A 56,137-nucleotide genomic window follows, 5' to 3' on the forward strand; every position below is an offset into this window, starting at 1 on the left:
ACCGTCGGCCACATGGTCACGCTGTTCGAACCACAAGAATGCGCCAACTACTTCAAATCGTGCGGATATGACCCCGAGTAAAGCGGACGTGCTCTAGATCGTCTGCGCATCGCGGCGGGTTCTGACAACCTTGCAATCCCGCATCTTTTTCAGATGCTGCGATAACGCCGACTGGCTCAGCTTCACTTCCTTGGCCAAGGAGCCGACATCCCACTCATTGCTGCTCAAGAGTTCAAGGATCTGTAGACGTCCGGTATTACTCATCAGCGTCAGCAGGCTGGCCGCCTGTTTCGTATTAGACAAAGCAATGCTCATGGTTTTCCCCTTTTGTATGTGGATATGCTAATGTTTGTCGATCGCAAGGCCGCCGAACGTTATTCCCCAAACCACGAACAGCGCAGATCGAAGACTATCTTACGAATGATTCAATATTAGTAAATAAGATTTTTGTTTCTGCTAAATTAGTGCGATTGTCTAGTTGTTTCCGTCAAGCGGCACGGTCAGGCAAATAAAAAGACCCTTCAACACACAGGATCGGAAATCTGCCAATGGATAAGCATGTGTTTGCTTGAATGAATACTGAGCATTCTGCCCATTAAGAATGCGTCTCTGCCTATTGCTCGGGCGATCATCGATAATGACAGGGTTGAGGCTCAAAGACCCACTCGAAACCGCCATATAACCCTCAATGCGATAAGGTCCGAGCCGTACCATCAGTCCCATCAGGCATCACGCCGGCCATGGCGATAAAACAGCTTGGCATGATCTCGATGAATGTACGGTGACGCTTATTTAGTAAATTGATGAATTGTGAGGCGGAGCGCCTATGAGTCGGTATCGATTGCGGCTGCGTGGCCGTTTCAAACCGTTGTTTGCAGAAGGTCACACGAACGAGGACGATGGATAATCAGCCTGGCGCGTCGCGTCGCGTCGTAGCGATCGCGGTCTTCGCCTTCGGTCAGGTGGAAACACGAGGTAGTTCGATCGAGCTCGACGATCTGGAGGGCAAAACGATTGACCGCATTGCCATGGGGGTCGAGGTTTAAGCGATCCCAGCGCCCGTCATCCCATCCGGGTGCAACACGACTGTCATGATGCGATGCTGTGGACGTATAGGCCGCAAAATCCTCACCATCTGGGATGCGCCTGGACACCGCTTGCGTCATCAAATGCCAATACCTGTTCCAGGCTCTCCCGAAAAAAGCCCGCTGGAAGAGGGTGCCTCGAATGTCAAAGAGACTTTGCCAAAAAAGGGCGGCAAACCTGCCAAAGTTAAGGCATTTGACCTTAACTGCGGCGCATAGTGAGGTCGGTCGTCACGATCGCTTTTCCCGACGCAGGATCACGGTCGATCGTCCGGATCCTCAGGCCGTTATTGCCAACCTTGCGGATGGTCATGGTGGCCTTCCGATCGCCGTATATTTCGTTGGCCCAGGTGACATCGAAACTGATCGTGTCGCCATCGCGGCGGCCAACCAGCGACGATGGTTTACCCGACACGCCGACATAGGTGCCGGAATAGGCACTGCCGGACGCCTTAACGCTGGCGTTAAATCCGCGACTGATCACCACCAAGGCCCGGCAAGAGCCATCCATCGAATAACGCGACGCGGCCGCATCCGATCGCATATTGCAGGTGACCTTGATCTGTTCGCCGCCCAACTTGCGCAAGACCGTGCCCGTTCCCGCCCACTCGCCCGAGATCGATTTCAAAAAACCTTCCTCAGAGGCAAGCGCATTGTGTGATGCAAACGACGCCGCACATAGAGCGGCACATGCCAAAAGACGCATCGCTGTTCTCCTTTATTGTTGCAAATGCAACCCTAAGAGCCCCGGTTTGGTTCCACAGGAGAATGAGATGTAAAGCACCATCCAGCCCTAAAACGCTGGTTTCGTGTGCCGGGAGACAGTTATTCCAAAGGTGTCGTTTCGCCCGGCTACGTCATTCAAACCTGACCGTCAGGCCGTCGGGATCTCAACCGTGGTTACCTCAAAATGTTTCAATGTGGCGGGGCCAAATGCGGTCGACATCGCCACATCCGTCGCATCTCGTCCCGTCGCCATCAAAATCCGCCCGATACGAGGCTCATTATGGCGCGCATCGACCGTGTGCCAATGCCCGCCAAGGTAAACCTCGGACCAGGCACTGAAGTCCATTGGATTTGGATCCTGCGGCACGCCAATATCGCCAAGATAACCGGTGCAATAGCGTGCCGGGATGTTCATGCAGCGCAAAAGTGTAATCGCCAGATGCGAAAAGTCGCGGCAGACGCCCGTACGGTCGGTAAATCCGCCAAAAGCCGTGCGGAGCGGATCAGCCTTTTGATAATTAAAGGCGATGCGATCATGGGCAAAATCAAGGATCGCCTTGACGCGCGGCCATCCAAGCGGCGTCGCCGAAAACGTCTTCCAGGCGAAATCCGCAAGGCGATCTGTGTCGCAATAACGGCTGCCCAGCAGAAACACCAAAACATCATCCGGAAGATCCTTGATGTCATGTTGCCAGGCGTTTTCCGGCACCGGATCCGGTAGGCCCCCGTCATAAATGTCAAAATTTGCCGACACGGTTGTCAGTCCCGGCGGCGCAACGATGCGATTGCAAGCATTTCCAAAACTATCAATATAACCCCATGCCTCGATCGGCCGGTCAAAGGTTAAAGTCTGCTCGCTCAAAAGATCGGCGCGGCGGGAAGGGTGGACATTAAGGACAAGCAACATGGCCGTGTCCTGCTCGCATTCATAAGCAATGCGAAAACCCGCACGTATCTTCATGATCGAAACGTCCTTTTGGTGAAATTAACGCCGGGATGGCAATGCTGTGGCAACGCCTGCGGCAATTCTCCGGTTCCAATCACCCATGGAGTTTGGCGCTGCGCTCATCGGTGGTGACATTGATCTGCACCGACATGCCCTTAAAATCGGAGGCTCTGCCGTCATAACTTCCAGAAAGCGGGACCGCCTGTTTGGGATCGCGCGCGACACCGACGCGGATAAGATCGCGATTGCCGACGATCCCATTGGTGGGGTCAAACTCCACCCAACCCGCACCGGGAAGGTAGATCTGACACCAGGCATGCGTGGATCCGCCACCCAAAACAGTCGATCCATCACGGTCTGGAACGTAGATATAACCGGTGACAAAACGTGCCGCGAGACCAAGGGAGCGAGCCGCCTCCATCATCAATAATGCAAAGTCACGGCAAGTCCCGCGCCCAAGCTGGAGGGTTTCAAGCGGCGTCTGTGTGCCATGCTCGAACCGCTTTGAATAAACGAAGCTCTCATGGATGGCGTAACAGAGCGTCATCAACAGACGGCCGGTTTCGGTCGATTTGCCTATTCTGACAAATTGTCGTGCCCATCCGCCGACCTCGTCACCTGGATCCGGGTAATGCCGGGCAATGGTCTTTTCCAGATCAAAAGCCTCTTGCTCGTCATAAGCAAACGGATACGTCAGAGCCTGTTTGTCGATCTGAAAATCGATTGCCATCTGCGGCGTATGATCAAGACGGATATTCGTCTCAAACCGAAGTTCACATGCCGTCTCGGCAATGCCGACCAACGCGATGCAATTGCCAAAGACGTCGTGGATCCAATGGACGTAATCTAACCTTGGAAAAACATCCAACTGCGTTCCCAATAACGTTTGATCAAAACTGTCGCGCGGGCGAAACATCAATCGATGTTCACCAAACTCCACCGGCCTTTTATAATGATACGAGGTGACGTGCCGGACGTTAAATATCGTCATCCAATCACCGAATTGGGTTTTGAGAGCGAGATGATCACCTTGGCGATCGAAAGGTCAGCTTTAAAAAACCGACGAGCCTTGCTCACCATAACAGGCTTGCCGCAGAGGCAACAATAAAAACCAAAGACCGACAGTGTATCGCAATGTCACGATCACGCCTTCCCCGCGTCCTCGTCTCACCGCTGAAATGCCGGTCAGGCAGCCAAGATTTTTGCTAAGTCGCCGACGACCCTCGACAGACCCTGTCAAACCATTGAGACAGGCTTGAAACGCTTGCACGCCAAAGGCTGCTTGGCGCAACGCCATTAAAAACGCCCCTGCGGCCCCGTTATCGGGCGAAAAAAAATCCACTGCGCGGTCGTTCGGTGCCTTGTTGAACTCGCCCCGCCCGTTCTTGCCCCGCGCGTTTCGCCCCGATCGGGAGGGGGCCAAACGGGACCGATTTAGATATAAAGCGGCGCCATTTTTCGCCATGCGCTGCCGCGATGCGCCCGGCCATCCCAGACATGCAACTGATGCCTAATTTGTTTGTCTGAAAGTATCCGACTGAGCTGGCGGTTATTGTCGAGAAAAGGATCCTCATTGCCGATCACCAGCATGATCTCCAATTGCCGCAAATGATGGATCCGCCACTCGCAGAACAGTGCTGGCAAAAAATGCATTGGCATATGGAAATAAACCGCCTCGTCGTAATACCCGCCCAATAAGTCCTCGAAATGCTCGACGCTCATCGTCAGGTCGTAGCGACCGGAAAAGACAACCAGTTTGCGAAACAAATGCGGATGGCGGAAGGCAAGGCTTGCGGCTTGAAACGCGCCAAGGCTGCAGCCCTGCACGATTGTGCAGTCATGCCCGTTTTTATGCGCCATCAGTGGTAAAACCTCATGAAGCACATAATTTTCCAGAGCTTCGTGTTTTTTTATGCGCTCGATCGGGTGTTGCTGGCGGTTGTAAAAACTCTCGCGCCCCATGCCGTCGATGCAATAAAGCTGAAGTTGGCCAGCACCAATCTTGTCGGCGAGGCTCGCGACCAGGCCAAGTTGTTCATATTCCCAGAAACGGCCGTCCCGGGTCGGAAACATCAACACTTTGGCTCCGGCATGGCCGAAGATTAAAAGCTCCATATCGCGGTGGAGACGGCCGCTATACCAGCGATGATATTCGCGCTTCATAACGCCTTAAAAAACAAACCAAGCTTTTGACGCAGAGCCAAAGTCTGCACCTCCATAGAAGGATAGTCGAAATGTCCGGCGTCGAGGATGAAGGTTTCATTATATTTTGAAGGCGTGATGGCATTGGCAACGGCAAATTGGCAGGGCGGAGCAACCGCTGGATCAAACAGCGCCACCGCCGTTAACATCGGCACGGTAATCAGTTTTGCCGCACAGGCGGCATCATACATTCGCAGGCTCTCAAACACGCTGCCATGGGATCTTTGATAAGCCTGCACAGCGTCTGCGCTGCCGACGGTTTTAAGCGCTAGCCATTGTTTTCTGTCGCCAAAGGTTGGCACGTTGAGATGCCCACGTGCAATCCGCGGGTCAAAGGGGATCGCAAGGGCGCCGATACCACCGCCAAAGCTGATGCCGCTATACCCGATATGGCCGTCTAACGACGGGTATAACGTTGTTAAAACAGAAACCGCGACCCACAGATCCTCAACGCAGCCGCCGATAATATAGGTCTGCGGTTTGTCGATGTCATGCAAAACATGGAACATCGGATCATCCGATATTGGCGCATGGCGACTGCGCGAGATCCCGCGAAAACAAGGAAACAATAAAGCCGTGTCTTCGACCGGCAGATCAAAATCCGGCTGTTGTCGTCCTCCATAACCGTGGCCAACGACAATGCCTCTTTTTACCGACCCGTTTTTCGGCAAAAGCAACCACCCACCGATCTCAAACCCGCCGGTCGATCGAAAAACGATGTCGAAGACCTGCCAGTCTGGGTGCCGGGTCTTGCTCGGCGATCGTCTGGGATCCGGATCGACGTTTAACGCACCCCTATATCGGTCCCGCCAAAAGTCGGCAAATCCAGCCACAGTCTTAGGCGGCGGGAGCGCTTTGAGATCCGCAAGCGTCATGCCGTAGGTTGGATCAAAGGCAAACGGGTGTATCGTTGGTACGCTCATGCCTGTTTTCCCCAAACACCGATAAGGCTCTAGGGAACTCCTATATCCCCGATGTCTGCACGAAAACATCCGATGGTCAGCGCCATCACAAAAAGCTGCTTCCATCATGGGCAGGCTCTCACCGTCAGAGGCGGGAAGATGGCGCGGGGCGCCAAACCTCCAGGATTTTGGCACAAAAATCGACAACCCGGACCCTCTTAAAAAAGGGCCATCGTTTTTTGCATCAAGGGCCGTTATCCGGCCTGAGACAGAAACCCCATGGCATCGGCGTTTGACCATGTCGATCAGAAACAGGATCTGACCTGTTGCCGTCTCCGTGGTGGTGAGCGCCGATTTTTGCAAATATAGGCGAGACCGTTAGCAGATTGGGGCGAGCTAGATCGCAATGATCGCGCTTCAGGCCGCAGGCGGCTTGTGTGTCATCATTCGAAGCTGCTGCATGGTGAGAATATATTGCCGCTCGTCGCCGCGTTGCCGGTGACGCAGCGCTTGCCGCCGCAAGAACAACACATGCAGGCTTTTCAGGAATGTCTTCATCATTGCCGTCTCTTGATCTCGGATCGTCGCTGTTGCCAATTGCAACTGTGTCGCCGATCTTAAGTGGCTCCAATCCAATTATTATTGCTGAATGTTTCTCGATATTTACAAGTTTTTTCTAACGCGGCACCGTCAAGTTTTCGCCTAAAATCCCCGCTCTCAGTCGTCGCCAATAGTCAGCCAAATGGAGATGATGATGGCCACCTTGATGCAAACCGGACGACACGTTGCCGGTCTCGTTTTTGCCGCTGTGACGATATGTGCTCCTCCAGCTTTTGCGCAGGCTTTGACGCAAACGATCGTGGTGGCGCAGGCCGGGCCAGGGGAGTGGCACGGCTATAAAGGAGAAAACGGACCAAGGCACGGATATCGCCGTGGGCCAGACGGCTGGTGGTATCCCGTTGCTGCCTTTGTGGTAGGGGCCGCAGCCGGGGTTATGATCGCCCAGCCGACAGACGACAGACCAAGGCCTTTGGACCCTGATCAGGATCGCCAGCCTTTGCCGGTGCGCGGTCGCAGCGATCGGCAATTTCGCTTGCCGCCAGAACATTATGCCTGGTGCGCCAGACGTTATAGAAGTTACCAAGCCGCGGATAACAGCTATTTGCCGCGCGCCGGCATGCGTGCTGAATGTATCTCTCCCTTCAGCGGTTAAGGCCTGATGTCGAAACATCAGGCGTTGAACGATCATCTCTCAAAGGACGAGCCGGTGGAGGCAAAAAACGGCGTATCGGCATCGGTGCGAGCGATCTGCCTTCGCGCGGCATTTTGGCTCACACTGACCATAACCACCTCCACCGTCCTTTCTTACGCAGCCGCGCCGCTGATCTTTGCGGTTTGGTTTTTAAAAGCGATCGCGCAGCTCTATCGGTTTTTGACCGGCGCATGATGATCTTGGAACAGGTGCTGAAACCCGCCGTGACCGTTTTCCATTTGCTCAAATGGCATGTCTGACGGTGACGCGGCGGTTGCAGAATTACCTGCTGATCTTCTCCGTTTCGATCGCCATCTGGGCGCTGATCATCGGTGCTGTGTCATGGATAATGAAATGAGGGCTTGGCCAATACCGTCGCAAGATGCCTATAGCCGCGTCCTGACCGATTGGCGCCAGAGCGTCCAGAGCCAAAATTCCGCGTTTGCGGCAATGGCTAAAACAGACATTTGAACCGGCCCTATCTTGCCGGGTAGAGGAGTATTTCAGTCGTGGCTTTGATCAATCCACCGTCTTTATCGACCTGGTCGACGGACTATCAAACCGAATGCCAATTTGCCCTTGAACCGTCACTGGTTGGACTGCTCACCAAGGCGCAGCTGGCCGGTTGGGACCGTCGGCAAGTCATCATCGCCATGCTCTCGGTTGTCATTGTCCTGGCCGATACTGAAGACACCACAGGCAGATCAGCGACAAAGCCCTGGTTGGCCTCGTGAGGTCCAAGCGATTGCACACGGGGCGATGGCCGCAATTGTGTTGCGCAAAGGCTAAAATGAAGATGCCGCGCTGAGGATAAGGCACTCTAAGTGCCAAGGCGCAGGGTCGAGCGCGGTTGGGCGCACATAAACTCAGGCACGCATCGCCCTGCAATCGAAAATCACAAGGCAAAACGAGGCCTCCGCTTTAATGCTCTTATTCGACGGAGAAGGAAAAAGCGCAGGCAGCACCGCTCGTCCACGCGGTGCGGTTTTGGAAAAAAGACAGAGTGAAGGTCTCGCCATGGACCGTCTGGAAAGACCTCTCGCTCGGGAACCTGGCCAATTTAGGAAGGTAGCCCAGCTGAGATGAGGTCTGCAGTTCCGCGCCGCAATTCTCATTATCCCCGCGAAACAAAAACCGTATCGATCCAGAATCCGACGCTTTGATGAGGTAAGTAACCTGGTCGCCTGCGCTGGATGATCCCCCAAACGACTGGACCGTCTCGTCTGCCTGCCTCACGTCAACGGCTGGATTTTTGGCATCAACAGGAGACGCAGCCGCCAAAAAAACAAGGAATGTGGGAATGCGCATGGGGATCTCCATAAAAGTCACCTTGCGCACAATCGTTGCCGATTAGATATCAATTTGTAAAAATCCGAGCGCGATGACCGTGAGTGAAACAGTCGACAGTGGGGGCAGTTCATCAGGTACTGGGCTTGGCATTTTTTGAATAGAGCCGATCGACGTCCTTGAAAGGCCTGCCAAGCAAACCGGGCAGCCGAAAATCCCCTGATTTCGGCTGCCCGATCGAGAATATACCAAGATTTATGGATCCCCTCAGCTCTATCCGCCTGATCAACCCTTTAAGGCGGATTGGCGTTCCGTCGCAAAATCCTTGTGGGCCTCGCTCGTTAAAGCGCTGTAATAAAGCGCTCTGGCCCGCAAGTAGCACAATCCATTTTCTCCATGGGCGGCGAATTCGCCAGCGGTCCGTAGTCGAAACTGTCTCTTTGCGATCTTCACTTTGGATAAATGCAAACCAAGGGAAGTGGCTTTTGCCATCTTAACCGCCGTGCTTATGCAGGCGGGAGCAGCGCTCTCAGCCGTCAGCGCCTACGTTTTCGGTTGCCGACGATAACTGACCCTATCGCAATCATTGTGAGTGGTCGAGCCCTGCGCCCTGACATCCTCTCGAAAAAAAAGAGGCCCACTTGCGGCAAGTGGGCCTCTTCCATCTGCAAAGGCTGGCGGACCTTATGCAGCGATTGCCTTTTCGTCGCGGCGGCGCTTTGCCCAATAGGCAACGCCGAGCATCGCTAAAGCACCAAGGCCAGCACCGGCTTCAGGACCGGGAACAGCGGTCACGCTAAGTGACACTGCCGGACCAGTTATGGACTTGTAGCCCTGTACAGTGCTGGAAACGCCGTCCTCGTCATAGACAAGATAGGCGCCAAGTTTGCTCACCGATCCGAGGGCATCGGTGATCCGCCCGTTCACGATATTAATCAAATAGCTGATTGTGTAGACAGCTTGACTGTCGATCGGAGCCGATATCTCCGTGACCGTGAAACCGGCGTTTTTTGACCCTTCGAGAGCCGCAGTTCCGGTCCAAGCTGAATTATTGCGATCAAGATTGTATTGCAGGCCCTGATAGATGGAGTTCCAATTGTCCGTGACGACTGACACGAGATCAACGCTCAACATTGCGTTGATTGCGTTCTTGCCGGTCGTACGGTCAACGACGTCGCAGGTAACCGATCCAGTACTTCCCACCGCGCATGTGCTGGCTGAAGCGGGCGCCTGCATTCCGCCGAAAAATAACGGTGCTGCAACTGCCGCAAATATATATTTGTTTTTCATGTGCCCCCAAGGCGTTCGAGAATATAACGTTCTAGAAATTGGCAAGTATTTACATTCTGTCAACTATTGTAGGCGCACCGCTCGCGGGTTTGTTTGAATATCCATGACGTGGTGCGCCTATGCCTCACCAATATCGGGGAATTTGTGCCGATATAGTACACGTGTAATATTTCACGAGACGAATTGTCCGCCGCGCTTCCTTTAGGATCGCGTCGAGCCTAAGAGTTCAGCGGCGGAGAGTCTGGTGGCAGTTGCTACCTAATTCCGCAAACTTCGGCGACCAACCATTAAAACGCTGTGGCCGCAATTGGTGAGCATGCGGAGCGGGAAAGATGGCCAGCAGCATGGAAGCAGTTCATGAACTGGGGGGGGAAGACATGATTGCCCGCAAGAAGACAGGAGAGGCGAACTGGCTAACGGCGTTGGCCGTCCTTCTGACCTGCGTATTGCTGATGTCGCAAATCGTGCTTGGGTTAAGCGAGTGGTTCGAGAAAACCTTTGGAAGTTACGCCTATTCCTCCATCTTTTGGAGCGGGGCTATCCTCTGGCTTGGCTGCGTCGTTTGCGTTCTGCGGTGGAAGAGGCGTTGGTGGCTTCTGGTTACTGCGCCTGTTGTATTGTTTCCAGTCTATCTGGTCGGTGGTCTGTTCATCTCTTGTGCGTTCCTTGAAAGTTGTCTGTGAGGACGCCGCTGCCCATCCCTCGGGGCTCGTTGGGGGGCAACGCCGTTCCCCAAGTCCCTTCCAACTTCTATGACATGAGGGTGCCTTTGGTCAGCCAAGGGGTCACCTAGGATAAGATCGTCGATTGCCTCTTTGCCTTGCAAAGGGGAGAAGATCATCGACTTGCCTCCGGGGAACCGGATGGTGTTGTTGAGAAAGCTTTAGGTGGGCTTTTATCGCGCGGCGATTAGGATGAGACGCTTGCGACAATCTGGATGAGAGTTTTAGATCGCGCTCGCGATCAAATCATCATGCTGATTGCCGCCGACAAGTTCTTCGTCGTTTTCTGATTGCCGCTGCACGACAGCCACCGTTGAGGTCCTGATTGTCGCGCTATGAGCGCTGGCGGCTTTTGCATGCGATCCGATGTCGGCTTCAAGTTTGCCTCACTCCAAGACATCGTCACGCATGCCGACGAGCCTGAAATCTAAACTGAAGCAATCTCGCTTTTCCATTCGGTGAAACGCGACTAGGCGGTGTCTGGTGCTAAAACCTTTGCAAACGCGAGAGACGGTCAGCAAGACGTCGATATTGAAGAAAAAGAGGTACGCTGAATAGCTCCTCCCTCGTCGGTAAGCTTTAGTCTCTCAGCCTGCGACAACAGACAAAAAAGGCCCCCAAAACGGGAGCCTTCTTCTCAAAGCTGCGGGAGCGGGAAGCCTTAGGCAGCCAGAGCTTCGTCCTTGCGACGGCGCTTCAGATAAAGTGCGATACCACCCATCGCGAGAGCGCCAAGACCAGCACCCGCTTCTGGACCGGGTACGGCGGTGACGTTGAAGCCGGTAACCAGTGCGCCGGTTGTGGAACCAGTGTTGTTGACCGAGCCGTTCCATGCGCGCGAAACCGTTCCGTCGTTCGTATAGTCGGCCTTAAAATACGAAGAGGATCCAGCTCCCCCTTCAAATGCATCGACATAGACCTGCATCAACAGGTTTCCTTCGCTCGGGTTGTAATTAAAGGCGTTGCCCGCAAATGTCAGGACAGCCGGCATCACCCCAGAGACAGAAAATGAGCCGAAGTTCGAAAGGAGCGAGCCAAGGTTACCATTCAAATCGTTTGTGAGCGCCTTAACGGGGAGCGAAGTGAGGTAGAAGCTGATGGAATATGTGGCGTTATCCAATGGCAGCCCAATATATTTTTGGTGTCCGTAGAACGAGACTGACGAGATCGTTTGCGGGCCCGAAAACGCTGCAGCAGAGTAGCTTTCTTGATAAGTCGACCCCACACCTTGCTGGGTAGCAAAACAAGAAAATGGATAGCAGTTGGCTACCTCGGAAGAAGCGGTACCGATGACGATCTCAGCCATGGCGGACTGAGTTCCGAAAAAAGCTGCGATTGCCAGATATGCAGCAAGCAAGAATTTTGATCGCATGGTTGCCCCCCCACTGGATCGTTGCGGCGAACATTCACCGTAAGTCGAACGGAAGCTTAATATTAACAAATAGTCAATTGCAAAGTGCTGAAATGCACCTTTTGCGAAAGTATTGATCGGATAGTAGAATTGTTTCCGTCCTGATTTGGCTTTTTTACCTCACCAATATGGGGTATTATAACAAAAATGAGTGCGAAGGCACGGTGTTGCGATAATCCGACTTCAAAAAGTAAGTATAGGCGAGACTTTATCGGTTTTTCGGTTGTCTTAAATGCTGAGGAGAAGTCTTAGAGTGTCGCCACCCATGTTCGGAAATCATCAAGGATTGGCATGAGCGGCATGCCGAGCGCTGATGGTGTACCAGCGCCGTTCACCGAAAAAGAGGCGTCGGGTTATCGACGGACCCGTCACTTTCGTGGTTGTGGATCCAAGATCCGCAACTGAGTGTCGATACGAAAAACATTTTAAGCCGATGAACCGCTCTTGGATATAAAAGTGGCCCCTCACGATATGGCAAGGGGCCAGTTAGAGTTTTGGCGGCGATTGCGACCGACGTCTGTTTCGCTAACAGCCCCCGGAAGTCGTACCTGTCGTCGAGCCATTGCCGGTGGCGCTGTTGCTGGTGGAGCCGGCAGCTGAGTTGTCGGCGCCGGAGGCACCCGACTGGCCACAGGGTTTGTTGACGTTACCTCCGTCGCTCGACGTGCCAGATGCCCCGCTGCTACCAGCACCAGACGCACCTGATTTTCCGCCACTGGTATCGCCCGACGAGCTGCTGGAATTGCCTGACGACGACCCACCGTCCGAGCCTGAGCCGGACGAGCCGCCTGATGATTGCGCATATGCCGATGTTGCAAGACCGATCGAAAGAGCCGCAATCGTAAGAAGTTTTATCATTGGGTATTTCCTCCATTTGCTCTCATCGAACATATGGAAACCGGGTAAGTTCCAGCCGAGCCGTAACTATCATGTGCCGGCACTGACGTCAGAAATGGCGATGCCAATCCAGACAAACGCCATGGTCGCAACAAGGGCGCCGATCAAAATGACAACAAACGACCGATCTGATCCTTCTTGTCCTGCGTGGCAAGCGGCTCTCTGTAGCTCTGTAGGTGAGGGATATCTCGCCTTCGCATAGGCGCAGCAAAGCGTCGGAAATATCAAATCTCGCTGCCAATCACTGCTGACTTTTCCGTGGTCGGTCCGCCGGCGTTTTAGCCTGTCCCCTATACCAGCAAGAGAGGGGGCCGCTTAGCCGTAATCGTTTGATTGTGGTAAAGGAGCTTCTCGATGGTGGATGCAACCATCGAGAAGCAAACGCCCATTCAAACGGGCAGGCAGTCTCGTCTGCAGCACCGGCTACGAAGACAGTTGAGGAACTTTGCCTGCCTTCGATTGTTTCGTTTATTGCGATTATTTCGATTATTGTCTATGTTTGCCAGACACGGAGAACGAAGGCGTGACCATTCCAGCAGCAGCACAAGGACTAGGTGGAAGGTCACCCTCCGCAACGGAAAAAGCCAGTGCGAACCAGCTTCGCAAAGTGCTCGCGGCACATGCGACGGGTACAAAGTTACGGCTCTTGACTGACGCAACAAAAGAGCCTGTCGAGGTTACGCTTACTCCAGCGGTATCTGGCCTCCTCATGGAGCTGTTGCGTCATATCGGTCGCGGCGATGCGGTAACCTTGGTCCCGGTAAGCCAAATGCTGACGACACAACAGGCAGCCGATATCCTGAACGTCTCCCGGCCTTTCCTTATCTCTCTGCTTGAAAGGGGTGAAATCCAACACACCCTGGTAGGCCGCCATCGCAGGGTACAGGCTGAACATCTGTTCGCCTATAAGAAGGCTCGCGACCAGAAGCGGAGTAACGCGTTGTCGGATCTGGCGGAAATGGACGCGGAGCTTTTGTAGAACGTGTTCGCCAACAGATTTACGGCTCTCGTAGACGCCTGCACGCTCGCCGACAAAGGTCGCAAGCGACAGGCGATGGTGGACATGGATGGTCGCGCACTGGTGCTCGATCCCCAGCAAGTCCTTGGCTGTCGGGCTGAACGTGTTTGATACTGCCCTCTTCGACATCATCGATGAAACGACCTGTCTATTTCATTCCGATGTAGATCAGTGCGATCCCAAGAATGATCAACCCGCCACAAATGGCTGCCGCGCAGTAGGTATCAATCGTCATCCGGTTGTTCCATTTACCGGCGATATAAATGCGGCGAACGGAAATCGCGATTAGCACAAATGTGCTAGTCAAAAATCGCGTTGTGATCAAAAAGACTATTTTCTCAAAGCTCTGCCGGGCTCATCTTATGGAATGACCGGGAGAGGGGGGCAGCCCTGCTCCCGGTCACATACCAACGGTGCTGCAACAATCAAGTCTGTATGGGGGGCATAGGGGGACTTGAGAGTGGGGGTCAGACCGTCAGGCATTTAAGCAAGTGTCAAAATAGGCTCGGTGGCGGCAGCAGGTGGATATTTCCGTCAGTCTCGCTCAAGCGTGCCAATTGATCCGGCGATAAAAGCGCCGTCAGCGCGTTAAGCGTATCTTTCAAAACTCTGGCCTTCTCGCCCACTTTCAGAGCCTGTCCGGCAAGCAATTCTGCCTGCAACGGTCGGGTTTGCATCCCAGGGCCGGTTTCTGTGACTGGGCCCGTTTTGTCGGTTTCCCGAAGGTTGGGCCTGCTCGACGTCACAAGGTCGATAAGGGCAGCGGTATAACCACGCCATGCGTCAAGCTGCTCAGGTTTGATGCCAACAAAGATCTCTTGTGCAGACAGATCGCGTGCCAACTCGAAGCCCGGATCAAATGGCGGTCGGCCATCGAAAAAGGGCAAAGGCGGTCCGCCGCCATCGCGCCCCCACATCGGAGGCGGAGCCTGCTTTTCTGGAGCCAGCGCAACATCAGATCCGGTGTTGTGGTCAAACGGCCGCTGCCGGTCGTCAGACCGCGCCGGCAGCGCCACGCCGCCCAGAGCTATTCCGGCCAGAACGGTGGCAACCACCCATTTACGCATCATAATCCCAATCTCCATTCAACTCGTCGCGGCAGATTAGGAGGGCCGTGTATCTGGTGTTCAACCAAATGTTTCTGCTGTGTGTCTGAAGGGCGTATTTTTGTAACGAAACATGTCTGCTTGCCGATCAGGAAGCGTTGACGCGTTAAGCGATTGCCGCAGCAACAAAACGTTACAAATTTCCCGCGACACTGAAGGGCGTTTGAGCGGTCTTTGCTGGCCCCAGACTGGCCACAATGTTAACGCGGGAAGGTCGGAGAAAGCTGCACCTTTATGGGATGCGCTTCAGACACGAACACTCTGATCCTGTTGCGATAGATAGGCCGCTGATGACCCCGTCTGAACTTATTCTTGTGGTTGATGATGACGCCGAAATCAGAACCTTGCTCGCCCGATTTTTAATCGAGCAAGGCTACCGGTGTTCGCTTGCGGCCGACCGGCGTGAATACGAGGTTCAGGTCACAAACGAAAAACCCGATCTGATTGTTCTCGACGTCATGTTGCCCGATGGATCCGGTCTCGACATCTGCCGAAAGATTCACAGTGGTCCCTCGCCAATTCCCGTCATTTTGTTGACGGCTCTCAAAGAAGACATCGACAGGATCATCGGTCTGGAACTGGGAGCAGATGACTATCTTGGCAAACCGTTTAATCCGCGCGAACTCTCCGCCCGTATCAAAGCGGTGTTGCGACGCTCCAAGCTTGCCTCTTTGCCCGTAGAAGGCCCCAGCCTGTTTCATTTCGCCGATTTGACCGTTGACCCGGAACTGCGCAGTGTTTGCCGCGACAATGGTGAGCATATCGAACTGACTGGCGGCGAATTCGACCTCCTCTTTGTCTTTCTTGAACGACCCGGCCGTCTTTTATCACGCGATCAGTTGCTTGATCTGACCCAGGGTCGCGGGCGAGATCCTCTCGATCGTTCGATCGATGTTCTCATGAGCCGGATCCGCCGAAAACTCAAAGAAACCGATGCTTGGCCGATCTTCAAGACGGTCCGTAATGGCGGATACCAGATGACCGTGAGTGTCAAAACCTCAAAGGGCGGTTCATGACAACGTTGCGCAATCGGATCGTCTTTTTATTGATCCTTGCCATCGTGACAGTCGTTGCCCTTGCGACATTGGCAGCAAGCCGGGCTCTGCAGCCACCCCCAATGGCGGATCGTCTCGCAAAACAAGCGTCACAACTGCACCTGCTCATTGCTTTCGTTGAAGCAGATCGACGCGCAGCGATTACGGCTGGCGCCCGTGTGAGCGAGCAGCCATTTACCGGACAGCCCGACACGAGGCTGACAGCCGATCTGAAGCGCGCGATGGCGGCTTCTGGTAATCATCAGGACCTCGTGGCTGTGCGCGCGCAAGACGATCAGGTCGTCACGACCTCCTTTCGATTAAACGACGGTCTTTGGTTGATCGTCGATCTGCCCGATCAAGGCCCGCCACCTGGCGGTTGGATCACCCTTGCTGTCTGGGTGGTGCTGATCATCATCGGAAGTGCCGTCGTCTCGATCTATGCCGCGTCCAAAATCATTCGCCCGCTGCAATTGATTGAGGGCGCTGTCGGTCGGGTTGGACCCGATGGCGTGTTACCGCTCATCCCCGAAACGGGGCCGGCCGAGGTCAAAGCGGCGGCCCACGCTCTCAACAAATTGTCGGGGCGCCTGAAAGTGGCAATTGAAAGCCGTATGCGTCTGGTTGCTGCGGCCGGACACGATCTGCGGACCCCCATGACGCGGATGCGGTTGAGAGCTGAGTTCATTCCCGATGAGATCGAGAGACAAAAATGGTTGGCCGACCTTCAGGAACTCGACGAAATCGCCGATAGCGCCATGCTGCTTGTCAAAGAGGAAATCACCGTATCCGATCCGCAATGCCTTCGGCTCGACCAATTGATCGCAGATATGGTGAGCGAGCTTGCGTCGCTTGGTTACCCCGTGACGTGTTATACCCTCGAGCCCTCCAATGTCGCGGCCTCACCCCTTGCGGTCAGACGAGCCATCAGAAACCTCCTTATTAATGCGGGAACGCACGGGAAGCAGGCAACAGTCCAACTGATCCATCGGCAAGACCATGCCGTGGTGACCATCAATGACGAAGGTCCCGGTATTCCCGACGCATTGCTTGGGCAGGTGTTTGAACCATTTTTTAGGGTCGACGCCGCAAGACGCCGGTCAACACCCGGCGCAGGTCTTGGGCTTGCCATTGCAAAAGAGATCATCGAGCGGTTCGGTGGCACGATTAATCTATCGAACCGCGTATCGGGTGGCCTGTCTCAAGAGATCACCTTTCCAATCAGGAATTAAAGCCGCGTCCACCACGCAACTGGTCGCTCTACGCTGAGCCGTCTTCAGCCCCCTGGTCGACGCAGACATCGTCTGCATACCGAGATGTGAATAGCTGATCGAGTGAGTTCCGCCAGGTCATCAGATTCTCAAAAAAACGATGTCGATCCCACACCCCGATCAGAGACCCGAAGCATCGGATTTGGGTATCCGCGCTGCCTGCGATCGCACCAGTTGCCATCGCTCGAGTTCGAGAAGCGCATCAGGCAGCGCGCGATGTGCCGGTTCGGGCGGCTCGGTTCTCGTGATGATGTCTTTGACCAGCTTTGCCGCGACATCTTCCAAAACCGAAGGCCCAATTGCTGCCCTGGCGGCATTCATGAAGGCTTCGTCGGATTTCCTCAGGCGCAGTTCGTGGCGGGGATGTCCCGCTGCGCGAAGCAATGCGCTTAACCACTTGCCATCCCAGGACGGCGCGCTGGCATAAAGGTCTTGATCGGCGAGTGTGGCGATCATCTCGTCAACGATGGTCGAAACGTCGACGCCGTCTTGCTCAAGCTCGTCCCTCGAAATCCCGTGGATCACTTCGGCTTCGGCTGACCAATCGGTCCAGCCGGCTGCTGGCCTGATGAGGAATGAACGCGAGCGCCCGTCGTCAAAGACCCACGCCACCTCGACGGGGTAGCTGTGTTTGTTCAAGGAAGACGCTTCAAAATCCAGGAAGACGGGCATTGGCGGCCGTAAAGGTTGATCGTTTCCGAAAGTTAGGATGGGCGACCGAATTTAGGTCGTAAAACGTGTTTTCGGCAGTCGCAAGGCCGTCAGGTTGAGCTGCGTCTGCCTCGCCAATAGTGGTCGATAATGTGTTGTCCATTGCCAACGATGCGTTCGCCGATCTCGGGATCACCACCCTCCAACGTATCAGGATCGCCGCCGCAGAGGCGCACGAACAGCACCTGCTGCGTCGCGAAGGTGAAATAGTCTTCATCGGTGGGCTTAAATTTCAGCCCGGCCTCGCAGAACTTGTCAGCCACTTCGGCAGACGCCTCCTTTATGGCCTTATAGACCTTGTCGAGCATCGCGCGTTCGGCTGCTTGCCTGATCTCCATATACTGGCGCTGTTCGGGCGTCGGGACGGGGCAGCTCTGGGTCATCTGGTCTCCGTTCGTGTCGGTCTTGGCGATCTTGGCGACTGCACTACCTCCCTTTTGAATAGGGAGGTCGTAATGAAGGTTCAAAAATTCAGCCTGGCAGACGCCAAACTTGAACGCTCTCCAGGCCAGAATGCCGATATCTTTGTCGGAAATCTGATCGACGAGAAGGATGGCGGACCCGTCACCATCGGATATGGCCGCTACGCACCCGACCAGTCGCTTACAGAAACCATGGCCGTTCACGACACCATGATTGTCCTTGAGGGCCGTCTGTCCGTCTCGACGAGCAACCGAACCGTGACGGCGGGGCAGGGCGATATCGTCTATATGCCGAAAGGAGAAGCGGTCACCATCACCACAAAAGGCGAGGGAGCACTGACCGCTTACGTCACCTATCCCCATTGGGCGCAGGCAAAGGGACGATGATGGAGATGGCCGCCTCACCGAAAGGCTGGGCAACTTTCGCCTGGCAGTCCGACTACGGCCAGTTCTACCTTGTGGATAGGGGAGATCAGGCCTTCGAGGCTCCGATCGAGATCACGCCGGAAATGGAGGAACATAGCCTCTTCGTCATGACCTCGGGCATCACGGTCTATACGCAGTCGTGCCTTCAGCAGCATATCCGGATCGCGATATACGACCGAGAGCCGGATCATCCGTCGGCTGACCCCATGAGTGACAAGCCCTGGACGCGGGTCAAAAATGTAGAGGTTAGGTTTCCTTCGAACAGTTTTTCGATCTCCAGTCCTTCGATGCCCGATCCATTGCCCAATGGACCGATATTCCTCGTAGACAGCGTCGATTGCGCGGTGAGGATCAACTGGATGGAATTCCAGGGCAGTCGAGACGACAGCCTGCCGATCGAGCCTGATGTCATCGACATCGCCATCTGGCCCGCCCGCCGTTGAGCACTATGAGGCCTCATGCAAAGTTCCCGTAACAGCCTGTTGCTCGCCCTGGCGTTGATCGTCGGAGGTGTGCTTGCCTTTTTCCTCTTCCTGTACCTCACGGGGCACGATCCCGACGAGAGCCCGCTCACTCTCGTCGAGTGGGTGATCGGAGGAGCACTGATCGGACCGGGTTTTGGCTATCTGGTGAAGTGGAGGAAGACGAAGGATCCGTAGATGGTTGTGTTGAACTGGTCGTTCAAACGGTCAGTCATTTTGAGCTCCGTCTTCTTCTGGATTACGTCGGACTTCGCCGATCTCCATCAGCTTTTTGCAAAGCTGAAAGAGTGAGGTCGGCTCCCACTCATGATCAGTCGTTTTCGCGTCGGACGAATGTCCATACGCCACCATTCACATCGGTGGGCGTTACCAATTCCGGGAGTTGACCAAGCGCAGCCGACAGGGCGCTCGGGCCGTTGATGCTGGCTAGGAATTCTAGGTGATGTGGAGCACTGTTTTGAGCCGCGTCCAGACAAAAACCGTGTAAGACGCCCAGTTCAACGGTATCTCTCGGTGTGAAACTCTTTGCCGCGACAACGACGCTGGCAACAAGGTCGCAGAAGGTAAGGGGAGGTGTCACAGATGTCTCTTCGCTCGGCGCTCCAGATGTGCTCTGCGACAAACGCACCGCCTCACTTTTTTGATCCTCTATAAGGTTAGATCCGAACACCTGGAGCGTAATCGATCTTGAAGGCAAACTCCAAGGTTCCGATTGGCTTGCGGTCCGCGTCGCTAATCAGGATCGACACATTCTCGGGCGGTGGAAAAGCTTTGCATGCAAATTTGCTCAAAGCATTTAGCCCAGTGTTCATGGCGTCGTGGGCGTTCTGAGCGTCGATATCAATTTCCGCTTCTATCCCGTCCTTAATGTGCAGGAAGTATTTCGGCATCCAGGATCTCCCCATGTGTTCCTCATGGACATGGGCAGTTCTTCGACGTTGGGAAGTAGCCCGTATCGCCTATTCAATTTTTTGTTCCGCGTGGGGGATGCGTTGTCACGTCCGCTTATGTCGCAGACGACACCAGCAGTTTCGATGTCGGGTGAACAGAAACCGGGTGCACCGGTCGCGTGCAAGAACAGCTTTACATAAGCTCAAGCCGGTTCGAGGATTGAAACGTCCGGATATGCCAGCGCCTTAGCAGACGGCAGGGCGACTATCGATCTGAGCCATTTGGCGCCAGAGCAGTCTGACTGGATCTTCGGACTGTCCGATGTCGATCTTGAAGCGCTTGCTAAAACTGGTCCTGCCGCGTGCGAGATACCTCTGGCTGGCAAGAATTGCGGTGTCGTTGGGATCTCGTTGCCGAGGAAGTCGGGCGCCACGCCTCAATCCTGGGCGTCAGGGTGGCTTTGAACCGATCTTCGTGACGCATTGGAAACTCTCTACGCCGCTCGATCAATTGGGCGGGGCAGGGGTGGGCCCGTCAAATCGAATCCTCCCGACATCCTCGGACATCAGATACCCCGGAAAACGTGGGCTTTATCTCAAGTGAGTGTTTCGATGCGATTTCGGTGCGGCAAATCTCAGCGATTGCGCTAAGAGCCTCTAATATTCTGATTTTCTGAAGGAAAATGGTGGGCGATGACGGACTCGAACCGCCGACATCCTCGGTGTAAACGAGGCGCTCTACCAACTGAGCTAATCGCCCGTCCGCTGGCTGGATATTGTCCGCCGCGTCGGTGGCCGTGATCTATGCGGATCGCGGAAAAACCGCAAGGGCTTTGATGATGTTTTTTTGAATTTTTCATCGCAAGCCCACAAAAAAGCGCGGCGACCGTGGAAAGGTTGAAGACGTCATCCTTTTGTCTTGAAACCTGCTTGACACCTGTTCGCGAACCTCTTAGACAGCCGCCAACCGAGCGATTGAGGTCGCCCGGCCAAGTGGTTTCCCTCTCTTGTGGGATTTCATTTGAAGAATGTGCGGGTGTAGCTCAGTTGGTTAGAGTGCCGGCCTGTCACGCCGGAGGTCGCGGGTTCGAGCCCCGTCACTCGCGCCATTCTTCATCTCCTCAATGTTTCCCACTTTCGTGTGGGAGGCTGCCTGAATAGGCAATATGCGCGGGTGTAGCTCAGTCGGTTAGAGTGCCGGCCTGTCACGCCGGAGGTCGCGGGTTCGAGCCCCGTCACTCGCGCCATTCATCTCTCCGGAAAGATCGTTTTCATCTCTCTTAAGTGTGCTGGATGCCTTTCGGGCTTTTCTTGCGCACACCTGATTCTATTCCGGATTTGCGTCCTTTCGTGCCCTTCTGTCTTATGGCGGCGTGCCAGACGTTGCGCTTTGTCCGCAACTTTGTGGGGGAGGGTGCTGCAGACCTGTTCTCAATCACGTGACCGTGCCTTTCCCTCAGGTTTTTTTGAGCTAACTAAGTCATCTCCGATACTGTTGGGTGTTTGCTCGTTATACGGGTGTTGGTGATTGCGGATCCTTGCGCTCCTCTGTTTCTCGAGTTGCCGCTGCAACTGAAAATGGTGTTGTGTCGCCCGTCTTCTGCCGCGCGCTATCGTCGCAGGCGGGTTGATCCGGATAAAAATTGGCAAAACGCAAATTTGCCTGCAATTGTTGGGGTTTCCACTCCTGTTAATAACTTTACGCGATTGTTTTCCTGTCGAATCGGGGTCGATTTTCACCTGTTTGGGGCTTTAAAGTGGACACTGCGACATTTCGTCGTCTTTCGCACCGCTATGCGTGTGAGGTCGCTTGTTAAAGCACTTGCGTGGGGGGCGCGGCTGCGATAGTCACGGCTTGTTGCAATGCACGTTCGCTTGCCCGCGCATTGACCAAAAATGCGTCACTTGGCACTTCTTGCAGGCAGGGATTGGATATCATGAGTGACCTTCTCGCTTCTTACGTCCCGATCGCGATCTTTATCGGAATCTCCCTGGTGATCGGCCTGGCGCTTCTGATCGCGCCCTTCGCCGTCGCCTACAAGGCGCCCGATCCGGAGAAGCTGTCTGCGTTCGAATGCGGCTTTAATGCTTTCGATGACGCACGCATGAAATTCGATATTCGATTCTATCTCGTGTCGATCCTGTTCATCATCTTCGATCTTGAAGTCGCCTTCCTGTTTCCCTGGGCAATCTCGTTTGGCGAAATCGGCTGGTTCGGGTTCTGCTCGATGATGGTTTTCCTGGCTGTTTTGACGGTCGGCTTTATTTATGAATGGAAAAAGGGAGCACTCGAATGGGAGTAGTCGATAACGGTAGCGTGCGTCTGACGCCGCAGCCCGGCAAAATCCCGGGTTCTCGCAGTGTTGCCTCCGATGGTCGCGACGACGCATTTTTCGGCGATATCAACAACGAACTGGCCGACAAGGGTTTCCTCGTCACCTCGACCCAGGATCTCATCACCTGGGCGCGCACCGGCTCGCTGATGTGGATGCAGTTCGGCCTGGCCTGTTGTGCGGTCGAAGGTCTGATGCAGGTTTCCGGCCCGCGCTACGACCTTGAACGTTTCGGCGTCGCGCCGCGCGCCTCACCGCGCCAGTCGGACGTGCTGATCGTTGCTGGCACACTCACCAACAAGATGGCACCTGCGCTGCGCAAGGTCTATGACCAGATGCCAGAGCCGCGCTACGTCATCTCGATGGGCTCCTGCGCCAATGGCGGCGGTTATTATCACTATTCCTATTCGGTCGTGCGTGGTTGTGACCGCGTCGTGCCGGTCGATATCTACGTGCCGGGCTGTCCTCCCACGGCAGAAGCACTGCTTTACGGCGTGCTTCTGCTGCAAAAGAAGATCCGCCGCACCGGCACGATCGAGCGGTAAGGGGAGGGCATCATGACAATCGAAGCTCTGAGTGCTTTCTCCGCCTATCTTTCCGAGGCAAAGCCCGGCCTTCTGACCGGCTCGCAGATCGCCTATGGCGAACTGACCGTTCTGACCGAGCCGCAGCATATCATCGAACTTTTGACCTTCCTGCGCGATGATCCGAAATCCGGCTTCATCGCCATCGTCGATATTTCCGGCGTCGACTGGCCAGCCCGCGAAAAACGCTTCGATGTCGTTTATCATCTGCTGTCGCCCCGCCAGAACCAACGCATCCGCATCAAGCTTGCGGTTGCCGAGGATGAGGCCGTGCCGTCTTCAACCGGCGTTTATCAGGGCGCCGAATGGTATGAACGCGAGACCTGGGACCTGTTCGGCATTCCGTTCAGCGGTCATCTCGACCTGCGCCGTCTGCTGACCGATTACGGCTTCGAAGGTCATCCGCTGCGCAAGGATTTCCCGACCACCGGTTTTGTCGAGGTTCGTTACGACGATAGCGCCAAGCGCGTCATTTACGAACCGGTCGCATTGCGTCAGGAATTTCGAAACTTCGACTTTTTGTCTCCCTGGGAAGGCCCGGAATACGTGCTGCCCGGAGACGAAAAGGCCGAGACCAAAGCATAAGTCCGGCGCGCTCGCGACGGAACCCAATTTTTCCCGCCCGCAGCATCGACTGTCCGGCATGGAGCAAGCGGTATGACTGAACATAACGTCCGCAATTTTACGATCAATTTCGGCCCCGAGCATCCGTCGGCGCACGGCGTTCTGCGTCTGGTGCTGGAACTCGATGGCGAGATCGTGGAACGCGTCGACCCGCATGTCGGCCTTTTGCATCGCGGCACCGAAAAGCTGATGGAGACCAAGACCTATCTCCAGGCGCTGCCTTATCTGGACCGGCTTGATTACGTCTCGCCGATGAACCAGGAACACGCCTATTCGCTGGCGGTCGAAAAGCTTTTGAAGCTGCAGATCCCGATCCGCGGCCAGTTGATCCGCGTTCTCTATTCGGAAATCGGTCGCATCCTCTCGCATCTGATGAACGTCACCACCCAGGCGATGGACGTTGGCGCCATGACCCCGCCGGTCTGGGGTTTCGAGGAACGCGAAAAGCTGATGATCTTTTACGAGCGTGCCTCGGGCGCTCGTCTGCACGCGGCTTATTTCCGTCCCGGCGGTGTCCATCAGGACCTGCCGCCGGAACTGGTCGAGGACATCGGCAACTGGTGTGATCCCTTCCTCAAGATCCTCGACGACATCGAAAGCCTTTTGACCGGCAACCGTATTTTCAAGCAGCGCAACGTCGATATCGGCGTCGTTAAGCTGGAAGACGCCTGGTCCTGGGGTTTTTCGGGCGTTTTGGTGCGCGGTTCGGGTGCTGCCTGGGATCTGCGCAAGGCGCAGCCCTACGAATGTTATGCCGACATGGATTTCGACGTGCCGATCGGCAAGAATGGCGACTGTTATGACCGCTATCTCATTCGCATGAACGAGATGCGCCAGTCGATCCGCATCATGAAGCAATGCGTCGAGCGGCTGCTCGGTGATGCAAAGACCGGTCCGGTCTCGTCCACCGACGGCAAGATCGTGCCGCCCAAGCGCGCCGAGATGAAGCGGTCGATGGAGGCGTTGATCCATCACTTCAAGCTTTACACTGAAGGTTATCATGTACCGGCCGGCGAAGCCTATGCTGCCGTCGAAGCGCCCAAGGGCGAGTTCGGCGTCTATATCGTCGCCGACGGGTCCAACAAGCCGTATCGCTGCAAGCTGCGCGCACCGGGTTTTGCCCATCTGCAGGCCATGGATTTCCTCTGCAAGGGGCATCAGCTTGCCGACGTCACCGCGGTCCTCGGTTCTCTCGATATCGTTTTCGGTGAGGTGGATCGCTGATGACCTGCCTTTTCGCCATCCGTCTGCCCGTGTTCGCAAGCTGTGCCGTCCGGCAAGCAGGCGTCGCGGTCCAATAAACTCATAAGGCGTGTGAAAGAATGTCCGTTCGTCGACTAGCCGAAGAGCAGTTCCAGCCCGCAAACTTCGCCTTCAGCGAAGAAAACGCGGCCTGGGCCGAGGCAACGATCAGGAAATATCCGGCCGGCCGGCAGCAGTCGGCCGTCATCCCGCTTCTCATGCGGGCACAGGAACAGGATGGCTGGGTCACCCGCGCCACGATCGAACATGTCGCGGCAAAGCTCGACATGGCCTATATCCGTGTCATGGAAGTGGCGACCTTCTACACCCAGTTCCAGCTGAAACCGGTCGGCACCCGCGCCCATATCCAGGTCTGCGGCACGACGCCCTGCATGCTGCGCGGCGCAGAAGAACTGATCAAGGTCTGTCAGCGCAAGATCCATCATGATCCGCTGCAGCCCAATGCCGAAGGCACGTTGTCCTGGGAAGAGGTCGAGTGTCAGGGCGCCTGCGTCAACGCGCCGATGGTGATCATCTTCAAGGATGCCTACGAGGACCTGACACCCGAGCGGCTTGAGGAAATCATCGATACGTTCGCGGCAGGCAAGGGAAGCGAGATCAAGGTTGGTCCGCAGATCGATCGCCACCTTTCGGCGCCCGAAGGTGGAGCGGTTACGCTCAATGACAAGATCACCCCGGTTCGCACCAATCTGGAGCCGCAGCCGGAACCCGTTGTCGACGCCGCCCCCGTGCCGCCGGCCGAGGCCGCCAAGCCGAAGGACACGGCCCCGGAAACCGATCCGAAGCTGAAAACGCCGGTCACCGCACCGAAGGCAGCCGAAGCGAATGCCAAGGCCACGGAAACTGCCGCGGTTCCCGCCAAGGCCGAAGCTGCAGCTTCTCCCGCCAAGGCGGCTCCCGCGGCAAAGGCCGAAAAACCGTCGCTCGAAGACAAGAACCGTCCGAAGGGCATCGATAGGCCCGACGCCGTTGATGATCTGAAGCTGATTTCCGGTGTCGGCCCGAAGATCGAGGCTATTCTCCACGAACTCGGCATTTTCACCTTCGCGCAAGTTGCATCGTGGAAAAAGGCCGAGCGCGAATGGGTGGATGGCTACCTGAATTTCAAGGGTCGCATCGATCGCGACGACTGGATCAGTCAGGCCAAGGCGCTCGCCAAGGGTGGCGAAGCCGAATACATTAAAGTCTTCGGCAAGAAACCGCGGTGAGGGTGAGACATGCTTAAAGATCAAGATCGCATCTTCACCAACATCTACGGCCTCAAGGACAAGTCCTTGAAGGGCGCGATGAGCCGTGGACATTGGGACGGCACGAAGATCATCATCGAAAAAGGCAGGGACTGGATCATCAACGAGATGAAGGCATCCGGCCTTCGTGGTCGTGGTGGCGCGGGTTTTCCGACCGGTCTCAAATGGTCCTTCATGCCCAAGGAGAGCGACGGCCGTCCGCATTATCTCGTCGTCAATGCCGATGAATCCGAGCCCGGCACCTGCAAGGACCGCGAAATCCTGCGCCATGATCCGCACACGCTGATCGAAGGCTGCCTGATTGCCGGTTTCGCCATGGGCGCCCACACAGCCTATATCTATGTCCGCGGCGAATATATGCGCGAGCGTGAAGCGCTGCAGGCGGCGATCGACGAATGTTACGATGCCGGCCTTCTCGGCGCCAACAACAAGAACGGCTGGGATTTCGACATCTTCGTCCATCACGGCGCCGGCGCCTATATTTGCGGCGAAGAGACGGCATTGCTCGAAAGCCTTGAGGGCAAAAAGGGCCAGCCGCGCATGAAGCCGCCATTCCCGGCGAACATGGGCCTCTATGGTTGCCCGACCACGGTCAACAACGTCGAATCGATCTCGGTCGCGCCGACCATCCTGCGCCGCGGTGCTTCCTGGTTCTCCTCGATCGGCCGTCCCAACAATGTCGGCACCAAACTGTTCATGGTCTCCGGCCATGTCGAAAAGCCTTGCACCTTCGAAGAGGCGATGGGCCATTCCTTCCGCGAGATCATCGAAACCCATTGCGGCGGCATTCGTGGCGGTTGGGACAATCTCTTGGCCGTCATCCCTGGCGGCGCATCCTGCCCGATCGTCCGCGGCGAAGACATGGCCGATGCGATCATGGATTTCGACGGCATGCGCGAGGTGAAATCCTCCTTCGGCACCGGCGGCATGATCGTCATGGACAAGTCGACCGACGTCATCAAGGCAATCTGGCGCATCTCGGCCTTCTTCAAGCATGAAAGCTGCGGCCAGTGCACGCCGTGCCGCGAAGGCACCGGCTGGATGATGCGCCTGATGGAACGCATGGTCCGCGGCAATGCCCAGAAGCGCGAAATCGACATGTTGTTCCAGGTGACCAAGCAGGTCGAAGGCCACACGATCTGCGCGCTCGGCGACGCTGCCGCCTGGCCGATCCAGGGCCTGATCCGCAACTTCCGCCCCGAAATCGAGGCACGGATCGATCAGTACACATACAATGCGACGTCGGAAGGCGCCGTCATGGAGGCCGCCGAATAACACGCCCAAAAGGCGGCTTCGGCTGTTGAAATGAACCATTTTCGGGCCTTGAGGGCCGGGATTGAACACAGGACGCAAGTGAAACAATGGCAACAAAGCTGAAGGTTGACGGCAACGAGATCGAGGTTCCGGACCATTTCACGCTGCTTCAGGCATGCGAGGAAGCGGGCGCCGAGATTCCGCGCTTTTGTTTCCATGAGCGTCTTTCGGTCGCCGGCAATTGCCGCATGTGCCTGATCGAGGTGAAGGGCGGCCCGCCGAAGCCGACCGCCTCCTGTGCCATGAGCGTGCGCGATATCCGCGGCGGCCCGAATGGCGAATTGCCGGAAGTCTTCACCACCACGCCGATGGTCAAGAAGGCCCGCGAAGGCGTGATGGAATTCCTGCTGATCAACCATCCGCTCGATTGCCCGATTTGCGACCAGGGCGGCGAATGTGACCTGCAGGACCAGGCGATGGCGTTTGGCATCGACAGTTCGCGTTATGCGGAAAACAAGCGCGCCGTCGAAGACAAATATATCGGCCCGCTGGTCAAGACGGTGATGAACCGCTGCATCCACTGCACGCGCTGCGTCCGCTTTACCACGGAGGTCGGCGGCATTTCCGAGCTTGGCCTGATCGGCCGCGGCGAGGATGCCGAGATCACCACCTATCTCGAACAGGCGATGACCTCCGAACTGCAGGGCAATGTCGTTGACCTTTGCCCGGTCGGTGCGCTCACCTCCAAGCCTTTCGCCTTCACCGCCCGTCCGTGGGAACTCGGCAAGACGGAATCGATCGACGTCATGGATGCCGTCGGCTCCGCCATTCGCGTTGATACCCGCGGCCGTGAAGTCATGCGCATCATGCCGCGCGTCAACGAACAGGTGAACGAGGAGTGGATCTCCGACAAGACCCGCTTCATCTGGGATGGCCTGAAGACCCAGCGTCTCGACCGCCCTTATGTTCGCAAGGATGGCCGTCTGGTGCCGGCAAGCTGGGGCGAAGCCTTCGCCGCCGTCAAGTCAGCGGTCTCGGCCTCCTCCGGCGACAAGATCGGCGCGATTGCCGGTGACCTTGCCTCGGTCGAGGAAATGTATGCGCTGAAGCAGCTGCTCGCCTCGCTCGGCTCGGAAAATCTCGACTGTCGCCAGGACGGGACGGCGCTTGATCCGTCGCTCGGCCGCTCGACCTATCTTTTCAACCCGACGATCGAAGGCATCGAACAGGCTGGTGCGCTGCTCATCATCGGCGCCAATCCGCGCATCGAGGCAGCCGTTCTCAATGCTCGCATCCGCAAGCGCTTCCGCCGCGGCAATTTCCCGATCGGCGTGATCGGCGAAGCGGGCGAGCTTCGTTATGCCTACGATTATCTCGGTGCCGGCCCGGAGACGCTGTCCGATCTCGCGTCGGGTGCCAACAGCTTTGCCGAAAAGTTGCGCGGCGCCAAGAATCCGATGATCATCGTGGGGCAGGGGGCTCTCACCCGCCCGGATGGCTTGGCCGTGCTTCAGGCCGCAAGCCAACTCGCCGGTTCCGTCGGTGCGTTGACGGAAGAATGGAACGGTTTTGCCGTCCTCCACACGGCAGCCTCGCGCGTCGGTGGCCTCGATCTCGGTTTCGTGCCGGGGCCGAAGGGGGCTGATGCCGCGACCATGCTGCGCTCGATGGATGTTCTTTTCCTGCTCGGCGCCGACGAGATGAATTTCGCGGCCAAATACGCCAAGACCACGATCTATATCGGCAGCCACGGCGATAGTGGCGCGATGAATGCCGACATCATCCTGCCGGGGGCCGCCTATACCGAAAAGTCCGGCACATGGGTCAATACCGAGGGCCGCGTCCAGATGGGCAACCGCGCAGGCTTTGCCCCGGGCGAGGCCCGTGAGGAATGGGCGATCCTGCGCGCGCTCTCCGACGTGCTCGGCAAGAAACTGCCCTTCGACAGCCTTCCGGCATTGCGCGCGAAGCTTTACCAGGACCATCCGCATTTTGCCGAGATCGACGAGATCGCTGCGGGTTCGGTCACCGATGTGGCAACGCTCGGACAAAAAGGCGGCGATATGACCAAGGGCGGCTTCTCTTCGCCGATCAAGGATTTCTACCTGACCAACCCGATTGCCCGCGCCTCTGCCGTAATGGCGGATTGCTCGGCATTGGCCCGCAACAACTTCAAGGCTGCGGCGGAGTGATATGAATATGGATCTGTTCTTCTGGACCTACGTTTGGCCGGCGCTCATCATGGTGGGCCAGTCGCTGCTTCTGTTGGTCTGCCTACTGGTTTTCATCGCCTTCATCCTGCTTGCCGACCGTAAGGTTTGGGCAAATGTGCAGCTTCGACGCGGCCCGAACGTGGTCGGTCCCTTCGGCCTGTTCCAGTCTTTCGCCGACCTTTTGAAATTCGTCTTCAAAGAGCCGATCATTCCGTCCGGCGCCGACAAGGTCGTTTTCCTGCTCGCCCCGCTAGTGTCGGTCACGCTGGCGCTCGCCACCTGGGCGGTGATCCCGCTCAACGATGGCTGGGTGATCGCCAACATCAATGTCGGCATCCTCTATATCTTCGCCATTTCCTCGCTCGAGGTCTATGGCGTGATCATGGCCGGCTGGGCATCGAACTCGAAATATCCCTTCCTCGGCGCGCTTCGCTCCGCAGCCCAGATGGTCTCCTATGAGGTCTCGATCGGTATCGTCATCGTCACCGTTCTGCTCTGCGTCGGCTCGCTGAACCTGACTGACATCGTTTACGCGCAGAAAACCGGTCTCGGCACGATGCTCGGCCTGCCGAACTCGTTCCTCGACTGGCACTGGTTCTCGCTGTTCCCGATGTTCGTGATCTTCTTCATCTCGGGCCTTGCCGAAACCAACCGTCCGCCCTTCGACTTGCCCGAAGCAGAATCCGAACTGGTCGCCGGTTACATGGTCGAATACGGTTCGGCGCCGTATATGATGCTGATGCTGTCGGAATACGCGGCGATCCTGCTCGTCTGCTCGCTGATGACCATCCTCTTTCTGGGTGGCTGGTTGCCGCCGGTCGATTTCTGGCTGATCAACTGGGTGCCCGGCATCATCTGGTTCGTCATCAAACTGTCCTTCTGCTTTTTCCTCTTTGCCATGGCAAAGGCGATCGTGCCCCGCTACCGCTACGACCAGCTGATGCGTCTCGGCTGGAAGGTTTTTCTGCCGATGTCGCTCATTATCATGATCGTCGTGGCATTCGTTCTGAAGCTGACGGGATGGGCAGGATGATCGCCATCGTCGCAACCGGCATTACTGGAGAATAAGATGGCTAGCCTATCCAACGCCGTCAGTTCGCTGTTCCTGAAGGAATTTGTCAGCGCCTTTTTCCTGGCGTTCAAATATCTGTTCTTCAAGCAGAAGGCGACGATCAACTATCCGTTCGAAAAAGGCCCGGTCTCGCCGCGTTTCCGCGGCGAACATGCGCTGCGCCGTTATCCGAACGGCGAAGAACGCTGCATCGCCTGCAAGCTGTGCGAAGCAATCTGTCCAGCTCAGGCGATCACCATCGAGGCCGGTCCGCGCCGCAATGACGGCACCCGCCGCACGGTGCGTTACGATATCGACATGGTGAAATGCATCTATTGCGGTTTCTGCCAGGAAGCCTGCCCGGTCGATGCGATCGTCGAGGGGCCGAATTTCGAGTTCTCGACGGAAACCCGCGAGGAGCTCTATTTCGACAAGGCCAAGCTTCTGGCAAACGGCGACCGCTGGGAGCGGGAAATCGCCCGCAATATCGCAATGGATGCGCCCTACCGGTAGGGGCGTTTTTGCCGGCGGCGGGGTCGCCGGCTTTGATGAGGTTAATCCCGGTGTCGCAACGGCATCGGTTGGGCGGGGTGGGCTAAATGCCCGATCTCGACGAGGGACGAGAAGGCACGACGATGGGTCTGCAGGCACTATTCTTTTATCTCTTCGCGTTCGTCGCAGTGGCGTCGGCGTTCATGGTCATTTCGTCCAAGAACCCGGTTCACTCGGTTCTCTTCTTGATCGTCGTCTTCTTTAATTCGGCAGGCCTTTTCCTGCTGACGGGAGCCGAGTTCCTGGCGATGATCCTGCTGGTCGTTTATATCGGCGCCGTTGCGGTTCTCTTCCTCTTCGTCGTCATGATGCTCGATATCGATTTTGCCGAATTCCGTTCCGGCATGCTGCAATATGCACCGGTCGGCATTTTGGTCGGGATCGTGGTTGCCGCCGAACTGGTCCTCGTTGTCGGCGGCAGCGTGCTGTCGCCGGAAGCGGCATCATCGATCACCATGCCGATCCCCAACCCGGCGGAACGCAGCAATACGGCGGCGCTGGGCGACGTGCTCTATACCCATTACGTCTACTTCTTCCAGGTCGCCGGCATGGTCCTGTTGGTCGCAATGATCGGCGCCATCGTGCTGACGCTGCGTCACCGCCAGAACATCAAGCGGCAGGATATTTCGCGCCAGGTCGCCCGCACGCCGGAAACCGCCATCGAGGTGGTCAAGGTCAAGTCGGGCCAGGGTCTGTAGAGAAAGCGGGAAAAAGGAACAGTAATATGGAAATCGGTCTTTCCCACTATCTCACCGTCAGCGCCATCCTCTTCACCCTCGGCGTTTTCGGCATTTTCCTCAACCGCAAGAATGTCATCATCATCTTGATGTCGATCGAGCTCATCCTGCTCGCCGTCAATATCAACATGGTGGCCTTCTCGTCGTTCTTGAACGACATTGCCGGTCAGGTCTTTGCCCTGTTCATTTTGACCGTCGCTGCCGCCGAAGCGGCCATCGGTCTTGCAATTCTAGTCGTCTTCTACCGCAACCGCGGCTCGATCGCCGTCGACGACGTCAATGTGATGAAGGGCTGATCGGGTCATGATCTACAAGCTTATTGTCTTTCTTCCCCTGATCGGCTTCCTGATCGCCGGGCTTATGGGCCGGCAGATCGGCGCCAAGGCGTCGGAATTCGTCACCTGCGGCCTGATGGCGATTGTCACGATCCTTTCCTGGATCGTCTTTTTCCAGGTGGCACTTGGCTCCCAGGCAACCATGGCCGTCGAGGTTCTGCGCTGGATCCAGTCCGGCAATATCGACGTCTATTGGGCGCTGCGTATCGACACGCTGACATCCGTGATGTTCGTCGTCGTCAACACCGTGTCCTTCCTCGTGCATGTCTATTCGGTCGGTTATATGCATACCGATCCGCATCGGCCGCGTTTTTTCGCCTATCTGTCGCTGTTCACCTTCGCGATGCTGATGCTGATCACCTCGGACAATCTCGCCCAGATGTTCTTCGGCTGGGAAGGTGTTGGTCTGGCATCTTATCTGCTGATCGGCTTTTGGTACGATCGTCCCTCGGCCAATGCCGCGGCGATGAAGGCCTTCATCGTTAACCGCGTCGGCGACTTCGGTTTCATGCTCGGCATCGCCGCTCTTTTCGTGATGTTCGGCTCGATCAATTTCGAAACCATCTTCGCCAATGCCGGCAGCTATCTGCCGAAGGAAGGCTCACCGGAGGCTGCAACCGTCGTCTTCAACCTGTTCGGCTTGTCGCTCACCCGCGAAGGTGCCCTGACCGGCGCCTGCCTGCTGCTGTTCATGGGCGCCATGGGCAAATCGGCGCAGTTCATGCTGCACACCTGGCTGCCGGACGCGATGGAAGGCCCGACCCCGGTCTCGGCGCTCATTCATGCCGCAACCATGGTCACCGCCGGCGTCTTTTTGGTCGCCCGCATGTCGCCGCTCTTTGAACTGGCACCCGATGCGATGACATTCGTCACCATCATCGGTGCGATCACCGCCTTTTTCGCCGCAACCGTCGGCCTGGTGCAAAACGATATCAAGCGTGTCATCGCCTATTCGACATGCTCGCAGCTCGGTTATATGTTCGTCGCGCTCGGCGTCGGCGCTTATGGCGCGGCAATCTTCCATCTCTTCACCCACGCCTTCTTCAAGGCGCTCCTGTTCCTCTGCGCCGGTTCCGTCATCCATGCCGTTGATGGCGAGCAGGACATGCGCAAGATGGGCGGCTTAAGAAAACATATCCCGGTCACCTTCTGGATGATGACGATCGGCACGCTGGCGCTCACCGGCGTCGGCATTCCCTTCACCCCGATCGGTTTTGCCGGTTTCTTCTCCAAGGACGTGATCATCGAGGCGGCTTACGCTTCGCATTCGGCAGTCGCAGGTTTTGCCTTCACGCTTCTCGTCATCGCAGCACTCTTCACCAGCTTTTATTCCTGGCGTCTGGCTTTCATGACCTTTTTTGGCAAGGAACGGGCAAGCCACGAGGTCATGCATCATGTGCATGAAAGCCCGAACGTCATGCTGATCCCGCTTTACGTTCTGGCGATCGGCGCGGTTTTGACCGGTGTCCTCTTCGAGGGCCATTTTTACGGCGAGGAATATACCGCCTTCTGGAAGGGCGCGCTGTTTACCGCCGAACACAATGAACTGGTGGAGGAATTCCATCACGTTCCGGCCCTGGTGGCGCTGTCGCCCTTCATTGCCATGGTCATCGGCTTTGTCACCGCCTGGTATTTCTACATCAAGTCGCCGGAAACGCCCAAAAGGCTGGCCGCCTCGCAGCAGGGGCTCTACCAGTTCCTGCTCAACAAGTGGTATTTCGACGAGCTCTACGACTTTCTGTTCGTCCGGTCTTCGAAAGCGCTCGGTCGCTTCCTCTGGCAGAAAGTCGATATCGGCACGATCGACCATTACGGGCCCAACGGCGTTGCCGCGCGGGTCGTCGATGCTGCAAACCGGGTTGTTCGTCTGCAGACCGGTTACCTCTATCACTACGCCTTCACGATGCTGCTCGGCGTCGCTGCCCTGATTACCTGGATGATGCTCGGGAGTTCCATCTGATGACCGATTGGCCTATTCTTTCCACGGTCACCTTCCTCCCGATGGTGGGCGTGCTGTTGCTTCTGTTCACCCGCGACGATACCGATCACGGCCGCCAGAACGTCATGATCATCTCGTTGATAACGACGGTCATCACCTTCCTTCTGTCGCTGCTCGTATGGGCAGGTTTTGACGGTCACAGTGCCGAATACCAGATGGTCGAGCAGTATTACTGGCTCGGCAAGGGCATCAGCTACCATGTCGGCGTCGATGGCCTTTCAGTGATGTTCGTGGTTCTGGCAACCTTCCTCATGCCGTTCGGCGTGCTGACCAGCTGGAACGCCATCACCAAGCATGTGCGCGAATACATGATCGCCTTCCTCGTCCTGGAAGTGCTGATTGTCGGCGTTTTCGTGTCGATGGATATCGTGCTCTTTTACGTCTTCTTCGAGGCGAGCCTTATTCCGATGTTCCTGATCATCGGTGTCTGGGGCGGGCCGCGGCGCATCTACGCATCGATGAAGTTCTTCCTTTATACCTTGCTCGGCTCGATCTTCATGTTGATCGGCATTCTGGTCATGTATGCGGAGACGGGGTCGACCTCCATTCCGGTGCTTCTCGCCCATCAGTTTTCGCCGGAAATGCAGTTCTGGCTGTGGCTCGCCTTCTTCCTGTCGTTTGCCGTCAAGGTGCCGATGTGGCCGTTTCACACCTGGTTGCCGGATGCTCACGTCGAAGCCCCGACGGCAGGCTCGGTCGACCTTGCGGCGCTGCTTCTGAAGTTTGGCGGTTACGGCTTCCTGCGTTTCTCGCTGCCGATGTTCCCGCTGGCTTCGAGCTATTTCACCCCGCTGATCCTGACGCTCTCGGTCATCGCCATCATCTATGCCTCGCTCGTCGCCTTGATGCAGACCGACATCAAGAAGATGATCGCCTATTCCTCCGTCGCCCACATGGGTTACGTGACGATGGCAATATTCGCGGTCAACCAGCAGGGCCTGCACGGCGCTTTGTTCCAGATGTTGTCGCATGGCGTCATTTCCGGCGCGCTCTTCCTCTGCGTCGGCATCGTCTATGAACGCACCCATACGCGTAACGTCAACGATTACGGCGGCCTTGTGCATCGCATGCCGAAATACGCGCTGGCTTTCCTGATCTTCACCATGGCCAATGTCGGTTTGCCGGGCACTTCCGCCTTCGTCGGCGAATTCCTCGCAACCGTCGGCGTCTTCCGCGTCAGCGTCATCACCGCGGTCTTTGCTACGACCGGTGTCGTGCTCTCAGCCGCCTACATGCTGTGGCTCTATCGCCGGATGATCTTCGGCAAGGCGGTAAACCCGGTCATGCAGGGGCTCGTGGATATTTCCTTCCGCGAGAAATGCATCGTCTGGCCGCTGATCATCGTGACAATTTTCTTCGGCATCTATCCAGCACCCGTCTTCGATGCGTCGGCTGCAGCGGTGGACAAGCTCGTGACCAATTACCATGCGGCCATCGATGCCGCAGCGACCGCCGCTCAGGCTGCGAAATGATGACGGGAACAGACAGACTATGACCCCTGAACTCCTCTCTCAAAGCCTGGCTCTTTCGCTCCCCGAGGTCATCCTTGCGGTGGGTGCCCTGGCACTTCTGATGGTCGGCGTTTTTGCCGGCGAAAAATCCAGCCAGTTCGTCTCTGCCCTGGCGATCGTGCTTCTGGCGGTGGTCGGCCTGTGGATCGTCTTCTTCACCGGCAATGGCGAAGCTTATGGCGGTGCCTTCATCGTCGATCCTTTCGCCCGGTTCATGAAGGCGATCGCGATTGCCGGCTCGATCTTTGCGCTGATCATGTCGATCGGTCAGGGCAAGGCAATGCAGCTCGACAAGTTCGAATATCCGGTTCTCTTGCTGATCTCGACGCTCGGCATGCTGCTTTTGATCTCGGCCAACGACCTGATCGCTTTTTACCTTGGCCTGGAACTGATGTCGCTGGCGCTTTATGTCGTTGCAGCTTTTAATCGCGACAGCCTGCGCTCGACCGAAGCTGGCCTGAAATATTTCGTTCTCGGCGCGCTTTCGTCGGGCATGCTGCTTTACGGCATGTCGCTGGTCTACGGTTTCACCGGCAATACCGGCTTTGACGAGATCGCCAATGTTCTGATGTCGGAACCGCGTGGCCTCGGTCTGGTCTTTGGCATGGTCTTCATGCTTGCCGGCGCCTGTTTCAAGATCTCGGCCGTGCCTTTCCATATGTGGACGCCCGACGTCTATGAAGGTGCGCCGACACCGGTCACCGCCTTTTTCGCCGCCGGGCCGAAGGTTGCCGCCATGGCAATCCTGATCCGCCTGACCGCCGACGTGTTTTTGCCGATCATCGGCGACTGGCGCCAGATCATCGTCTTCGTATCGATCGCTTCGATGCTGCTCGGCTCGTTTGCCGCCGTCGTCCAGACCAATATCAAGCGGCTGATGGCCTATTCCTCGATCGGCCATATGGGTTATGCGCTGGTGGGGCTTTCTGCCGGCAGCGAAAGCGGTGTTTCTGGCATCGTCGTTTATATGCTGATCTATGTCGCCATGTCGGTCGGCACCTTTGCCTGCATCATCTCCATGCGCCGTCCCGATGGTACCTATGTCGAAACTGTCGATGATCTGGCCGGTCTTTGGGCGAGCAAGCCGTTCATGACCATGGTCCTGACGGCGCAGATGTTCTCCATGGCCGGCATTCCGCCGCTTGCGGGCTTCTTCGCCAAATATTTCGTCTTCCTCGCAGCGGCCGAAGCCAAGCTTTATGCCCTTGCCGTCATCGGCTTCCTCACCTCGGTCGTCGGCGCCTATTATTATCTGCGCATCGTCAAACTGATGTGGTTCGACGAACCGAAGGGCGAGTTTGCCCGAACGCCTGGCGAAATCCGCTTCGTTTTCGGGATCTCCGGCCTGTTCATCCTGGTCTATATCCTGTTTGGCGGTCCGATCGGCTCTGCTGCTGACGCTGCGGCACGGTCCTTCTTCTGAGGATGATGGCGCAAAACGGCCGTTTCGGCCTGGATGCCTTTCGTCATGTCGCTTTTGATGACATAGGCTCCACCAATACCGAATGCCTCGCCCGCGCTCGCGCGGGCGATCCCGGTCTGCTTTGGGTGACGGCCGCCCGCCAGACCGAAGGCCGGGGCCGTCGTGGCCGCGCCTGGACATCCGAGCCTGGAAACCTCTACGCGTCCTTGCTGTTGATCGATCCGGCCCCGATGGAGCGTGTCGCCTCGTTGCCGCTTGCCGTCGCCGTCGCCGTTCATGATGCGGTCAAAGCAGTGCTTCCGGCAGACGGCGCGCTGCTTCAGGTCAAATGGCCAAACGATATTCTGATAAACCGGGCCAAGACCTGCGGCATATTGTTGGAAGGCGAAGCACTGCCCGATGGGCGCCGGGCGCTCGTCATCGGCATGGGCATCAATATCCGCCATATGCCCGATAACGCGCCTTATGGCGTCACGCGGCTTGTCGACCACGGTGCGGCGATTTCGCCGGACGAACTTTTCGCCCATCTTTATCAGTCGATGGCGCTTTCGCTGGAAAAATGGGATGAGGGACGGGGAACGGCGCGGGTCGTGGAACGTTGGCGGCAGATCGCCTGCGGTATCGGCGAAAAGATCACCGTCAACCTTCCCGACCGGTCCTTGGAGGGAATATTCGCCGGGATTGACGACAATGGCCTGCTGTTGCTCGACATGGGGGGTGGACAAGTCCTGCCGATCGCGGCAGGTGATGTATTTTTTGCAAGAACGGAATAAGAAGAAGAATGACCAAACAAGACGAACTGGTGTTTCTGCCGCTGGGCGGCGTGGGCGAGATCGGCATGAACCTCGCTCTTTACGGCTATGGTACGCCGGAGAAGCGCCAGTGGATCATGGTCGATTGCGGCGTGACCTTCCCCGGTCCCGATCTCCCCGGTGTCGACCTCGTGCTTCCCGATATCCGTTTTCTTGCCTCCCAGCGCCACAATCTCAAGGCAATGTTCATCACCCATGCGCATGAAGACCATTACGGCGCGATGAACGATCTGTGGCCGGGCCTCAACGTGCCGGTCTATGCCTCGCCCTTTACCGCCGGCATGCTGGAAGCCAAGCGCAAATATGAAGGCAATCGGGCCGAAATCCCGATCACCATTTTTAAGTCTGGCGATCGCGTCGAGGTCGGTCCGTTTTCGGTCGAAGCCGTCGGTGTCAACCACTCGATCCCCGAACCGATGTCGCTGGTCATCCGCACGCCGCTCGGAAATGTCGTCCATACCGGCGACTGGAAGATCGATGCGCACCCGACGCTTGGGCCGCTGACCGATGAAGACCGCTTCCGTGCGATCGGCAACGAGGGTGTGCTGGCGCTGATGTGCGACAGCACCAATGCGATGCGCGAAGGCGTGTCGCCGTCGGAAGAGGAAGTCTCCAAGGGCCTGCAAAAGGTCATCGAAGAGGCAGAAGGCAGGGTTGCCGTCACCACCTTTTCGTCGAATGTCGGCCGTATCCGCTCGATTGCCGAGGCAGCAGAGGCCGCCGGCCGCGAAGTGCTGTTGCTCGGATCGTCCCTCAAGCGCGTCGTCAACGTCGCTCAAGACATCGGCATCATGGACGGCGTAAAGCCGTTTATCGCCGAAGACGAATACGGTTATATCCCGCGCGACAAGGTCGTCGTCATCTTGACCGGCAGCCAGGGTGAATCCCGCGCGGCACTTGCCAAGATTTCTCGCGACGAGATGCGCCATGTGGCGCTGACCAAGGGCGACACGGTGGTCTTTTCGTCGCGCACTATTCCTGGCAATGAAAAACCCATTATCGAGATCAAAAACGCGCTGATCGAACAGGGCATTCACGTGCTGGGCGACAGCGATGCGCTGGTGCATGTGTCGGGCCATCCGCGCCGCAACGAGCTCTTGAAAATGTACGAATGGACAAAACCGCAGATCCTCGTGCCGGTCCATGGCGAGGCAGCCCACCTGACGGCGCAGGCCGAGCTTGGTGCATCGGCCGGCATTGCGACCATCCCGCGGGTTCGAAACGGCGATATCTTACGGCTTGCGCCCGGTCCTGCCGAAGTCATCGGCGAAGCGCCGCATGGCCGCATCTTTAAAGATGGCAAGCTGATCGGTGACTTCGACGAAATGGGTGTTGGCGACCGCCGCAAGCTTTCTTTTGCCGGCCAGGTTTCTGTCAACATCCTGCTCGATCAGCGTTTTGAATTCCTCGCAGATCCCGATCTCGTCTCTTTCGGCCTGCCGGAATTCGACGACGAGGGCGAGGACATGGATGATGGTCTTTATGACGCCGTGCTCGGCGCCGTCGAAAGCATCCCGCGCGCCCGCCGCAAGGATCTCGATATGGTGCGTGAGGCCGTGCGTCGTGCAGTCCGGTCTGCCGCCAATATGGCCTGGGGCAAAAAGCCGGTCGTCACCGTCTTCGTCACGCGGGTGCAATAACAAATCACCGGATCATCCTGCTCGATGATCCGGCAACGTTGTTGCAAAAATTGAGATGTTTTAGCGCCTATCGGCGCTGAACGGGCTGGACGTATCAGGAGGGAGGAACTGATGCTCGGACGGGTCAACCACATCGCGATTGCCGTGCCGATCCTCGACGAGGCGGTCGAGATCTACCGCGACACACTGGGAGCAACGGTGTCTGCACCACAGTCTCTGCCGGACCACGGCGTGACAGTCGTTTTTGTCGAACTGCCCAACACCAAGATCGAACTGCTGGAACCGCTTGGTGACGGTTCGCCCATTGCAAGTTTTTTAGAACGCAATCCCGCCGGCGGTATCCACCATATCTGTTATGAAACCGCCGACATCGATAAGGCTGCCGATCAGCTGCGTTCTTTTGGCGCGCGCGTGCTTGGTGATGGCCATCCAAAAACCGGCGCCCACGGCAAGCCGGTGCTCTTCCTGCATCCGAAAGATTTTAACGGCACCTTGATCGAACTGGAAGAGATCTGAGCCCCCGACAGCGATGGCGGTAGGGCCGATTAAAACCTGAACGTTTGGTCTAAAACCGGACGCCGGCCTCTTCTTAAAAGGCTCGGTGTCGGATGCCTTTCAGATGCGCCGTCGAAAAAAAAGAGGCCCCTTTGAGGAGCCTCTTTGGTCTTTGTGACCTGATCTGTTTAAGCCGCGAGCGCCTGTTCGTCGCGGCGGCGTTTTGCCCAATAGGCAACCCCAAACAGTGCCAGTGCACCAAGCCCTGCGCCAGCTTCGGGGCCTGGAACGGGCGTCGGTGTATCGATCTTTTCGATCGTTACCAGATAGTTGGCTTTGCTGACGCCATTGGTTCCAAGCGTGCTATACCAGGCAAAAGCCGTATTTGCGGCATCGGTGACCGTGAAAGTCTGGCTTTGCAGGATGCCTGAAAGCGCGGTATCGGCGCCGACATTCCAAACGCCAAGGATCGTTTGGTAATCCAGCGTATAGGCCGTCAGTGTTGAAAACGCGTTGCCGGTTCCCGACAGAAAATTGGCAAGCAGATTGAGGGTGTAAGTGCCGTTTTCCGTGATTTCAGCTTCGGTATTGTTCTGATTGGTAGGGTTGAGAAACGGAGATTTCGATTGAACCGCACCGGAATATGTCTCGACAACGGCTGCATGTGCGAGCGCCGGGGTGGATAGCAAAGCTATCGTCACGGCGAGAGATCTGATACTCATTTGCTTATCCTTTTCGATGAAAGTCTAACGGGCTAGATATACATGAAATAAAAACCAAGTCTATTGGCGCAAAACCCGGGTTTGTTTATTTTCTGGGTGCTCAGTGTATTCTATGCGGAATGGATCATTATTCGGTATGATCGGTTGGATATCGAAGTGTATTGAGTTATGGTAAATATGTGAAAGTGTCACATTATTTCATGTAAGAACTATAGTTTAATGCGGGTGATGTCTGCGGCGCAGGTTTTGCTGTCTAGCGTGACCCGGTCAAATGCCGGCGTCTTCGATCGATGCGATGCGATTTTATCGACAATGAGCAATGCAGACGAGCGATGGAGACGAGCAATGGAGATGAGGAAAGGGGAAGGTTGGTGACTTTGTCTGACGCCTGATCGCACCCTTGAAAATCAGCCGCCTGAGCCTGCTCCGTTGAGCCCCCGGTAGGCCAGCGCGATTTGAGCTTCGACCGCGTCCGCCCTATAAGCTTTGGGTCATCTTTAAACGGATCTTATGTGATGCCCGTCCTCACCGTTGCTGCGATCTATTTTATTTTATGGTGGACGGTGTTGTTTATCGTCCTGCCGCTTGGTTATCGAAGCCAAAGTGAGGAGGGTGAGGTGTCGCCCGGCACTGTCGAAAGCGCACCTGCACACTTCAGGGGCGGGCGTGTGGTTCTGCTGACAACGGTCATCTCGGCGGTGATTTACCTCGCCTATTACCTCGCCGCGGCCTATTTCGGTTTCAGTGTCGCCAATATCCCAGACATCGTCCCAAGCTTTAAGGCGATCTGATCTCCCAATCGGTCTCCATGGAACGACCCAACCCGGCGCGTCCGTTAAGTCTCGCGGGCTGTTTTTCTTTCGCGCTATACGCTGGCAACGACCGTCCAAGCTCGGGCGGGGACCCGATCTTTCATCATGGAAAGCTCGTCATTGTCTTGGTCCACCCTGTGCCGATATGAGATCGCGTCGGATGGAGATGTTTTACGTCCGGCAGTGGAGGCAGTGTACGGAGGGGTCCGGCTGCTTCCACCCATCGTCTTTGAGACGATGGGTCATGGAAACCTCAGAGGTTTCTTACGCGGTCGCCCAGTGCGCCGCTTAAGAAATTAAGTTGCCTCGACTTTTATCGATTGACGACGCGGGAACCGTGGCCAAGCGCAAAAGGCGCCTCGGTGATGGTCGAGCGCGTTATAATAAAACAAAAACTCGATCGCCGATGGATCCACATTCGGGTGTGGAGACGAATGTATGTTCTGTGAATATTCCTTGTATATCCTGTGCTTGTTCCGCGTAATGGGCGATACGTGAGCGTAAAAGATCGGTCTTCAGCGCGTCATCGATCGACAGATAAAGATCGGCATTCCGCCGGATGATCATGTTCGCCACATGGCCTGACTGACGCGTGGTTGGTAAGAATACGTCCCTTAGGTGACGAGGGCGCCCAGTCCCACTCCTTAGATATTCGCATTGGACCTTATCAGATCGTCCCTATGCGGGAATACTTGCCTTCTGCACGACAGGTATCGAATGCTGATCGATGAGCAGCGTCGCAACATATGGGAAGATGTCACTGGATCCAGATCTTGAAATTAATGTCTTGGTGGCAGAGGCAATTTCAATTTGACCGCGCGACCCTGGCATCGCGATCTGCAGCTTTTGGCCGCGTTGCAAGAAATGTCGGCTGAAAGAAGACAGTGAGCGCGTCCCTCAACCATTCCAGCAACCGCTGAAAAAGGGGGGGGGAGGGAACGCCTCCTATCGGCGCGGCGATGCATCAAGATTATATTGGCGCCATCATATTGGCTCACCCATCTGAGTGCACGCAGACCGCCAGACACACTGATCCTCTCGGATCTCTCTGTCTTGGCACTCGAGGAAAGTGAGACATGTAAAAACCAGTCCCGAGCTCGCCTTAAGAACGGCAATCAAGTGCTTGTGTTCGGGCGGTCCTGGTTGTTCCTGGGGTTAAGGCCGCTTGAGCCGCGTTTTTGACGGTTTTAAGCGTCAACAAAGCAAAAAAAAACAAGGCGTTGCAGCCTTGTTTTTCAGTTTCGCGTGATCTCACCGTTGCCGGGGCTGCGTCGAGCGCGCCTAAGATCTGATCCTCCCAAGACTTTACCGCGATTGGCATGAATTTGAACTTCATGCCTGTTTTATGGGCTGAAGCTAGCCCAAAGGATGGGCTTTGTCATCCTCTTTTTTTGTATTTTTGTGACACAAGCGAAAAAAAATCCAGTTGGCGCATTTGTCGCACCCCCGCCTTCATCAAAACCGCATTTTTAGCAAGTCCCGGCTTATTTCGTCGGTTCGTCATCCACTGGCTTTTCGCCGATCGCCCGGTTTTCGCGGGGTTCCCTTGGCCCTCGGGAACGGCTAAAAGCCACGCAAATGGTCTTCAAATCGGCCGATTCCTGCGTGATGTGGGACGGCAAGCAAACGCTCGGAAATCAAGATGCGCCTGTCCCGCTATTTTATGCCCATCCTGAAGGAAAATCCCAAGGAAGCGGAAATCGTTTCGCACCGTCTGATGCTGCGCGCGGGCATGGTCCGTCAGCAGAGCCAGGGCATCTATTCCTGGCTGCCGCTCGGCAAGAAGGTGCTGGACAAGGTCAACACGATCATCCGCGAGGAGCAGAACCGCGCCGGCGCAGTCGAGCTTTTGATGCCGACATTGCAGTCTGCTGAGCTTTGGCAGGAGAGCGGTCGTTACGAGGCCTATGGCAAGGAAATGCTGCGCATCAAGGACCGCCAGGAGCGGCCGATGCTTTACGGTCCGACCAATGAGGAAATGGTCACCGACATTTTCCGGTCCTACGTCAAGTCCTACAAGAACCTGCCGCTCAACCTCTATCATATTCAGCTGAAGTTCCGCGACGAGATCCGTCCGCGTTTCGGCACCATGCGCTCGCGTGAATTCCTGATGAAGGATGCCTATTCCTTCGACATGACGCGCGAGGACGCCATCCATTCCTATAACAAGATGTTCGTCGCTTATCTGCGCACGTTTGCACGGCTTGGCATGCGCGCCATACCGATGCGCGCCGACACGGGCCCGATCGGTGGCAATCACAGCCACGAATTCATCATTCTCGCCGAGACCGGCGAATCGGAAGTTTTCAGCCACAAGGCTTTCACCGATTTCGACATCCCGGCGGAAAACACAGATTTTGACGATGTCGCTGGCCTGCAGGCGATCTTCGACAAGTGGACATCGGTTTATGCTGCCACTTCGGAAATGCACGACGAGGCGGCGTTTAACGCGATCCCCGAGGGCGAGCGGCTGTCTGCGCGCGGTATCGAGGTCGGCCACATCTTTTATTTCGGCACCAAATATTCCGAGCCGATGGGCGCCAAGGTGCAGGGACCGGACGGTAAGGAGCATCATGTCCACATGGGCTCTTATGGTATTGGCCCGACACGCCTTGTTCCCGCCATCATCGAAGCATCGCATGACGAGAACGGCATCATCTGGCCCGAATCGGTTGCCCCGTTCGATGTCGTGGTGATCAACATGAAGCCGGGCGATGCGGCCTGTGACGCGCTATCGGAAAATCTCTACGGCGCGCTCACCAATGCGGGCAAGGACGTGCTTTATGACGACACCGACGACCGCGCCGGTACGAAGTTCGCCACCGCCGATCTGATCGGTGTGCCGGTGCAGATCATCGTCGGTCCACGTTCGGCAGCCGCAGGCGAAGTCGAGGTGAAAAACCGCAAGACCGGCGCTCGCGAGGTGATGACCCTCGAGGCTGCGCTGAACAGGGCGATGGGCTGAACAAGGCGACGGGCTGAACAAGCCTGCAAGCCGCCTATCTAGAGACGCCGCGCGTGAACAGCCTTGCGCCGGATAGCATTTGAGGAAACGTGAATGGCGAGCGTCGCGGCGAGTGGTGAAACGGAAAAGGTGCACAAGGCCCCAAGTGCCGGTGCCTTTTCGGGTTTCGAACGTATGGTGGCATGGCGCTACCTGCGCTCGCGCCGCAAGGAAGCCTATATTTCCGTTATCGCCGGTTTCTCCTTCATCGGCATCATGCTCGGTGTTGCGACGCTGATCATCGTCATGGCGGTGATGAACGGATTTCGCACCGAACTGATCTCGCGCATCCTCGGCATCAACGGTCACATGATCGTTCAACCGGTCGATACGCCGCTCAACGACTATGCGGATCTGACAAAGAAATTTGCAGCCGTTCCGGGTGTGCGGATGGCGCTGCCGCTGGTCGAGGGCCAGACGCTGGCGTCGGGCAAGGGCGGCGCCGGTTCGGGTGCTTTGGTGCGCGGCATCCGCACCGAAGATCTCGAAAAACTCCACGAGGTCTCCGGTAACATCAAGCAGGGCGATACTGTCGGTTTTGCCTCGGGGCAGGGCGTTCTGGTCGGATCCAGGCTCGCAGCCCAGCTGGGCCTTTCTGCCGGCGACAAGATCACTCTGATCTCGCCGGAGGGCGACGTGACGCCGATGGGCGTTAATCCGCGGGTCAAATCCTATACGATCTCCGGCATATTCGAGATCGGCATGTCCGAATACGACGCCACGATCATCTATATGCCACTCGAAGAATCGCAGCTCTATTTCAACGCCGAAGGCATCGTCCAGTCGATCGAGCTGTTCGTCGATGACCCCGACGCGATCGACGACCTTCGCCCCAAGGTCGAGGCGGCCGCCGGCCGACAGATCTTCATCACCGACTGGCGCCAGCGCAACCAGACCTTTTTCTCGGCCCTGCAGGTCGAGCGCAACGTCATGTTCATGATCCTGACGCTGATCGTGCTGGTCGCGGCCTTGAACATCATTTCCGGCCTGATCATGCTGGTAAAGGACAAGGGCTCGGATATCGCCATCCTGCGCACGATGGGCGCAAGTTCCGGTGCGATCATGCGGATCTTCTTCATGACAGGAGCGGCAATCGGCCTTGTCGGCACGATCGCGGGTGTCGCTCTCGGTGTCATCGTCTGTCTCAATATCGAATCGATCCGGCAGTTCTTCTCCTGGGTTTCCGGCACCGTGCTGTTTAACCCGGAACTCTATTTCCTGAGCGAACTGCCGGCCGAAATGAGCGTCAGCGAAACGGTTTCCGTCGTCGCCATGGCGCTTGTGCTTTCCTTCATCGCCACCATTTTCCCGGCGTGGCGGGCCTCAAGGCTCGACCCCGTCCATGCCCTCCGCTACGAATAGGTCTCCATGGCACCGCGCAAATCCGTCTTGAAGCTCTCGGGCGTCGAACGTCACTATGGCCAGGGCGAGACCATGCTTTCGATCCTGAAGGGCGCCGATTTCGAGCTGAAAAGCGGCGAGATCGTCGCGCTCGTCGCTCCATCCGGCACCGGCAAGTCAACGCTCTTACATCTGGCAGGCCTGCTGGAACATCCAGATGCCGGCGAAGTTTTTGTCGGTGGTCAGTCATGCAACGACCTGGGTGACGAACGGCGCACGGCCATTCGCCGTTCAGAGGTCGGTTTCGTTTATCAGTTCCACCATCTGCTTCCGGAGTTCTCGGCCATCGAGAATATCATGATGCCGCAGCTGATTAGCGGTCTGTCCAAGGCCGAGGCGAGGGGGCGGGCGGCCCAGTTGCTCGATTACATGCGCATCGGCCACCGCGGTGAACACCGCCCAGCAGAGCTGTCGGGCGGTGAACAGCAGCGTGTCGCAATCGCCCGTGCCGTCGCCAACGCGCCGCGCCTGCTTCTGGCCGATGAACCGACCGGCAATCTCGATCCGAAAACCGCGTCCTACGTCTTCGACGCGCTGGAAGCGCTTGTCCGCCAGTCGGGCCTGGCTGCCCTGATCGCCACCCACAATCATGAGCTCGCCGGCCGTATGGATCGCCGCGTCACCATCGAAGGCGGCAAGGTCGTCGAGTTCTAGAGGCGATCGGCAGCCCTTTTCCAGGCCTGACCGTATCGTCTCAAAATTTGACGCGATACGCGGATAGATTTATCCCTCGACGCCAACTGCCCCGTCGCGCCTGATCAGTCCTGGCGTCGGTGCCTCACAGTGATTGGTCAAAATGCAGATCTGCATGACGATCCGAGGGGTGCGGATAAAAACTTTGACCGATCTATAAGGTCGAGGCCGAGACATCTGCGATACGCGATCGGGCGGAGCGACCCCAATGATCGTTTGATGGGTTTTTCATCAGCTCGCGCCTGATATCGCACTGCTCCAACCAGCTCGGCGGAAGCACGTTCACGGCAACGTTTGAATTCCTAAATTCTTTGAACGTCATACTGCGATAGCTCCAGAGATAGGGTACGCAGTCTTTCAGAATGGCCGTATGGACGTAAAACTGGAAATCCGCTGGAACTTCGTGAAGCGACCGAAAGAATGAGTGCTGAACCTCTAAATCGGGATCGAACGCGACGATTGCGTTTTTTCGAACCCAATCCGCGTATAGGCCAGTTGGCACAATACAGATCAACATCCATGACGCCATAAAGACAGCAGGCCGTAGAACATTGGGCCACAAATGTGGGAAAACATATGAGGAAGAAATCAGCAGCGCTGGAAGCATTGCTGCGGCGACCCCTAAACGCCAATTCTCCCAGAAAAGATGATGATAGAGGGTTAAAAACGCGACGGGCTGAGTTGGGCTTCCGAAAAACAGAAAAGCCAAAACGCAATACGTAAGAACGAGAAGACTGAGCTTCGCCAATTACATTTAACCCGTATGAGAACACTGCACTCGCACGGTAATAAATCATTCCTCGCGGGTTGATCAATCTCCGCTTAAGACAGGCCGTCAATGCACCGCGCTCTTCGTCAATGTGCCATCTAAACAGCGCTTACGCAGCTGCCACCCACTTGATCGGATAGCTACATCGCGACCTTTTCGCTCGCGATCGTATGGAGAGTGGTGACTTTCCAAGCGCTCCTCGTCGTCTCCTGGTCAGAAATTTCAAATGGGCAGCAAGACGCTGTTCTCCCATGCGCGTCGCAGTAGATTAAGGATCGTCGCGCATTTTTCCGAGAGACCAAAGATCAAGCATCGGTAGCAATGCCGCGCCTCTGAGGATAGATACCGAAGCCCAGCCTTGCTACAAGTTCGCCAGACTTGTAGCAAGGTGGAGCCATGAGATCGCTGTCCAGTATTGCTCAGACCGCGTTTTCTGAGCTCGTTGAGCGGGCTCACGACGTCCAGTTCAGCGACCAGTTCCCCGTGACAGGTTCTTTCATCAAACTTCGCAGGCACAACCGTGAATATTGGTATCACCGTACGCTCGAAAGAGGTGACGGCTCGGCACCTCCAAAGCTTCAGTCGAAATATCTAGGGCCTGTCGATGATGTCGATGTCACCAGGCGCGTCGAAAACGCAAGCGAACTGAAAGCTGACTACCTCGTACGTCGCAAGCTGGCGAGCCAGCTCAGGAGGTCTGGACTTCCGTCTCCGTCTGCTACGGAAGGCGAGGCGATCGAGAAACTGGCTGCCAACGGCCTGTTTCGCCTTCGCGCAACCCTCGTGGGCTCGCATGCCTTCCAGGCCTATGGCGGGGTGCTGGGCATCAAGCTCGATCAGGCCACCTACCGCACCGACGACATCGATATCGCTCAGTTCTTCAGTATCTCAGTCCTCGTGGAGGACCCAATGACCGACATCGGCAACATTCTCGAAGAGGTCGACAGCACGTTCAAGCCGATCTTCAATGCCTTTTCTCCAAACCTGGTGGCGGGATATCGGAACAAGGATGGCTCAAAGATCGAGATTCTGACCCCCAACAGAGGCGATGCGGACGATGGAAAGGGCCTGTCGAAGGTGCCTGCACTCAGCAATATCGGCGCACAAGCCCTGCCATTTCTCGACTTCCTGATCTACGAACCGGTCAGGTCAGTCGTCCTTCATGGTGCCGGAGTAGGGGTAGTGGTGCCTGCGCCTCAGCGTTTCGCCGTGCACAAGCTCATCCTCTCGACCCGCCGACATGGCGGGATGGAGGCGGCGAGCAAGGTGTCAAAGGATCTCGCGCAGTCTGCTTCTCTGATCCGCGGGCTGGCGGAGGCCAAACAAGACTTCGAACTGGGCGCGGCATGGATGGAAGCCTGGAGGCGAGGCCCCAAATGGAGGAAGCACCTCGCGATCGGCTCTCTCCGCCTCCGCGATAGCGACTTCGGCCTTCTCGAAGATGCCGTATGCTACGCTGAAAAGATGACGGGCACCAAGCTGCGGAGCCACGGCATGGGGGATGGGAAAGAAGGTCTGATCGACTTCCGGCGGAGGATGGGAGGGGTCAGGCCTCAGACCTGATCGAGTGGGTGGCTGGAGCGGTGTAAATCCTGACGCGGCGGCCGTATCTTTAGACCCCATGCGCGTCAACCTTTCCTCCGTTACAACGGTGAGACGAACGCCAATTTCCGCCACTCTTCTTCAGTTCTTCCGGCTTTGAGACCATGCGCAATCACCCTTTGGATCGATGCGATCCATCAGCGTAGAGGCCCAAGACGTGAAACTTATGCGTACGACCGCAGCCGTGTTACCGAAGCGGCTATTCGGATCGCCTACGTTCTGTCAGTGCGAAAATCCCCGAGCCGACAACAATCGTGGATCCAAAGATGGTCCAGAGATCCGGCCGCTCCTGAAAAACGAGAAGTCCTGCGATCACGGCAAAGACGAGACGGGTGTATCGGAACGGCGTGACGGCAGCGATCTCGCCGGTCCTCATCGCAACGGTCAGTGCAGTGTAGGCAATAATCCCCGACGCCGATCCAAGGAGTAAAAGCCCAACGGTATTGATCGTCGGTACAATTATGGGACCCGCAAAGGGAGATGCGACAACACCTGCGGCAATCAGCACCAGAAAACCGAGAACGCCCAGCTGACGGTGCGACATATGTAAGGGAGCCGCTCGAGTTGCCAGATCGCGGCCTGCAAAACCCAGCATGGCTATAACAGCGAGCAAAGAGAGAGTTCCAAACCCTTCAGTTCCAGGTCTCAAAATGCACACCACACCTATAAAACCCGCGATCACCGACATCCATCTCCGTAAGCTGACCCGTTCGCCAAACAAACCCGCGCAACCGATGACGACCAAAGGAGTTGCCTGCAGGATCGCGGATGCGGTGGAAAGCGGCGTAAGGGCAATGGCCAACATGTAAAACAGACGCCCGATGATCTCCGATAGCGAGCGAGCCAGGATCAAAGGTGAGAACACGTTTGCTGGGAGCGGCGTTTCACGAGCATGCATAGCCAGCGCGCTGAAGACCACAACGCCGATCGATCCGAAGAGAATGAGGATTTCACTCACAGGTAGCGATGTGGCAACAGCCTTCAAGCATGTATCCTCGACGGCAAAAAATGCCATCGCTGCTACCATGAAGGTGGCACCTCTTGGGTTTAGCGCGGCATCACGTTGCCTGAGGAGCTGCTGCATTCTCACAATCCATTTTGGATCAGGGCATTCTGTGAATCACCGTCGCCCCTTGGTTAGATAAAGATCGTCATTCGGGCTGCCTGTACAGATGAAAGATGCAGCAGCAAGCAAGCTCTCTTCCAAACCGGCTAGGGATAAAAGCGATCCTCGTTGGCGTCGCGCCGATGGGATCGCCAGTGAGTGCGATCGATAGCTCTCCTCGATCGTATGTCCGCGGTCAGCTTCCTTTATTTCTGATAATTGAGAGTTTCGGTCGAAACGAAAGGCTGCCCATGGACGAGAGCGCGTATACGATCCAACATCGGACGCCGAGCATTGCTGAGGCCATGCATCTGCTTGGTTCGGCAGCCCTTGACCAGGCCTGACCGTATCCGTCTCAAAATTTGGCGCGCGCAGCAGATAGATTTATCCCTCGACACCACGATGCGTCGTCGCGCGAGATCTGCCTGATGGTGATGCCTCACATCCCTTGGTCGTAATGCGGATCTGCATTACGATCTTCTGGTGTTTGGGAGTTGGGTCATGGCGACATTGACAGTGACGACGCGTGGCCAGGTCACGTTCCGCAAAGACGTGCTTGAGCATCTCGGTATTCAGCCTGGCGGTAAGATCAGGCTCTATTTATTGCCAGGTGGTCGAGCCGAGCTGGAAGCGGATAGGGGCGACGGCTCATGGAAAGACCTGAGCGGCATGCTCAAGACTAAAACCGACGGAGTGATTGCCTTTGACAGTAGATGGCTGGGTGGTGAAACTTTTGTCGTTCGACAAAAAGATTATGGGGCTGATGGAGCGGCGAGGCATCCCGGCGCGACTGCTCGACGGTCAATGACACGCCTTATCTGATCATGAGATATTGGCTGCCTGCGAGGTCTTGCGGCCGCTTTCGATCAGCGCCCTGGTGTAATCCTCGCGTGGCGCCAGGAAGATCTGTTCGGTATCGCCTTGTTCGACGATTTCGCCTCGCTTCATCACGATCGTTCTGTCGCAGATCTGCCGGATGACGGCCAGGTTATGCGAGATAAAGACATAGGTCAGGTTCAGCTCGGAGCGCAGCTCCTGCAGGAAGTCGAGGACTTGCGCCTGAACCGAGATGTCGAGCGCTGAGGTCGGTTCGTCGAGGATCAGAAGGCGCGGATTGAGCGCAATCGCACGAGCAATGCATACACGTTGTTTCTGCCCACCGGAAAGCTCGTGCGGATAACGGTATTTGAACATCTTCGGCAATTGCACGATATCGAGCAACGCCTCCGCGCGCGCCTCGATATCCCGGCGGCTCATGTTCGTCTGGATGCGCAGCGGCTCTCCGATCGCGTCGCCGATCGTGTGCCGGCCGTTGAGCGCTGAATGCGGGTTCTGGAAAACGAACTGCATGTGTCGGCGCATCTGTCTGAGCGGCTCGCCGGACAGGCCGGAAATGTTCTGCCCGTCGAAGATGATGTCGCCGGATGTCGGCTCGATCAGGCGCATCAGCATGCGCGCAAGCGTCGACTTGCCGGAGCCGCTTTCGCCGACCACGCCGAAGATTTCGCCGGTCTTCACCGACAGGCTGAGCGAGTTGACGGCGGTGAAGTCGTCGCCTGCCTGGCTGCGATAGACCTTTTTGAGATCGATGGCTTCGAGAAGATGGCCGGGTCTGGCAGCCACGCTGGCGGCAGGCTCTGCCGCTGCCTTTACGGGCGCGACATCGATATCCGGCACGGCTTTAAGCAGGCGCTGGGTATATTCGTGTTGTGGATGGTTGAGGATGTCCTTCGTCAGGCCTTGTTCGACGATTTCGCCCTTGTACATGACAGCGCAACGTTTCGCGACGGTGGCGATCGCACCGATATCATGGCTGATCATGATGACAGTGAGGTTGAGCTTTTCGACCAGCGAATTGATCAGGTCGAGCACTTGCGCCTGGACGGTGACGTCGAGTGCAGTTGTCGGTTCGTCGGCGATCAGGAGATCCGGCTTGCCCGCAAGCGCCATGGCGATCAGCACGCGCTGACGCATGCCGCCGGAAAGCTGGTGCGGATATTGCGAAAACAGCATAGATGGGTTCGGCAGGCCGACCTGATCGAGCAGTTCTTCGGTGCGGCTGCGGCGCACGGCCTTTGAGGAGACACCCTTTCCGCCAGCTTTCTCATGCGCTGCGATGACATCCGAAATCTGCCGCCCGATCGAAAAGAGCGGGTTGAGATAGGTCATCGGATCCTGGAAGATCATCGAGATGCGGATGCCCCGGATCTTCGTCCAGTCCTTTTCCGGCAATGCCGTGATGTCCTGGCCATCGAAAGAGATAGACCCCTCGACCACTTTCGAATTGCGCGGACCAATACCGAGCACGGAACGCACCAGCACGGTCTTGCCCGAACCGCTTTCGCCGACGATGCCGACCGTGTCGCCGCGGTTGACGGTGAGGTTGATGCCCTTCAGCACATGCACCGGCCCATCGAACGTGCCGATATCAAGCCGATAGTTGTTGATCTCAAGGAGAGGCGCTTTGGTTTCAAAAGAGGTCATCGGTCGCGGCTCCGGGGATCGAGAATATCGCGCAGGCCATCGCCCAAAAGGTTGAAACCGAGCACGGTGAGGAATATCGCGGCACCCGGAAAAAGCGAATACCACCACCAGTCCGGCATATAGGTGCGGGCAACCGAAATCATCGAGCCCCATTCAGGCGATGGCGGCTGGGCGCCAAGGCCGATGAAGCCGAGGCTGGCAGCCGACAGGATCGCCATGCCCATGTCCATGCTCATCTTGACGATGATCGGTGACAGGCAGTTCGGCAAAATATGGTGCCAGAGGATCCACGGTGTTTTTGCACCGATAGACCGGGCCGATTCGATAAACAGCTCTTCCTTGATCGATAGCGTTTTTGCCTCGACCAGCCGGACGTAACCCGGCCACCAGACGATCGCCAGCGCCAGCACGCAATTGGTGATGCCGGGCCCAAGTGCCGCAACGATCGCCAGTGCCAGGGCAAGACCTGGAACGGCGAGGAAAAGTTCGGTGAAACGCATGATGACGGCACGCACCCACCCGCCGCGATAACCGGCGATGATGCCGAGCGGCACGCCGATCAGGGCTGCAATGCCGGTGATGACGACACCGATCCACAGCGATGTGCGCGCACCGATGATCACACGCGAAAATATGTCCGCGCCCATCTCGTCCGTGCCGAACCAATAGGTGCTGTCGGGCGGCAGGAGTTTTGCCGACATGTTGATTGCACCGCTTGCCGCTTCCGGATAGGGCGCAATCAAAGGCCCGAAGGCCGCCAGAAGAAGAAACAGCACGACAAGCGTCAGGCCAAGCATTGACGAGAAGCTTTTCGCAAACATGTGACTATAGAGCCGCCACTGGCGGATCTGACTTTTATGCCGCTCAAGGAAGGAGAGTGGCCGGGATGCTTCAACCTGGGTGTTGAGAGAATTCATGGGGGGAATGGGTGTAGCCGTCATCACGCTTTCCTGAGACGCGGGTCGATCCAGGCATAGGCAAGATCGACGAGGGTATTGGCGACGATGAAGAAGAAACCGATCATCAGCGTGACGCCGACGACTGGCTTGAAGTCGGAAGACAGCGCCGAGGAGACTGCGTAAAGACCGATGCCCGGCCAATCGAATACCGTCTCGACCAAAACGGTTGAGCCGAGCATCCAGCCGAAACGCAGGCCGATCATCGCAAGCGTCGGCAGCATGGCATTCTTCAGCGCATAACATGCAACGATCCGCAAGGACGAGATGCCGTGGGCACGTGCAGCAACGATGTAATCCGACTGCAGGACCTCGATCATCTCGGCGCGGTTGACGCGCAGGATCGACGCAAGGCAGGGAAATGACAAGACGATCGCCGGCAAGATGAGATGCTGCAGCGAGACCCAGAAGGTCGAGAAACGTCCGGCAATCAGGCTGTCGATCAAAAGCAGTCCAGTCACGGTGTCCGGCGGCCTTGTCACCAGCGGCAAACGACCGGATACCGGCAGCCAGCCGAGATCGACGGCAAACATCAACTGCAGGATGATGCCGAACCAGAAAGCGGGCAGGGCCACGCCCGAAATCGAGAAGATGCGCGTCACCTGGTCGAGCGGGCCATCCTTGTAGACGGCCGACAGCATGCCCAGCGGAACGCCGATGACGACGCCGAGGAACATGGCGACGAACACGAGCTCCAGCGTCGCCGGTGCATAACGCATCACTTCTTCCAGCACCGGCCGGGTGGTGACGATCGAGGTGCCGAGATCGCCGCGCACGAGTTCGCCCATATAAACGACGAACTGTTCAGGCAGCGACTTGTCGAGACCATATTCAGTCCGGATCGTCGCCACCATGTCCTCGGTGGCATTGGGGCCTGCGACGAGACGGGCCGGATCGCCCGGCGCGATATTGGTGATGATGAAGGTCAGCGCGGCAATGCCGATCATCGTGCCGACCAGCGTCAGCAATTTGCGAAAGGCGAATGTCAGCATCGTCTTTTCCGATTTTTATAAAAGGCGCATGGCCCGGAACTGGGGGAAGCGGGCCATGCGCAGCATTCTGGCTTACAGAGGGGGAGGTCAGCCAGAGTTTATTCGGACTTTACCCACAGCGGGTAGAGATCGACTTCGCCGGTGAACCGGACCGGGCTGAAGTTGAAGCCCTGCAGGTAATCGCGGCGTGCCCAGCGGCGGTTCTGCAGCATGCCGAACACTTCCGGCTGGTCTGCAACGATCTGGGTCTGGATGTCGGCATAGAGCTTGGCGCGCTCATCCCAGTTCGACGAGGAACGAGCCTTGTCGATCATCTGCGTGACTTTCGGGCTGTCGTAGAACATCATCGCGAAATATTGGCCCCAGCTGTTCTTGTGATACTGGTAGGCAACAGCGTCCGGATCGGTGGAGACAGGTGTCGTATAGACAGATGTCATGGCCGGCGAGGTCTCGACCTTGGAGCCGTTGGCAACCATGTTCGGCCACTGCTCGGGCTTGATCTCGACATTGATGTTGAGCGGCTTCAGGCTGTCGAGCAGCACGAGACCGATGCGGCGGGCTTCTTCGAGACCGGCAACGTGAACGTAGGGGAGGGTAATGCCGCCGTTCGGATAGGAAGATTTGGCGAGATATTCCTTGGCCTTGGCGAGATCCTTGCGCGGAATGCCGGGAACGTCGATATGGCCGCGCATGGCGCCCGGGATCGGGCTCGTCTCAAGCGTCGCCGCACCATTATAGACCTGGATCAGCGCATCATAGTCCATTGCATAGGCGATCGCCTTGCGCAGGTTGATATCGGCAGCCGGACCTTGCTGGGTGTTGAACTTGATGCCGAACGTGGTCATGCCCTTGTGATCTTCAATCGCAATGCCCTTGGCGCGCGCGATCTGCACATAGTCGTCCGGGGTCAGTCCTTCGACGATATCGGCTTCGCCGCGCTGCAGTGCAGCTTTCTGAGCCGCGGGTTCGCGGATGATCTTGTAGATGACACCGGCCGGGCGGTTGGCATCGCCTTGCGGCCAGCCCTTCCAGTAGTCGGTAACCGCGTCGGCTTCATAAAGGACGTTCGGTTCCCAGCGGCCGAGCTTGAACGGTCCCGAACCGGCCTCATGGTCGGTCAGCCACTTCTGGCCGTAGTCGCCATCGACTTCGTTTGCCTTCACCTGGGCCGGATTGACGATATACCACCAGGGCAGGAAGGAGAGGAAAGGCGTATAAGGCGCCTTGAGATCGAACTTGACCGTATAGTCGTCAACGACGCTGATGCCGTCAGGCGCCAGAAAGTCCTTGAGCATCCAGGCGACGCCCTTGTTGAGCTTTAAGCCGCGCTCGAAGGAATAACGGACAGCCTCGGCATTGACCGGGTCGCCATTGTGGAACTTGGCAGTCTTGACCAGATGGAAGGTCCAGGTCTTGCCGTCTTCGCTGGTTTCCCACTTGTCGG

At 56.7% G+C, this 56,137-nt stretch carries 57 protein-coding genes and 3 tRNA genes (1 of these 60 cut by a window edge); 37 read left to right on the forward strand and 23 right to left on the reverse strand.

The genetic code is table 11. The annotated features are described in order from the left end of the window. Positions 1–93: 93 nt before the first annotated feature. Entirely contained in the window at positions 94–315 is a 222-nt protein-coding gene (locus AC2GXZ_RS12040) for an ArsR/SmtB family transcription factor (protein WP_483759427.1), read from the reverse strand. 584 nt (positions 316–899) lie between these two features. Here AC2GXZ_RS12040 and AC2GXZ_RS12045 point away from each other — a divergent pair. Then, complete coding sequence (locus AC2GXZ_RS12045) at positions 900–1,046, forward strand: hypothetical protein (protein WP_483759428.1); 147 nt, start codon at positions 900–902, stop codon at positions 1,044–1,046. Between the two features lie 241 nt (positions 1,047–1,287). On the opposite strand, the gene AC2GXZ_RS12050 is transcribed toward AC2GXZ_RS12045, so the two are convergent. The 6 genes from AC2GXZ_RS12050 to AC2GXZ_RS12075 all read right to left on the reverse strand — a co-directional run bounded on the left by AC2GXZ_RS12050 (position 1,288) and on the right by AC2GXZ_RS12075 (position 6,422). Further along, a complete protein-coding gene (locus tag AC2GXZ_RS12050; RefSeq protein ID WP_483759429.1) occupies positions 1,288–1,713 on the reverse strand; it encodes a hypothetical protein in 426 nt (141 codons plus the stop codon). Positions 1,714–1,959: 246 nt separating this feature from the next. Continuing rightward, positions 1,960–2,772, reverse strand: coding sequence for a transglutaminase-like domain-containing protein (locus AC2GXZ_RS12055; protein WP_483759430.1), 813 nt, complete (start codon positions 2,770–2,772; stop codon positions 1,960–1,962). 79 nt (positions 2,773–2,851) lie between these two features. After that, positions 2,852–3,748 (reverse strand): transglutaminase family protein, encoded by an 897-nt coding sequence (locus AC2GXZ_RS12060; RefSeq protein ID WP_483759431.1) that lies wholly within the window; start codon positions 3,746–3,748, stop codon positions 2,852–2,854. 443 nt (positions 3,749–4,191) lie between these two features. Continuing rightward, complete coding sequence (locus tag AC2GXZ_RS12065; protein WP_483759432.1) at positions 4,192–4,920, reverse strand: esterase family protein; 729 nt, start codon at positions 4,918–4,920, stop codon at positions 4,192–4,194. After that, on the reverse strand, positions 4,917–5,882 hold the full coding sequence (locus AC2GXZ_RS12070; RefSeq protein ID WP_483759433.1) for an acetylxylan esterase: 966 nt from the start codon (positions 5,880–5,882) through the stop codon (positions 4,917–4,919). Before AC2GXZ_RS12070 ends, AC2GXZ_RS12065 begins: the two co-directional genes overlap by 4 nt. Before the next feature lie 396 nt (positions 5,883–6,278). After that, positions 6,279–6,422 carry a hypothetical protein gene (locus AC2GXZ_RS12075; protein ID WP_483759434.1) on the reverse strand — a complete coding sequence of 48 codons (144 nt, stop codon included), beginning with the start codon at positions 6,420–6,422 and terminating at the stop codon, positions 6,279–6,281. 433 nt (positions 6,423–6,855) lie between these two features. On the opposite strand from AC2GXZ_RS12075, the gene AC2GXZ_RS12080 reads away from it, so the two are divergent. The 3 genes from AC2GXZ_RS12080 (at position 6,856) to AC2GXZ_RS12090 (ending at position 7,847) form a co-directional block, all read left to right on the forward strand. After that, positions 6,856–7,074, forward strand: coding sequence for a BA14K family protein (locus AC2GXZ_RS12080; protein WP_483760236.1), 219 nt, complete (start codon positions 6,856–6,858; stop codon positions 7,072–7,074). 6 nt (positions 7,075–7,080) lie between these two features. Further along, positions 7,081–7,308 (forward strand): hypothetical protein, encoded by a 228-nt coding sequence (locus AC2GXZ_RS12085; protein WP_483759435.1) that lies wholly within the window; start codon positions 7,081–7,083, stop codon positions 7,306–7,308. Positions 7,309–7,622: 314 nt separating this feature from the next. Next, entirely contained in the window at positions 7,623–7,847 is a 225-nt protein-coding gene (locus AC2GXZ_RS12090; RefSeq protein WP_483759436.1) for a hypothetical protein, read from the forward strand. A 196-nt stretch (positions 7,848–8,043) separates the two neighbouring features. On the opposite strand, the gene AC2GXZ_RS12095 is transcribed toward AC2GXZ_RS12090, so the two are convergent. Continuing rightward, entirely contained in the window at positions 8,044–8,421 is a 378-nt protein-coding gene (locus AC2GXZ_RS12095; RefSeq protein ID WP_483759437.1) for a hypothetical protein, read from the reverse strand. A 663-nt stretch (positions 8,422–9,084) separates the two neighbouring features. Continuing rightward, positions 9,085–9,690, reverse strand: coding sequence for a hypothetical protein (locus AC2GXZ_RS12100; protein ID WP_483759438.1), 606 nt, complete (start codon positions 9,688–9,690; stop codon positions 9,085–9,087). A gap of 332 nt (positions 9,691–10,022) precedes the next feature. Between AC2GXZ_RS12100 and AC2GXZ_RS12105 the strand changes: the two genes are divergently transcribed. Beyond that, positions 10,023–10,373, forward strand: a complete 351-nt coding sequence (locus AC2GXZ_RS12105; RefSeq protein WP_483759439.1) for a hypothetical protein — start codon at positions 10,023–10,025, stop codon at positions 10,371–10,373. Between the two features lie 700 nt (positions 10,374–11,073). Here the strand turns inward: AC2GXZ_RS12105 and AC2GXZ_RS12110 are convergent. Next, the gene (locus AC2GXZ_RS12110) at positions 11,074–11,718 is read right to left on the reverse strand and encodes a hypothetical protein (protein WP_483759440.1); all 645 of its coding nucleotides are present in this window, start codon (positions 11,716–11,718) and stop codon (positions 11,074–11,076) included. 630 nt (positions 11,719–12,348) lie between these two features. Continuing rightward, the gene (locus tag AC2GXZ_RS12115; RefSeq protein WP_483759441.1) at positions 12,349–12,681 is read right to left on the reverse strand and encodes a hypothetical protein; all 333 of its coding nucleotides are present in this window, start codon (positions 12,679–12,681) and stop codon (positions 12,349–12,351) included. A gap of 562 nt (positions 12,682–13,243) precedes the next feature. On the opposite strand from AC2GXZ_RS12115, the gene AC2GXZ_RS12120 reads away from it, so the two are divergent. Then, positions 13,244–13,699, forward strand: a complete 456-nt coding sequence (locus tag AC2GXZ_RS12120; protein WP_483759442.1) for a helix-turn-helix domain-containing protein — start codon at positions 13,244–13,246, stop codon at positions 13,697–13,699. Between the two features lie 88 nt (positions 13,700–13,787). Beyond that, the gene (locus AC2GXZ_RS12125) at positions 13,788–14,027 is read left to right on the forward strand and encodes a hypothetical protein (protein WP_483759443.1); all 240 of its coding nucleotides are present in this window, start codon (positions 13,788–13,790) and stop codon (positions 14,025–14,027) included. Positions 14,028–14,232: 205 nt separating this feature from the next. On the opposite strand, the gene AC2GXZ_RS12130 is transcribed toward AC2GXZ_RS12125, so the two are convergent. Beyond that, the gene (locus AC2GXZ_RS12130; RefSeq protein WP_483759444.1) at positions 14,233–14,808 is read right to left on the reverse strand and encodes a hypothetical protein; all 576 of its coding nucleotides are present in this window, start codon (positions 14,806–14,808) and stop codon (positions 14,233–14,235) included. Between the two features lie 326 nt (positions 14,809–15,134). Between AC2GXZ_RS12130 and AC2GXZ_RS12135 the strand changes: the two genes are divergently transcribed. Both AC2GXZ_RS12135 and AC2GXZ_RS12140 read left to right on the forward strand, forming a co-directional pair. Next, positions 15,135–15,860, forward strand: a complete 726-nt coding sequence (locus AC2GXZ_RS12135; RefSeq protein ID WP_483759445.1) for a response regulator — start codon at positions 15,135–15,137, stop codon at positions 15,858–15,860. Further along, positions 15,857–17,110, forward strand: a complete 1,254-nt coding sequence (locus tag AC2GXZ_RS12140; protein WP_483759446.1) for an ATP-binding protein — start codon at positions 15,857–15,859, stop codon at positions 17,108–17,110. Before AC2GXZ_RS12135 ends, AC2GXZ_RS12140 begins: the two co-directional genes overlap by 4 nt. A gap of 159 nt (positions 17,111–17,269) precedes the next feature. Here AC2GXZ_RS12140 and AC2GXZ_RS12145 read toward each other — a convergent pair whose 3' ends face one another. Together AC2GXZ_RS12145 and AC2GXZ_RS12150 are read right to left on the reverse strand one after the other, a co-directional pair. Next, positions 17,270–17,821 carry a 3'-5' exonuclease gene (locus tag AC2GXZ_RS12145; protein ID WP_483759447.1) on the reverse strand — a complete coding sequence of 184 codons (552 nt, stop codon included), beginning with the start codon at positions 17,819–17,821 and terminating at the stop codon, positions 17,270–17,272. 89 nt (positions 17,822–17,910) lie between these two features. Then, a complete protein-coding gene (locus AC2GXZ_RS12150) occupies positions 17,911–18,327 on the reverse strand; it encodes a globin family protein (protein WP_483759448.1) in 417 nt (138 codons plus the stop codon). Here AC2GXZ_RS12150 and AC2GXZ_RS12155 point away from each other — a divergent pair. From AC2GXZ_RS12155 to AC2GXZ_RS12165, 3 genes are read left to right on the forward strand one after another with little or no spacing between them, the layout of a single operon-like run. Continuing rightward, positions 18,316–18,669, forward strand: a complete 354-nt coding sequence (locus tag AC2GXZ_RS12155) for an ethanolamine utilization protein (protein WP_483759449.1) — start codon at positions 18,316–18,318, stop codon at positions 18,667–18,669. The genes AC2GXZ_RS12150 and AC2GXZ_RS12155 overlap by 12 nt on opposite strands. After that, positions 18,666–19,151 (forward strand): hypothetical protein, encoded by a 486-nt coding sequence (locus AC2GXZ_RS12160; RefSeq protein ID WP_483759450.1) that lies wholly within the window; start codon positions 18,666–18,668, stop codon positions 19,149–19,151. The genes AC2GXZ_RS12155 and AC2GXZ_RS12160 overlap by 4 nt, the downstream gene beginning before the upstream one ends. Positions 19,152–19,166: 15 nt before the next feature. After that, on the forward strand, positions 19,167–19,367 hold the full coding sequence (locus AC2GXZ_RS12165) for a hypothetical protein (RefSeq protein ID WP_483759451.1): 201 nt from the start codon (positions 19,167–19,169) through the stop codon (positions 19,365–19,367). 479 nt (positions 19,368–19,846) lie between these two features. On the opposite strand, the gene AC2GXZ_RS12170 is transcribed toward AC2GXZ_RS12165, so the two are convergent. Continuing rightward, on the reverse strand, positions 19,847–20,080 hold the full coding sequence (locus AC2GXZ_RS12170) for a hypothetical protein (RefSeq protein WP_483759452.1): 234 nt from the start codon (positions 20,078–20,080) through the stop codon (positions 19,847–19,849). Positions 20,081–20,764: 684 nt separating this feature from the next. Beyond that, a tRNA-Val gene (locus AC2GXZ_RS12175) sits at positions 20,765–20,840 on the reverse strand. Positions 20,841–21,112: 272 nt separating this feature from the next. On the opposite strand from AC2GXZ_RS12175, the gene AC2GXZ_RS12180 reads away from it, so the two are divergent. From AC2GXZ_RS12180 to mce, 19 genes are all read left to right on the forward strand, one after another. Continuing rightward, positions 21,113–21,189, forward strand: a tRNA-Asp gene (locus tag AC2GXZ_RS12180). 61 nt (positions 21,190–21,250) lie between these two features. Then, positions 21,251–21,327 (forward strand) — tRNA-Asp (locus AC2GXZ_RS12185). Positions 21,328–22,017: 690 nt separating this feature from the next. Further along, complete coding sequence (locus tag AC2GXZ_RS12190) at positions 22,018–22,383, forward strand: NADH-quinone oxidoreductase subunit A (RefSeq protein ID WP_483759453.1); 366 nt, start codon at positions 22,018–22,020, stop codon at positions 22,381–22,383. Continuing rightward, positions 22,374–22,958 (forward strand): NuoB/complex I 20 kDa subunit family protein, encoded by a 585-nt coding sequence (locus AC2GXZ_RS12195; protein ID WP_483759454.1) that lies wholly within the window; start codon positions 22,374–22,376, stop codon positions 22,956–22,958. The genes AC2GXZ_RS12190 and AC2GXZ_RS12195 overlap by 10 nt, the downstream gene beginning before the upstream one ends. Before the next feature lie 12 nt (positions 22,959–22,970). Next, positions 22,971–23,582, forward strand: coding sequence for an NADH-quinone oxidoreductase subunit C (locus AC2GXZ_RS12200; protein WP_483759455.1), 612 nt, complete (start codon positions 22,971–22,973; stop codon positions 23,580–23,582). 72 nt (positions 23,583–23,654) lie between these two features. Then, positions 23,655–24,845, forward strand: a complete 1,191-nt coding sequence (locus AC2GXZ_RS12205) for an NADH-quinone oxidoreductase subunit D (protein ID WP_483759456.1) — start codon at positions 23,655–23,657, stop codon at positions 24,843–24,845. Positions 24,846–24,943: 98 nt separating this feature from the next. Further along, positions 24,944–26,092 (forward strand): NADH-quinone oxidoreductase subunit E, encoded by a 1,149-nt coding sequence (locus AC2GXZ_RS12210; protein WP_483759457.1) that lies wholly within the window; start codon positions 24,944–24,946, stop codon positions 26,090–26,092. Positions 26,093–26,101: 9 nt separating this feature from the next. Next, a complete protein-coding gene (nuoF, locus tag AC2GXZ_RS12215) occupies positions 26,102–27,406 on the forward strand; it encodes an NADH-quinone oxidoreductase subunit NuoF (protein ID WP_483759458.1) in 1,305 nt (434 codons plus the stop codon). A gap of 86 nt (positions 27,407–27,492) precedes the next feature. Further along, the gene (nuoG, locus tag AC2GXZ_RS12220; protein ID WP_483759459.1) at positions 27,493–29,577 is read left to right on the forward strand and encodes an NADH-quinone oxidoreductase subunit NuoG; all 2,085 of its coding nucleotides are present in this window, start codon (positions 27,493–27,495) and stop codon (positions 29,575–29,577) included. Between the two features lie 7 nt (positions 29,578–29,584). After that, positions 29,585–30,631 (forward strand): NADH-quinone oxidoreductase subunit NuoH, encoded by a 1,047-nt coding sequence (gene nuoH, locus AC2GXZ_RS12225; protein WP_483760237.1) that lies wholly within the window; start codon positions 29,585–29,587, stop codon positions 30,629–30,631. A gap of 36 nt (positions 30,632–30,667) precedes the next feature. Then, positions 30,668–31,162, forward strand: coding sequence for an NADH-quinone oxidoreductase subunit NuoI (gene nuoI / locus AC2GXZ_RS12230; RefSeq protein ID WP_483759460.1), 495 nt, complete (start codon positions 30,668–30,670; stop codon positions 31,160–31,162). A gap of 122 nt (positions 31,163–31,284) precedes the next feature. After that, entirely contained in the window at positions 31,285–31,899 is a 615-nt protein-coding gene (locus AC2GXZ_RS12235; protein WP_483760238.1) for an NADH-quinone oxidoreductase subunit J, read from the forward strand. 26 nt (positions 31,900–31,925) lie between these two features. After that, positions 31,926–32,234 (forward strand): NADH-quinone oxidoreductase subunit NuoK, encoded by a 309-nt coding sequence (nuoK, locus tag AC2GXZ_RS12240; protein WP_483759461.1) that lies wholly within the window; start codon positions 31,926–31,928, stop codon positions 32,232–32,234. A gap of 7 nt (positions 32,235–32,241) precedes the next feature. Continuing rightward, positions 32,242–34,233, forward strand: coding sequence for an NADH-quinone oxidoreductase subunit L (gene nuoL / locus AC2GXZ_RS12245; protein WP_483759462.1), 1,992 nt, complete (start codon positions 32,242–32,244; stop codon positions 34,231–34,233). Further along, on the forward strand, positions 34,233–35,744 hold the full coding sequence (locus AC2GXZ_RS12250; protein WP_483759463.1) for an NADH-quinone oxidoreductase subunit M: 1,512 nt from the start codon (positions 34,233–34,235) through the stop codon (positions 35,742–35,744). Before nuoL ends, AC2GXZ_RS12250 begins: the two co-directional genes overlap by 1 nt. Before the next feature lie 19 nt (positions 35,745–35,763). Beyond that, positions 35,764–37,206 carry an NADH-quinone oxidoreductase subunit NuoN gene (nuoN, locus tag AC2GXZ_RS12255; RefSeq protein ID WP_483759464.1) on the forward strand — a complete coding sequence of 481 codons (1,443 nt, stop codon included), beginning with the start codon at positions 35,764–35,766 and terminating at the stop codon, positions 37,204–37,206. A 5-nt stretch (positions 37,207–37,211) separates the two neighbouring features. Beyond that, positions 37,212–37,979 carry a biotin--[acetyl-CoA-carboxylase] ligase gene (locus AC2GXZ_RS12260; RefSeq protein WP_483759465.1) on the forward strand — a complete coding sequence of 256 codons (768 nt, stop codon included), beginning with the start codon at positions 37,212–37,214 and terminating at the stop codon, positions 37,977–37,979. Positions 37,980–37,987: 8 nt separating this feature from the next. Continuing rightward, entirely contained in the window at positions 37,988–39,658 is a 1,671-nt protein-coding gene (locus tag AC2GXZ_RS12265) for a ribonuclease J (RefSeq protein WP_483759466.1), read from the forward strand. Between the two features lie 111 nt (positions 39,659–39,769). Then, positions 39,770–40,174 (forward strand): methylmalonyl-CoA epimerase, encoded by a 405-nt coding sequence (gene mce / locus AC2GXZ_RS12270; protein WP_483759467.1) that lies wholly within the window; start codon positions 39,770–39,772, stop codon positions 40,172–40,174. A gap of 167 nt (positions 40,175–40,341) precedes the next feature. Here mce and AC2GXZ_RS12275 read toward each other — a convergent pair whose 3' ends face one another. Beyond that, positions 40,342–40,875: a hypothetical protein gene (locus AC2GXZ_RS12275; protein WP_483759468.1), complete on the reverse strand. Its 534-nt coding sequence runs from the start codon at positions 40,873–40,875 to the stop codon at positions 40,342–40,344. A gap of 515 nt (positions 40,876–41,390) precedes the next feature. Between AC2GXZ_RS12275 and AC2GXZ_RS12280 the strand changes: the two genes are divergently transcribed. Further along, positions 41,391–41,666, forward strand: a complete 276-nt coding sequence (locus tag AC2GXZ_RS12280; RefSeq protein ID WP_483759469.1) for a DUF1467 family protein — start codon at positions 41,391–41,393, stop codon at positions 41,664–41,666. A 1,123-nt stretch (positions 41,667–42,789) separates the two neighbouring features. On the opposite strand, the gene AC2GXZ_RS12285 is transcribed toward AC2GXZ_RS12280, so the two are convergent. Further along, the gene (locus tag AC2GXZ_RS12285; RefSeq protein ID WP_483759470.1) at positions 42,790–43,023 is read right to left on the reverse strand and encodes a hypothetical protein; all 234 of its coding nucleotides are present in this window, start codon (positions 43,021–43,023) and stop codon (positions 42,790–42,792) included. Positions 43,024–43,329: 306 nt separating this feature from the next. Between AC2GXZ_RS12285 and proS the strand changes: the two genes are divergently transcribed. The 4 genes from proS (at position 43,330) to AC2GXZ_RS12305 (ending at position 49,117) form a co-directional block, all read left to right on the forward strand. Then, positions 43,330–44,652 carry a proline--tRNA ligase gene (proS, locus tag AC2GXZ_RS12290; protein ID WP_483759471.1) on the forward strand — a complete coding sequence of 441 codons (1,323 nt, stop codon included), beginning with the start codon at positions 43,330–43,332 and terminating at the stop codon, positions 44,650–44,652. A gap of 93 nt (positions 44,653–44,745) precedes the next feature. Further along, positions 44,746–46,053, forward strand: coding sequence for a lipoprotein-releasing ABC transporter permease subunit (locus AC2GXZ_RS12295; protein WP_483759472.1), 1,308 nt, complete (start codon positions 44,746–44,748; stop codon positions 46,051–46,053). 6 nt (positions 46,054–46,059) lie between these two features. Continuing rightward, complete coding sequence (locus AC2GXZ_RS12300) at positions 46,060–46,746, forward strand: ABC transporter ATP-binding protein (protein WP_483759473.1); 687 nt, start codon at positions 46,060–46,062, stop codon at positions 46,744–46,746. A 1,204-nt stretch (positions 46,747–47,950) separates the two neighbouring features. Beyond that, positions 47,951–49,117 carry a nucleotidyltransferase family protein gene (locus tag AC2GXZ_RS12305; protein WP_483759474.1) on the forward strand — a complete coding sequence of 389 codons (1,167 nt, stop codon included), beginning with the start codon at positions 47,951–47,953 and terminating at the stop codon, positions 49,115–49,117. A gap of 238 nt (positions 49,118–49,355) precedes the next feature. Here AC2GXZ_RS12305 and AC2GXZ_RS12310 read toward each other — a convergent pair whose 3' ends face one another. Further along, positions 49,356–50,240: a DMT family transporter gene (locus tag AC2GXZ_RS12310; protein WP_483759475.1), complete on the reverse strand. Its 885-nt coding sequence runs from the start codon at positions 50,238–50,240 to the stop codon at positions 49,356–49,358. Between the two features lie 522 nt (positions 50,241–50,762). Here AC2GXZ_RS12310 and AC2GXZ_RS12315 point away from each other — a divergent pair. Continuing rightward, entirely contained in the window at positions 50,763–51,083 is a 321-nt protein-coding gene (locus tag AC2GXZ_RS12315; protein WP_483759476.1) for an AbrB/MazE/SpoVT family DNA-binding domain-containing protein, read from the forward strand. Here the strand turns inward: AC2GXZ_RS12315 and AC2GXZ_RS12320 are convergent, their stop codons facing one another. The 4 genes from AC2GXZ_RS12320 to AC2GXZ_RS12335 all read right to left on the reverse strand — a co-directional run. Further along, the gene (locus AC2GXZ_RS12320) at positions 51,084–52,745 is read right to left on the reverse strand and encodes an ABC transporter ATP-binding protein (protein ID WP_483759477.1); all 1,662 of its coding nucleotides are present in this window, start codon (positions 52,743–52,745) and stop codon (positions 51,084–51,086) included. Continuing rightward, the gene (locus tag AC2GXZ_RS12325; protein WP_483759478.1) at positions 52,742–53,686 is read right to left on the reverse strand and encodes an ABC transporter permease; all 945 of its coding nucleotides are present in this window, start codon (positions 53,684–53,686) and stop codon (positions 52,742–52,744) included. The genes AC2GXZ_RS12320 and AC2GXZ_RS12325 overlap by 4 nt, the downstream gene beginning before the upstream one ends. Beyond that, positions 53,686–54,693, reverse strand: a complete 1,008-nt coding sequence (locus tag AC2GXZ_RS12330) for an ABC transporter permease (RefSeq protein WP_483759479.1) — start codon at positions 54,691–54,693, stop codon at positions 53,686–53,688. Before AC2GXZ_RS12330 ends, AC2GXZ_RS12325 begins: the two co-directional genes overlap by 1 nt. 98 nt (positions 54,694–54,791) lie before the next feature. After that, positions 54,792–56,137: the 3' portion of an ABC transporter substrate-binding protein gene (locus AC2GXZ_RS12335; RefSeq protein ID WP_483759480.1), read on the reverse strand. The gene runs 247 nt beyond the window's last position; only the last 1,346 of its 1,593 coding nucleotides appear in the window; its start codon lies beyond the right edge, outside the window — the gene reads right to left on this strand; the stop codon is at positions 54,792–54,794.

Source organism: Aliirhizobium sp. YIM B11859, assembly GCF_057163345.1.

Coding starts and splice junctions, on each gene's coding strand:
- AC2GXZ_RS12040 (WP_483759427.1), bottom strand. CDS start 315: ATGAGCATTGCTTTGTCTAATACGAAACAGGCGGCCAGCCTGCTGACG.
- AC2GXZ_RS12045 (WP_483759428.1), top strand. CDS start 900: ATGGATAATCAGCCTGGCGCGTCGCGTCGCGTCGTAGCGATCGCGGTC.
- AC2GXZ_RS12055 (WP_483759430.1), bottom strand. CDS start 2,772: ATGAAGATACGTGCGGGTTTTCGCATTGCTTATGAATGCGAGCAGGAC.
- AC2GXZ_RS12060 (WP_483759431.1), bottom strand. CDS start 3,748: ATGACGATATTTAACGTCCGGCACGTCACCTCGTATCATTATAAAAGG.
- AC2GXZ_RS12065 (WP_483759432.1), bottom strand. CDS start 4,920: ATGAAGCGCGAATATCATCGCTGGTATAGCGGCCGTCTCCACCGCGAT.
- AC2GXZ_RS12070 (WP_483759433.1), bottom strand. CDS start 5,882: ATGAGCGTACCAACGATACACCCGTTTGCCTTTGATCCAACCTACGGC.
- AC2GXZ_RS12075 (WP_483759434.1), bottom strand. CDS start 6,422: ATGATGAAGACATTCCTGAAAAGCCTGCATGTGTTGTTCTTGCGGCGG.
- AC2GXZ_RS12080 (WP_483760236.1), top strand. CDS start 6,856: ATGATCGCCCAGCCGACAGACGACAGACCAAGGCCTTTGGACCCTGAT.
- AC2GXZ_RS12085 (WP_483759435.1), top strand. CDS start 7,081: ATGTCGAAACATCAGGCGTTGAACGATCATCTCTCAAAGGACGAGCCG.
- AC2GXZ_RS12095 (WP_483759437.1), bottom strand. CDS start 8,421: ATGCGCATTCCCACATTCCTTGTTTTTTTGGCGGCTGCGTCTCCTGTT.
- AC2GXZ_RS12100 (WP_483759438.1), bottom strand. CDS start 9,690: ATGAAAAACAAATATATATTTGCGGCAGTTGCAGCACCGTTATTTTTC.
- AC2GXZ_RS12105 (WP_483759439.1), top strand. CDS start 10,023: ATGGCCAGCAGCATGGAAGCAGTTCATGAACTGGGGGGGGAAGACATG.
- AC2GXZ_RS12110 (WP_483759440.1), bottom strand. CDS start 11,718: ATGGCTGAGATCGTCATCGGTACCGCTTCTTCCGAGGTAGCCAACTGC.
- AC2GXZ_RS12115 (WP_483759441.1), bottom strand. CDS start 12,681: ATGATAAAACTTCTTACGATTGCGGCTCTTTCGATCGGTCTTGCAACA.
- AC2GXZ_RS12125 (WP_483759443.1), top strand. CDS start 13,788: ATGGTCGCGCACTGGTGCTCGATCCCCAGCAAGTCCTTGGCTGTCGGG.
- AC2GXZ_RS12130 (WP_483759444.1), bottom strand. CDS start 14,808: ATGATGCGTAAATGGGTGGTTGCCACCGTTCTGGCCGGAATAGCTCTG.
- AC2GXZ_RS12135 (WP_483759445.1), top strand. CDS start 15,135: ATGACCCCGTCTGAACTTATTCTTGTGGTTGATGATGACGCCGAAATC.
- AC2GXZ_RS12140 (WP_483759446.1), top strand. CDS start 15,857: ATGACAACGTTGCGCAATCGGATCGTCTTTTTATTGATCCTTGCCATC.
- AC2GXZ_RS12145 (WP_483759447.1), bottom strand. CDS start 17,821: ATGCCCGTCTTCCTGGATTTTGAAGCGTCTTCCTTGAACAAACACAGC.
- AC2GXZ_RS12155 (WP_483759449.1), top strand. CDS start 18,316: ATGAAGGTTCAAAAATTCAGCCTGGCAGACGCCAAACTTGAACGCTCT.
- AC2GXZ_RS12160 (WP_483759450.1), top strand. CDS start 18,666: ATGATGGAGATGGCCGCCTCACCGAAAGGCTGGGCAACTTTCGCCTGG.
- AC2GXZ_RS12165 (WP_483759451.1), top strand. CDS start 19,167: ATGCAAAGTTCCCGTAACAGCCTGTTGCTCGCCCTGGCGTTGATCGTC.
- AC2GXZ_RS12170 (WP_483759452.1), bottom strand. CDS start 20,080: ATGCCGAAATACTTCCTGCACATTAAGGACGGGATAGAAGCGGAAATT.
- AC2GXZ_RS12190 (WP_483759453.1), top strand. CDS start 22,018: ATGAGTGACCTTCTCGCTTCTTACGTCCCGATCGCGATCTTTATCGGA.
- AC2GXZ_RS12195 (WP_483759454.1), top strand. CDS start 22,374: ATGGGAGTAGTCGATAACGGTAGCGTGCGTCTGACGCCGCAGCCCGGC.
- AC2GXZ_RS12200 (WP_483759455.1), top strand. CDS start 22,971: ATGACAATCGAAGCTCTGAGTGCTTTCTCCGCCTATCTTTCCGAGGCA.
- AC2GXZ_RS12205 (WP_483759456.1), top strand. CDS start 23,655: ATGACTGAACATAACGTCCGCAATTTTACGATCAATTTCGGCCCCGAG.
- AC2GXZ_RS12210 (WP_483759457.1), top strand. CDS start 24,944: ATGTCCGTTCGTCGACTAGCCGAAGAGCAGTTCCAGCCCGCAAACTTC.
- nuoF (WP_483759458.1), top strand. CDS start 26,102: ATGCTTAAAGATCAAGATCGCATCTTCACCAACATCTACGGCCTCAAG.
- nuoG (WP_483759459.1), top strand. CDS start 27,493: ATGGCAACAAAGCTGAAGGTTGACGGCAACGAGATCGAGGTTCCGGAC.
- nuoH (WP_483760237.1), top strand. CDS start 29,585: ATGGATCTGTTCTTCTGGACCTACGTTTGGCCGGCGCTCATCATGGTG.
- nuoI (WP_483759460.1), top strand. CDS start 30,668: ATGGCTAGCCTATCCAACGCCGTCAGTTCGCTGTTCCTGAAGGAATTT.
- AC2GXZ_RS12235 (WP_483760238.1), top strand. CDS start 31,285: ATGGGTCTGCAGGCACTATTCTTTTATCTCTTCGCGTTCGTCGCAGTG.
- nuoK (WP_483759461.1), top strand. CDS start 31,926: ATGGAAATCGGTCTTTCCCACTATCTCACCGTCAGCGCCATCCTCTTC.
- nuoL (WP_483759462.1), top strand. CDS start 32,242: ATGATCTACAAGCTTATTGTCTTTCTTCCCCTGATCGGCTTCCTGATC.
- AC2GXZ_RS12250 (WP_483759463.1), top strand. CDS start 34,233: ATGACCGATTGGCCTATTCTTTCCACGGTCACCTTCCTCCCGATGGTG.
- nuoN (WP_483759464.1), top strand. CDS start 35,764: ATGACCCCTGAACTCCTCTCTCAAAGCCTGGCTCTTTCGCTCCCCGAG.
- AC2GXZ_RS12260 (WP_483759465.1), top strand. CDS start 37,212: ATGGCGCAAAACGGCCGTTTCGGCCTGGATGCCTTTCGTCATGTCGCT.
- AC2GXZ_RS12265 (WP_483759466.1), top strand. CDS start 37,988: ATGACCAAACAAGACGAACTGGTGTTTCTGCCGCTGGGCGGCGTGGGC.
- mce (WP_483759467.1), top strand. CDS start 39,770: ATGCTCGGACGGGTCAACCACATCGCGATTGCCGTGCCGATCCTCGAC.
- AC2GXZ_RS12275 (WP_483759468.1), bottom strand. CDS start 40,875: ATGAGTATCAGATCTCTCGCCGTGACGATAGCTTTGCTATCCACCCCG.
- AC2GXZ_RS12280 (WP_483759469.1), top strand. CDS start 41,391: ATGCCCGTCCTCACCGTTGCTGCGATCTATTTTATTTTATGGTGGACG.
- AC2GXZ_RS12285 (WP_483759470.1), bottom strand. CDS start 43,023: ATGAAGTTCAAATTCATGCCAATCGCGGTAAAGTCTTGGGAGGATCAG.
- proS (WP_483759471.1), top strand. CDS start 43,330: ATGCGCCTGTCCCGCTATTTTATGCCCATCCTGAAGGAAAATCCCAAG.
- AC2GXZ_RS12295 (WP_483759472.1), top strand. CDS start 44,746: ATGGCGAGCGTCGCGGCGAGTGGTGAAACGGAAAAGGTGCACAAGGCC.
- AC2GXZ_RS12300 (WP_483759473.1), top strand. CDS start 46,060: ATGGCACCGCGCAAATCCGTCTTGAAGCTCTCGGGCGTCGAACGTCAC.
- AC2GXZ_RS12305 (WP_483759474.1), top strand. CDS start 47,951: ATGAGATCGCTGTCCAGTATTGCTCAGACCGCGTTTTCTGAGCTCGTT.
- AC2GXZ_RS12310 (WP_483759475.1), bottom strand. CDS start 50,240: ATGCAGCAGCTCCTCAGGCAACGTGATGCCGCGCTAAACCCAAGAGGT.
- AC2GXZ_RS12315 (WP_483759476.1), top strand. CDS start 50,763: ATGGCGACATTGACAGTGACGACGCGTGGCCAGGTCACGTTCCGCAAA.
- AC2GXZ_RS12320 (WP_483759477.1), bottom strand. CDS start 52,745: ATGACCTCTTTTGAAACCAAAGCGCCTCTCCTTGAGATCAACAACTAT.
- AC2GXZ_RS12325 (WP_483759478.1), bottom strand. CDS start 53,686: ATGACGGCTACACCCATTCCCCCCATGAATTCTCTCAACACCCAGGTT.
- AC2GXZ_RS12330 (WP_483759479.1), bottom strand. CDS start 54,693: ATGCTGACATTCGCCTTTCGCAAATTGCTGACGCTGGTCGGCACGATG.